Raw genomic sequence first — 57,671 nt, 5'->3', positions numbered from 1 at the left:
CTTATTTGTAAACGAACCTTATTTTCAGGAGACAGAAGAAAAATTTTGTGCTCTGATGCAGGATTATTTATCACACCAGGGATTATCTCAGGAATTGTTTCGGGTAGAAATCCAGAACCTTTCCCTATATGGTTATGGAATCAAAGGATATATCCTTTCCATGATCGAAGCCGCAATGAAAATTTCAAACAAAACCATCAGTGTTGATGTGATTGAAAAAATAATTGAATACGGTAAAGAGTTACTTCAAAGACCTATAGAATTACTAGATGGTGTTGAAGAAACATTGCAAGCCTTGCACGGAAAATACAAACTAGTCGTTGCCACTAAAGGCGACCTACTTGACCAACGCCGTAAATTGCACAATTCAGGTTTGGGACATTATTTCCACCATATCGAAGTAATGTCAGACAAACAGGAAAAAGACTATCATGACTTGCTTAACCGATTAGAAATAAAACCGGAAGAATTTTTCATGATTGGGAATTCTTTAAAATCAGACGTACTGCCTGTATTGGGAATAGGCGGCCATGCCGTGCATATTCCTTTCCATACGACTTGGGCACATGAAAAAATTGACCATAAAGTAGAACACAAAAATTTTAAGGCTGTAGACAAGATTACTGAAGTCTTACCGCTTTTACTATAATTAAAATACAACAGCTCCAGTTTGCTGAAAAATAGAATGAAAACCAAATTAGACCTAAATACTTGGCCAAGAAAAGAACACTTTGAATTCTTCAGCAAATTTGAAGAACCATTTTTTGGAATAACCGCCACTATAGACTGTACAAAAGCTTACGAAACTGCTAAGAAAAAAGGCACTTCTTTCTTTTTGTACTACCTGCACAAAACTTTATCAGCAGTGAATTCTGTTGAGAATTTTCATTACAGAATTTCTGAAGGAGAAGTATACCGTTATGACAAGATCGATGCTTCACCTACATTAACACGTGATGACAATACGTTTGGTTTTTCATTGGTCGAATTTTTCCCTGATTTTGAAATTTTTGAAGCCAAGGCTAAAGAAGAAATCGAACGAGTAAGAAATACGCCCGGCCTATTTACAAGAAGCTTTGAAGCTGACAACCTGATTCATTTTTCTGCTATTCCTTGGGTTGATTTCACTTCTTTGTCACATGCTCGCAGCTTTTCTTTTCCCGACAGCTGTCCTAAAATTTCAATAGGAAAAATGGTTACGCATGATAATGGAAAAAGAACAATGTCAGTTTCCGTCCATGTTCATCATGGATTAATGGACGGTTTGCATGTTGGAGAATTCTTCAACAAGTTTCAAGAATTTATGGATTCTTAAACTGGTATTGTTTTTGAGCAGAAAGAAACTAAAAAACAACAGCTTATGAAAAAAATATTCCTTACGCTTTTTACTCTTTGCTGCATCAATCTTTCCTTCAGCCAGACACTGCTTGCCTCGCATCCTTTGGAACTAAAAAAGGCATCGAGCAACCACCAAATCATCAATGCTGTAAACAGCCAAAATCAGGTGTTTGCATTTGCATCAGATAAAGAAAAATTAAAAGTCCTGAAATTCAGCAATTCTTTGTTTTTTAAAGACAGTCTATCCGTAAGCCGTCCTGACAAAAGCTATGAGGCTATGGTAGGATTTAGTTTCGAAGACAATGGAAACCCATACCTGTATTGGTCTTCTGAAGACTACACTAAAATCCAGTCGTTGTATTTTGATTTCAACAACCACACCTCATCAACTGTCCCCTATCAGGTTTCTTTTAAAAATGAAGATATCCTTTCTGTCTTTAGCGAAAACAATTCCTTTTACATCCTATCGCTGATTCAAAAAGAAGACAAGCTGAAATTTTATTGCTTTAATAAAGGACAATTAGAAGAAAAAATCGTTGATTTCTCGTCCTTTAAATTCATCGATGAAAATGGAAAATCGTCAACCTTTTCTAAATTAGTCAAAGAAAATTCAATCGAAAAGATCGATACCCGCTCATCAAATCCTCTTTTCCAAAGTGTTTCTAAGATAAAATTTTATGTTACCGGAAAACAAATGATGCTCACTTTTGATTCGTCGAGCAGGACACAGCTTTTCGACATCGACCTTACTACGTTTGCCATAAACGAAAAAATAATCTCATCATTAGCCATAAAAGGAAATGGCGGCCAATCCAACTCTTATTTCCACAACAATAAATTATACCAGATTAGGGCTAATGGAGAAGAATTGGCAATAGCCGCAGTTGATATGACTACAGGTGAACAGCTGAAAAACTATACTGCCACCCCAAAAGATTCCATTTCATTTAGAAATTCTCCGCTCTATTCCCAGACCGGAAATCAAAGAGGACAGGAATTAAAAAACACTAAAAAGTTTTTCCAAAGGTTAAACAATTCTGATTTAGGAATTACCGTATATAAAACTCCTGCGGCTATCATGGTTACGGCTGGTGGCATACGAGATGTAAGCTCAACCGGAGGGATTCTTTTAGGATTATCAACGACCGTAGCGATGGCTGTTTCGGGGAGCTATTATTCTCCAGACGGCATATTTGACAGCGAAAATATGCAAACCATATATTTCGAAGGTCTGTTTGATGATAAATTCGAACATAAAAAAGGCCCTCAGCAAGGATTGGCTGTAGATTATATTTCACAGTTCCTGAATGAAAACAATGCTTCTCTCGTTTCTGTTTTTCCATATAAGGATTATTTTATCATGGGATATTACGATTCTAAAAAGAAAGAATATGCTTTGAGAAAATTTGAAGATTCTAATGACTGATCCTATTTAATGCTACCCATAGCTTTTCATCCCATATACAAACATCCTCTGCCAGATGGTCATCGTTTCCCAATGCTGAAGTACGAACTGCTTCCGCAACAATTGCTTCATGAAGGAATTGTCGTTGAAAGCGATTTTTTCACGCCGGGAATACCGGACTTACAATACATCCTGGCAGTTCATGATAAAGTATATGTTGACGAACTGATTAACCTTACATTAGAAGCAAGAGCAGCACGCAAAATAGGCTTTCCACTTTCTGCCGAACTGGTCGAACGCGAACTCCGGATTGCACAAGGCACAATATTGGGTTGTGAAAAAGCGCTACAGACCGGCATAGCCTTTAATATAGCCGGAGGAACGCATCACGCCTATTCAAATCGCGGTGAAGCTTTCTGCCTTTTAAACGATCAGGCTATTGGCGCACAATATCTTATAGATAAAAATCTGGCCTCAAAGATTCTTATTATCGACCTGGATGTCCATCAAGGCAATGGAACGGCTGAGATATTCCAAAACAACCCCAATGTTTTTACTTTTTCGGTTCATGGAAAATCCAATTATCCTTTCAAAAAGGAAACATCTGACCTGGATATTGCTTTGCCTGACAAGATCAGAGACGAGGAATACCTACGCATCATAAATGATACAGTTCCAAAATTAATCCAACTTGAAAAGCCAGACTTTATATTTTATCTGAGCGGAGTAGACATCTTAGATTCGGATAAGCTAGGAAAACTGGGATGTTCGATAGAAGGCTGTAAAAAAAGAGACGAAATCGTATTGTCTCTGTGCCACAAGCTTGGAATCCCTGTCCAATGCAGCATGGGTGGAGGTTATTCGCCAGAAATAAAAACTATTATCGAAGCCCATACAAATACCTATCGGGTTGCAAAAAATATTTTTTCATAAAAAAACCATCTCGCTTTTGAGATGGTTTTGAGGGAAATTAAATCTGGATGGCGCTTAAACACGTTTGTCTTTTCTTAATTTAATTGCACATCTGCATTATCTAAAAATTAGATGTTACTTACCTAACAACATAATTTCATTAATTGTAATTTCCGTGAAATATCGTTTCTCACCGTTTTTATCGTCATAACTTCTATGAGTCAGTTTGCCTTCAATTGCAATCTGGTCTCCTTTTGTAACATATTTTTCAATAATCTCTGCCGTCTTTCCCCAAGCTACTGCAGAATGCCATTGCGTATCTGTGACTTTCTCACCCTTGTCATTCGTGTAAGACTCATTGGTAGCCAATGTTAGCGAAGCTAATTTTTTTCCCCCATCAAAATTCTTGATTTCAGGATCCTTTCCGGTATGCCCTATAAGCTGTACTCTGTTTCTTAATGTATTCATGGCGTTTAAGGTTTAAATTATTCATCAAAATTAAATCTAGCTATGCGTTTTAGCTTAAAATCAAATATGCAACGTTTTGCTTAAATTATTCGGTATATACCCGTTTACTTTCGATTGTAAGCGGTTACAAACGCTTGTAAAGAGAAAAAATATGCGTAACTTTCGTGAAATGAATTTTTTATGCAGGCGGAAATTAATAAAGTTGAATTACGAAACTTACAGATAGAAGATTATAAGCAGCTCAAGACTTCCATGTTGCACGCTTATGATGAATTTGACGAACCTTATTGGGAAGAAAAGGAAATAGAGAAATTGCTTTCTCTTTTTCCGGAAGGACAGCTGGTCATATTGGTTGACGACAAGGTAGTGGGCTCAGCCCTTTCCATTCTCGTGAACTATAAAAAAGCTAGTTCCAATCATACTTACCAAAAGATTACGGGAAATTTTTCTTTTTCCACACACGATCCGGATGGAGAAGTTTTATATGGAATTGATGTCTTTATCGATCCGGCCTATCGTGGACTTAGGCTAGGCAGAAGGTTATACGATGCCCGTAAGGAATTGTGCGAAACCTTAAACCTGAAATCCATAATATTTGCCGGAAGGATTCCGAAATATTCCCAATATTCGGAAGAGATGAGTCCAAAAGAATATATCGATAAAGTAAGGATGAGTGAATTGTATGATCCGGTTCTTTCTTTTCAGCTAAGCAATGATTTCCACGTATTGAAAATCATGAAAAATTATCTTGAGGGCGATATTAGTTCTCAGGAATATGCTGTGCTTTTGGAATGGAATAATATTTATTATGAAAAAAGCCCTAAGCTTATCAATGTCAAAAAAAGCGTTATCAGACTCGGATTGGTGCAATGGCAAATGCGTCCGCTGGCAAATCTGGAAGCCCTTTTCGAGCAATCGGAATTTTTTATCGATGTTGTTTCAGGCTATAGCAGTGATTTTGTGCTATTCCCGGAACTGTTTATCGCTCCTTTGATGGCAGATTTCAACCATCTTTCGGAAGCGGATGCCATCAGGGAAATATCTCATTTTTGCGAACCGATTCGCAAGAAATTCCAGGAATTTGCCATTTCATATAACATCAATATTATTACCGGCAGCATGCCTTACATAGAAGATGGAAATCTCTATAATGTAGGATTTCTGTGTAAAAGAGACGGGACTTATGAAATGTATACCAAAATACATATCACTCCTAATGAAGTCCAATATTGGGGAATGAAAGGTGGTTCGGAAATCAGAACTTTTGATACGGACTGTGGTAAAATTGGTATCATGATTTGTTATGATGTAGAATTCCCTGAGTTATCAAGATTAATGGCTGATGAAGGAATGGAAATCCTTTTTGTTCCTTTCCTTACCGATACGCAAAATGCCTATACCCGCGTAAAATTTTGCGCTCAGGCCAGAGCTATCGAAAACGAATGTTATGTGGCCATAGCCGGATGCGTAGGCAATCTTCCGAAGGTAAACAACATGGACATCCAATATGCGCAAGCAGCCGTCTTCACTCCTTCTGATTTTGCCTTTCCTTCTAACGGAATCAAGGCTGAAGCTACTCCAAATACAGAAATGACTCTTATTGCTGATGTTGATCTCGACCTGCTAAAAAAACTGCATGAACAGGGAAGTGTCAGGATATTAAAAGACAGACGTGACGATTTATATAAAATTAAAAAGCTGAAATAGAAAAAAATTTCTGATGTTTGTGTAAGAAAAAGATGTAGAGCCTCCCACAAAAATTCTTGCCGTTAAAAAGTATAGAATTTCCATGCCTTTTTATTAAATACCATACCATAAAGAAGATAAATTATGCCAAAATCATGTTTAGAATGTAGGGAGAGGATTACAGGTCGTGAAGACAAAAAGTTCTGTAATGACGCATGCAGGAATGCATATAATAACAAAATAAATAAAGATTCGAATAATTTAATGCGCAACATTAACAACAAGTTACGCAAAAATTACAGAATTTTATCGGGAATAAATTCTGATGGCAAAACGAAGATTTCACGGTCAAGATTACTGATTAAGGGTTTTGAGTTTGAATTTTTTACAAGTGCATTGCCAACAGAAACCGGAAATACCTACTATTTCCTATATGACCAAGCTTATTTGCCTATAGAAAATGATTCTTATATAGTAGTTAAGAAAGAATATTTAACACCACCCAAATAATCTCAACTGAATGAAAAAAAGATATAATTCCCTTATTTCTGCCTTGCTTGTTGCAGGAATCATCTATGGGGTTTTCTTTGCAATGATGCCCCAAAACGTTGCCGAAGAAGAAGTCCCTCTAACGGAATTCTCTACAAAAAGAGCTCTTGAGCAAGTTGCCACTATAGCAAAAGCACCACATTATGTTGGTTCTGAAAATCATAAGACCGTTGCCTCCCTTCTTGAGAAAGAACTTCAAAAAATGGGACTGGAAACGTCAACGCAGGAAGGATATACCTTGACAGAATGGGGAAATCTGGCAAAATCAAAAAATATTCTTGCCCGGATTAAAGGTTCAAACAACTCCAAAGCACTGATGCTCTTATCGCATTATGACAGTGCTCCGCATTCTTCTTCTCTCGGTGCGGGTGATGATGCTTCCGGAATTGCTACCATCTTAGAAAGTGTCAGGGCTTTTCTAGCCAATAAAGCAGCCAATAAAAACGACATCATTATTTTGTTTTCTGATGCAGAAGAGCTGGGCTTAAACGGAGCCGCTCTTTTCGTAACCGGACATCCTTGGGCGAAAGAAGTAGGTCTTGTCCTGAATCTTGAAGCAAGAGGAAGTGCCGGACCATCCTATATGTTGATGGAAACCAATGAAGGAAACGCATCTATGGTTAGAGAATTTACAAAAGCGAATCCTGGCTTCCCTGTTTCAAACTCTCTGATGTACAGCATTTATAAAATGCTTCCAAACGACACGGATCTGACTGTTTTCAGGGAAGAAGGAAAAATCCAGGGATTTAACTTTGCGTTTATTGACGACCATTTTAATTATCATACACAGCAGGATGACATCCAGCATTTGAGCCACACAACTTTAGCGCACCAAGGCACTTATATTGTTCCGTTGCTCAATTATTTCGCTAATGCTGATTTAAATACGCTCAACAGCAGCGACGATCATGTTTATTTCAACACTCCTTTTTACTTTGTAAGCTATCCTTTTTCCTGGAATTTTATCTTAGTCACTATTGCCGGAGCACTTTTCATTTTTATTGTGTTTATCGGTATAGGAAAAAGAACCTTATCAATAAAAGAAATAGGGCGAGGCTTTGCTCCGTTCTTTGCCTCTCTCCTGATTTCTGGCGCTGCCGCTTTCTTGGGATGGAAAGTCCTGAATCAGTTCTATCCTCAATACAAAGACATTCTACACGGATTTACCTATAATGGCCATTATTATATCGGCTTTTTTGTATTTATCAGCTTGGCAATCAGTTTTGCTTTCTATAAAAAATACTATTTCGAAAACCAGGCTATGAATTTTTCCATAGCGCCTATGTTTATATGGATTTTGATAAACATAGCCCTAGCAATTTACCTTCCGGGAGCAGGATTCTTTATAATCCCTGTTTTTTGTTCCCTTATCATGCTAGCGTATTTTGTAATTACTCAGAAAAAGAGCTGGATACTGAACCTTATTCTCAGCATTCCGGCTTTTATAATTTTTGTCCCGTTTATCACCACATTCCCAATCGGATTAGGACTAAAACTACTAGCCGGAAGTGCGGTACTGACCGTTTTGGTTTTTACACTGCTATTGCCTGTTTTTGGTTACTATCCGAAAAAAGGAATTTGGGCCTCGGCAATGCTATTGATTGCTGTAGGCTTTTTTATAAAAGCACATCTAGATTCCGGTTATGAGCCAGGAAAGGCAAAACCAAATAGTCTCTTGTATGTCTATGATGGTGATACCAACAAAGCATTATGGGTGACTTATGACGAAAATCTCGACAGTTGGACGAAAGGATATTTGGGAGAGAAACCTTCAGATGCAAAACAGCTGGAACCTTATAACCTATTTAGCAAATACGATTCAAAATTCACTTATTCTAATACGGCTCCGGCTAAAGAACTGGAAGAACCTACTATCCAATTTCTTCGTGATACTGTAATTGGAACTCAAAGGCATCTTAAAATAAAAATCAGTCCTAACCGAAAGGTGAACCGCTATGATATTTTTGCACATGAGAATCTTACTTTCCATAACCTGAGAGCCAATGGTGTAAAACACATCAACCAAAAAGGCTCTGCTTTCAAGAGAAAAGGAAGAAAGCTTTTGAGCTATTATGTGACGGATAACGAACCTTTGGAATTGCAGTTCAGTATTGCTTCAAAAGCGGTACTTGACATGGATTTGATGGAGTCTTCTTTTGACCTGATGAGTAACAAAATGTTCAGCATTGCAAAACGTGAAAACTGGATGATGCCAACTCCTTTTGTGCTAAATGACGCTGTAGTCATAAAGCAGAAAATAAAACCTAATTTCAGAAAGGAAATCGTTCCTGAACAACTGTTAGACAGTTTAGAACAACAGCCAACAAACCTGGAAATCAACGCCAATGCCGCAAATTAGCATATTAGGTTGCGGCTGGCTAGGATTGCCTTTGGCTAAGGCGTTCCTAGAGAAAGGATTTTCAGTAAACGGCTCTACAACTTCCGAAAACAAACTTACTATTCTGGAAAATTCCGGGATAAAGCCTTTTTTGGTTGCTGTAAGTTCTGAAGGAATTCAAGGAAATCTGAACGGTTTTTTGAGTGATTCCGAAATACTGATTATTGATATTCCTCCAAAACTGAAAGGCGATACGAATGAAAATTTTGTAGCAAAAATTCAGAATTTGGTTTTGGAAATTGAGAAATATTCCATCAAAAAAGTACTTTTTATAAGTTCAACATCGGTATATACTGATACGGAAAACATTCCCGTTATCACAGAAGAAGATATTCCAAATCCTGATACCGAAAGTGGCAGACAGCTTTTTGAATCTGAAAACCTCTTATTAAATAATCCTAAATTCAACACTACCGTTTTGCGTTTTGGTGGATTGATAGGCGAAGACCGCCATCCGATAAAATTTCTTTCAGGCAGAGAAAATATTGAAAACCCAAATGGCCCCATAAACCTTATCCATCAGAAAGATTGTATTGGGATTATTTTAAAAATTATTGAAAAAGATAGTTGGAATACGGTTTTCAATGCAGTGGCTTCTATTCATCCAAGCAGAAAAGAATATTATACTCAAAAAGCAGAAAGCCTTGGTTTGGAGTTACCAAAATTCAATGCTGAAAAAAAATCAGTTGGAAAGATTATCGACAGCAATAAACTAGAAGTGGTTTTGGACTATAAATTTAACGGGATATGAAAAAAAGTCTTTTGTTTTTCTAATGTCAGGATTAGTCCTTTTTATCATTAGCTGTAATGATAAATTGCCTCTTAAACAAAACGAAAAAGAAGCCTATATTATTTCAAAAAGAGACAGCATACAAAATTTATCTTCTAAAATTGAGTATGGCCATTATGGAACTGCCAATTTTATTCTTGCTGATACAAACAAAGTTTACTTTTATGAAAATTATTCTTGTTTGGCAGCATGCGCTCCTCCTAAAGATAATCGTCCAATATTCATTGGCTTAGACACAAGAGATATAATACAGTTACCCGCAGCAAGTATTGAAGAATTTATTGACTTAAATTTTAGTCGGAAAACATTTCAAATTATTTCTGTTGCGTCCTATACCGATACTGTAAAATCGCCCATTTTAGAAAAAATGCTGTCTGCTTTTGCAAAAAAAAGAATCCCAAAATTTCTTGTCCGTAGGACAACTTTAGAGGAAGAAATTGTTCTTTACCATAAAACCCACAATTTGGCCTACCTACCCTATGAAGTTGAGTGGGATACGACACGTATAAATTTTGAATCGAAAGAAGACGTAAAAAACATATTGAAGAAAAGTCAGGAAAAGTTTAAAAAATAAAAAATCCCAAGTTCACACTTGGGATTTTTAAGTTTATTACCAGATTTTAACTCTCTTGTCTGGTTCTACATACATTCCGTCTCCTTTTTTGATTTTGAATGCTTCATAGAATGCGTCCACATTTTGAAGTGGTACATAAGCTCTGTACATTCCTGGCGAATGCGGATCTGTTTTTACCTGATTCTTAATCGCTTCATCACGAGCTTTGGTTCTCCAAATAGTCGCCCATGAAATAAAGAAACGCTGTTCTGGAGTATATCCATCAATCAATCCAGGACGTCCATTTGCTTTTAAGTACAATTGCAAACCATCATAAGCTGCATTTACACCACCTAAATCTCCGATGTTTTCACCTAAGGTAAATTTACCGTCAACATAAATTCCAGGTAGCGGCTGCAAAGCACTGTATTGGTCTGCCAAAGCACCGCCCAATCCTGTAAACTGCTTCAAGTCTTCATCAGACCACCAGTTTACCAAGTTTCCATCAGCATTATATCGAGATCCTGAATCGTCAAATCCGTGTGAAATCTCATGTCCAATTACAGCTCCGATTCCTCCATAATTAACAGCTTCATCTGCTTTGTAATCATAGAATGGCGGTTGTAGGATAGCAGCCGGGAAAACGATTTCATTATATGAAGGGTTGTAATATGCGTTTACAGTCTGAGGAGACATAAACCATTCGTCTTTATCAACCGGCTTGTTTAATTTCTCGATGTCATCTTTATAGTTCCAACGAGCTACATTTTTCATGTTTTCAAAATAAGTTCCTCCTTTTTCAGGAGCAACAATTGTCAATGTAGAATAATCTTTCCATTTGTCAGGATATCCAATTTTGATTCTTGACTTGTGTAATTTTTCAATGGCACTGGCTTTTGTTGCTTTTGTCATCCAAGGCAATCTGTTGATTCTGTTTTCAAAAGCCAAAAAGATATTTTTGATCATCAATTCCGCTTTGGCTTTAGCTTCTGGCGGGAATTTTTCTGCAACGTATAGTTTTCCTAAAGCTTCACCAATTGTTCCGTTTACAGTTTGCAGTGCTCTTTCGTCACGAGGTCTTTGTTTGATTGCTCCTGTCAACGTTTTTCCATAGAATTCCCAGTTTGCTGTTTCGATTTCTGTAGAAAGTGTTCCTGTAGCTCTGTTGAGCAAAGTCCATTTCATGTATTCTTTCCAATCCTCAACTTTATTTTGTTTGAAGATTTCTTCTAAAGAAGTCATGTATTTTGGCTGAGATACGATAACCGAATCCAATTTTGGAAGTCCGATTCCTGTCAGGTACGTATTCCAGTTAATAGAAGGAGTCAGTTTCTGCAAATCAGCAATAGCCATCGGATTGTACGTCTTTCTTCTGTCTCTTCTCTCCACTCTGTCCAAACGTGGCTTAGCCATTGCAATTTCCAATGCTAAAATCTTTGCCGCATTTTTCTTTGCTTCTTCTGGTTTTTCGCCAAGATATTGCAACATTCTTGCAACGTGCAACTCGTATTTTTCTCTTTTTTCTTTAGAATCGGCTTCATCAGAAACATAATAGTCTCTGTCTGGAAGACCTAAGCTTCCCAAACCAACAGTCACTACATTTCTGTTACTGTTTTTAGCATCAGTTCCTACTCCGGCTCCTGTAAATCCAACGCCACCTGTTGGCTCCATTTCGATCATCAAGGCCTGAAGGTCTTTTACATTTTTAACTGCATTGATTTTTGCCAAATACGGTTTCAGAGGAGCAATACCTTGTTTGTTTCTTGTTACCGTGTCCATAATGGACTTGTAAAGATTTACAGCCTTAGCCTGATCCGATTTAGGGTCCAGCTTTTTATCTGCTGCAGCTTTCTTAAGGATAGCTAACGCATCTTCATCTGTTCTCTGACGAAGTTCGTCAAAACTTCCCCAACGAGTTCTGTCGGCAGGAATCTCTGTATCCTTTACCCATTTTCCGTTAACAAATTTAAAGAAGTCGTCATTGGGTCTTACTGACAAATCCATGTACTGGATTTCAATCCCAGGATGCTGTGATTTTTCCTGAGCATTTGCCGAAATTGCGGCTAAAATCATGGCCGTAAAGGACAGCATACCCTTATTCGAAATTATTTTCATATAAAAACTCTGTTTGTGTTGCACAAATTTAAAAAGTAAACTATTTGCATCGACTTATATAACTGTTAAAATAAAATCTGCATGATGCTTTCTTTTGTAATTTCGCAAAAATTTCTTCACGATGCTTACCTTTTTTAAAAAATATAGAATTTTCTTTCTTGTCCTTTTCTTATTATCAGCGACTATTATTACACTTTTCTATTTTGCATTAAAACCGCAAAAGACACTCAAGATTTATAATCCTGCTGATGTCAATCCTGAAATGGTAGACACTACCGTGCAGTATGTAAAAAAATACCATACCATTGATGATTTTTCGTTTACCAACCAAAACGGCAAAACGATAACTCAGAAAGATTATGAAGGAAAGATTTATGTAGCTGACTTTTTCTTTACGACTTGTCCGTCCATCTGCGTACCGATGGGCGAAAATATGGCCTGGCTTCAAGAGCAGATCAAGGACAATCCTAAAGTAATGCTGCTTTCCCATACTGTAATGCCTGACATTGATACGCCTGAAGTATTAAAAGCATATGCCATTAAAAAAGGAGTAATAGACAGCAAATGGAACCTGGTTACCGGCGATAAAAAAGACATCTATTATATTGCCCGAAAATCATATCTGGCAGTAAAAACTACAGATTCCAGCGAATTATATGACATGGTACATACTGAAAATTTTGTCTTGGTAGATGCAAAAAGACGAATCAGGGGATTTTATGACGGTACCAAACCTGAAGAAGTGCAAAGACTTCTGGAAGACATTAATTTTTTGTCCACTGAAAAATCAGAATAAAAAAAGAGAGGCTTAATGCCTCTCTTTTTAGTAATCCCAAAGGTTATTGTTTTTCTTTTTTCTTTTTGCTATCATCAATAATGGCTCCCGTTCCGGCACCTACAGCAGCTCCAGCCAAACCGCCGATAATAGCACCTTCGCCTTTTTTCTTAGAAACGGCTGCTCCGGTAATCGCTCCGGCTCCGGCTCCAATCACAGCTCCTTTCGCCGTATTGCTCCATCCTTTTTTCTTCTGTGCAGCAGTTGCGGGTGCAGCAGTCTTATTCGCTGAAGCCTGAGCGGCCTTAGCCTCAGCTGCGGCTACCACAGCATTCATAGAATCGATTGTTCTTTGTTTGGCCAGTGCTTCTTCTTTTTCTTTCATTACCACTTTCATAGAATCGATCTCACGCTGTTGCTTTAACATTGCATTTTCACTGGCCGTATCTTTACAGGCTGAGAAAATAATAACTATAAATGCGGCATACATTAGCTTTTTCATGACTTTTATTTTTGATTATGCTATAAAATTAAGCTTATAAAACTGAGTAATTTTATAGGATTGCACTATAATTTTATAAAACTTAAATGCAATATTTTCTAAAAAAAGACCTTATTTAATCCAAAAAAACGCTGTAATTACTGATGTTTTACGGCATTTTTTTATTTAACAAGCCTACTTCAATAATAATTCCTATTTTTGTAATCTAAATTGAATCTAAATAAGGCTTGAAAACTTTAGCACAGCTCAAAATCGGTCAGAAGGCACTGATACTCGACGTTAATATCGACACGATTCCTTTAAAATTGCTTGAAATGGGATGTCTTCCCGGCAATTTTGTAGAGCTATTGCAGATTGCTCCTCTTGGCGACCCACTATATATTGATGTCAATGACAGTCATGTTGCCATTCGCAAAGAAACTGCCCTTGCTATAACTGTTGAAGTCGTGAATGAAGCTCTATGAGTCATAAAAATCTTAAAGTCGCCCTTATAGGCAATCCAAATACCGGAAAAACTTCTGTCTTTAACCAACTTACAGGATTGAAGCAGCAGGTTGGTAATTATCCCGGAATAACGGTTGAAAAGAAAATCGGCTTTAGCAAGCTGACCGAAAACCTGAAAGCCACCATTCTTGACTTGCCAGGAACCTACAGCTTAAATGCCAGTTCTATTGACGAGAATGTGGTGATTGAACTGCTGCTTAATAAAAACGATGCTAATTATCCTGATGTTGCCGTTGTTGTTACCGAAGTAGAAAACCTTAAACGAAATCTGCTTCTTTTTACACAGATAAAAGATTTGGAAATCCCTACAATCCTGGCTATAAATATGTCGGATCGGATGGATTATAAAGGAATCAGTCTTGACATTCCTTATCTTGAAGAGCAATTAAAAACCAAGATAGCGCTTATAAGTTCTAGAAAAAACATCGGCATTGACAATTTGAAACACCTCATAGCTGATTATAAAACGTTATCTACAGAACCTTGCCTGAATGCATCGAGTATTGATGTTGATTATTTTGACAAGCTTCGCCATGCTTTTCCAAAAGAACTGCTTTATAAATTATGGCTTGTCATTACGCAAGATGTAAACTTCGGAGAATTGGAACGAAAAGAAATTGCTGAAAAATCTTTTGCAAAATCCAATTCCGAACTAAAAAAAATGCAACAGAAAGAGACTATCAAACGATACCAGTTTATCAATGATGTTCTCAAAGTTGGATATACAATCGATTCATCCAAAGCTAAAGGTGTGAGGGCAACGCTCGACCGAATCCTGATGCACAAAGTTTTTGGATACGTTATCTTCTTTGCCATTCTGATGCTAATTTTCCAGTCGGTTTTTTCTTGGTCAAGTATCCCGATGGATTTTATTGACGAAAGTTTTGCCAAACTGGCCAGTCTTTCAAAAGAACATCTTCCGCCTGGCTTGCTAACCGATCTTGTTTCGGAAGGAATCATACCGGGAATTGGTGGGGTTGTGATTTTTATACCGCAAATTGCCTTTCTATTCCTTTTTATTTCTGTATTGGAAGAAAGCGGCTATATGAGCCGTGTGGTTTTCCTTATGGATAAGATCATGAGAAGGTTTGGACTTAGTGGAAAAAGTGTGGTGCCATTGATTTCAGGAACAGCCTGTGCGATTCCTGCCATCATGGCATCGAGAAATATTGAAAACTGGAAAGAGCGACTGATAACCATACTAATTACTCCTTTCACAACTTGTTCTGCAAGACTACCTGTATATGCTATTCTGATTGCCCTGATTATTCCCGATAAAAGAATTCTTGGCATTTTGAACCTGCAAGGACTGACCTTAATGGCCTTGTATCTTTTAGGTTTTTTTATGGCTATATTTTCTGCCTACATCCTAAACAAAATATTAAAGATAAAATCCAAGTCTTATTTCGTTATTGAGATGCCTAATTACAGGTTGCCATTATTCAAAAATGTGGCCATCAACGTAATCGAAAAAACAAAATCTTTTGTGGTTGGAGCTGGAAAAATTATCCTTGCCATTTCGATAATCCTTTGGTTCCTCGGATCTCACGGTATGTCTCACGAATATGCAAATGCAGAAACTATTGTCAAAGAAAGAATCCAGAAGCAAGGACTAACGCGATTCAACCAAAATTATATCGACAACACGCTTTCAGAACATTATACAGCCTTGCAAGACAGCGTTGCGAAAAACATTTATAAGATTAATAGCCAGGACATCGCTGATTCCATAGCTGCCAAAAAAATAGAACTTTTTGAAAAAGTAGAAAATCAGGAAATTTCCAGTTTTAAGCTCGAAAAATCCTTTATAGGCGTTTTAGGAAAAGGCATAGAACCTGTCATCAGACCTTTGGGTTATGACTGGAAAATTGGTATTGCGGTTATTACTTCCTTTGCAGCAAGAGAAGTATTTATTGGTACGCTGGCTTCAATCTATAGTGTGGACAGCGAAGAAGAAGCAACCATAAAAAGCCGAATGGAAGCCGAAGTTAATCCGGTTACGGGTGATAAAATCTTCAATTTTGCGACGGGAATATCGCTGTTACTTTTTTATGCTTTTGCGATGCAGTGTATCAGTACGCTTGCAATTACAAAGAAAGAAACCAACTCCTGGAAATGGCCTGTTATACAGCTGGTTTTTATGAGCACATTTGCCTATACCGTTTCGTTAATTGTCTATCAAATTTTGAAATAAGGCAGTGTTTATCATTTCCTTGGCAAAAGCCAAAGAGTTTAATTTTTAACTTTGTGATATGAATATACAGGAAATCATAGCATACCTACTTGTGGCAGGAGCTTTTGCTTTTCTTGTCAAGAAATTCTTTTGGAAAAAGAAGAAGGCAGGAAATTGTGGCAATGATGATTGCGGATGCCACTAAACCAACTTGACAAAAAGATTGCTTGCAATTTTATTGGAGATAGTAAGTTCTTTTCCGTTCACCTTTATTCGCAAAGACAAATCGAAACTTTCTTTGGATAGAAACTCTATTTTTGATCCCAAAGCAATTTCTTGTTTATCAAGATATTTTAAAAATTCCGAAGACGTATCTTTTACACCAACACAAATTCCAAATTGGTTTTCTGACAATTCCGAAAGCAGCTGTTTTTCTATTTTTACAATCCTTCCTTCTCTATCCGGTATAGGGTCGCCATGTGGGTCTTCTGTAGGGTTGTCTAAAAAATCATCCAGTTTATTGATCAATTTTTCTGACTTGATGTGTTCCAGCTGTTCGGCTATATCATGAACCTCATCCCATGAAAAACCTAGCTTTTCCACTAGAAAAACTTCCCAAAGGCGGTGCTTTCTCACAATCATTTTTGCAGCTAACTTCCCTTCTTCAGTCAAAGAAACGCCCTGATATTTTTTATAATTGACTAGGCCTTTATCAGCAAGTTTTTTCAACATATCTGTAACCGAAGAGGCTTTAGTCTCCATCTTTTCGGCAATAGCATTTGTACTAACTTCAGAGTCTGAAGCTGTTGTAAGATGATAGATTGTTTTTAGGTAGTTTTCTTCTGAAAAAGTCATTGCAAAATATTTAAAATGTAAAGGTAACCTACTTCTTGACAATAAATAACGGAATCGATATTTGATGGCGCAATTTATCAACAGTAGTTCCAAAAAGCAAATCCTTGAAACCGGTATGTCCATGCGTACCCATCACCAAAATATCAAAACTTCCTGCATTTACGATTTTCGGAATCACTTTGCCCGGTTTGCCAAATCCCAATTGAATCTCGACATTGAAACCTTTTTGAATCAGCATTTCTTTATATTCGTTCAGGAGTTTTTCATCAATTGTTGTTTCATGGTCCTGGATATTTTCACCATACATCATGGCTCCAACCGTTTCCACCACATGAATTAATGTATACTTTGCTTCAATTCCACCCAGTTCAAAAGCACTGTTTATGGCGTTCTCATCTGCTTCGGAAAAATCGACAGAAATAGCAATATCCTTTTTATTATAGGTTGCCTTTTCTGAAAATTTAAGAGTCAGGTTATGCGGTGAATGGTTGTAATTTTTGGCTTTTGCCTTGGCTATAAAAGGTTTAAAAACAATATATAAAAGCAAAGCCAGAAACCCAATTGCCAAAGGAACAACCGTCAGCCAAAGAACCAAGGGATTCTCCGCATTTTCTATCCATCCGCTAATCTCATCATACACTAATTTTGCGTTAAGCGAAACAATGGTCGTTGCGATAATCCAGGCCGCTACTTGGGTAATTTTTCCAATATGGAAACCTTTCATCTTTGACTTGTCGCTTACAAAGTGGATCAGCGGAATAATAGCAAATCCCAATTGGAGGCTCAAAATTACCTGGCTGAAAATCAAAAGTTTTCCGGTAACCTGCTCGCCATAAATCATAATGACAATAACAGCAGGCACTATGGCGATTAATCTTGTAATTATTCTACGTACCCATGGCTGTATTCTTAAGTTCAGGTAACCTTCCATAACAATCTGTCCGGCTAACGTTCCAGTAATCGTAGAGCTTTGTCCTGCCGCAATTAAGGCAACAGCAAAAAGAATTGGTGCCCATTTTGTTCCCAAAAGCGGTTGTAAAAACTGATGTGCATCCTGAATCTCTGCCACATGAAACATCCCATTACGATAGAATGTTGCTGCCGCCAAAATCAAAATAGCCGCATTCACGAAAAAAGCCAGATTTAATGCTATCGTTGAATCGATAAGGTTGTATTTCAAAGCCTGTTTGATGCCCTTTTCCGTCCTATCGAACTTTCTAGTCTGTACCAGCGAAGAATGCAGATACAAGTTATGGGGCATTACAGTCGCACCAATAATACCAATGGCGATATACAATGCTGCTTCATTAGGTATGGATGGAATCAGTCCTAATACGACTTTATCAAGTTCCGGTTCGGCAAATACCATTTCAAACACAAAAGAAAAACCTATTATCGCTACCAAGGCAATAATAAAAGCTTCCATTTTCCGAATGCCTTTATTGATAAGGAATAACAGCAGAAAAGTATCCAAAACCGTAATCAATACACCTTCAATCAAAGGAATATCAAATAAGAGATTAATCCCGATTGCCATTCCCAATACTTCTGCAAGGTCGCAGGCCGCAATAGCAATCTCCGCTAAAAAGTAAAGAATATAATTGATAAAAGGAGAATAGGTTTCTCGAGACGCCTGAGCCAAATCTCGCTGCGTCACAATTCCAAGTCGGGCACTCAAGCTTTGCAAAAGCAGCGCCATAATATTGCTCATCAGAAGTACCCATAAAAGCGTATAACCAAACTGGCTTCCTCCAGCTATATCTGTCGCCCAGTTTCCCGGATCCATATATCCAACACTAATCAGATAGGCCGGACCCAAAAAAGCCAGCACTCTTCTAAATGCCGATTTTTTGTTTTGGGTAGCAACTGACCCGTGTACTTCTTCAAGTGATTTACCCATACAAACAATTATTGATACAAATATAATTATTTTATTTGCTTAGTAAAATATAATTTTTAGTTTTGTCTAAAAATAATTTGACTTAAATGAAAAATATAATTTTACTCCTATTAATCTTTTCGTTTCAAAACTTTTACGCACAAGAAAAAGGTGCTCTTTCCGGAAAAATTACTTCAGAAGGAATTTCAATTGCCGATGCCGATATTAAAATCTTAGGGACAAATTTTGGTACTTCCACAGATAGCTTAGGTCATTATACTATTGAAAACATTCCTGCTGGGAATTACAAAATTCAAATGGCTTATGTAGGCAGCAAAACCATGAGAAAAAACATTACGATTAAAAAAGACGAAACTCTGACCATAAATGCTGAATTAGAAAATGACAAAAATTCTTTGGAAGAAGTTGTTATCAGCGGTACTTTAAAACCAGTCAGTCGTTTGGAAAGTCCCGTTCCTGTAGAAGTATACAAGCCTTCTTATTTCAAGAAAAACCCAACAGCAAATATTTTTGAAGCATTGCAAAATGTAAATGGAGTACGTCCTCAGCTAAACTGCAATATCTGTAACACCGGCGATATCCATATCAACGGATTGGAAGGACCTTATACTTTGGTTTTAATTGACGGAATGCCTATCGTTAGCGGATTATCTACAGTTTACGGATTATCCGGAATCCCGAATTCGTTATTAGAACGAATTGAAATCGTAAAAGGTCCTGCATCATCCTTATACGGAAGCGAAGCTGTTGGCGGACTAATTAACATCATTACCAAAAGCCCATCCAATGCTCCACGATTTTCAATCGACGGCTTTAGCAATTCCTGGGGAGAAGTCAACATAGATGCAGGATTCAAAGGTAATATCGGCCAAAATTCTTCTGTTTTATTAGGTGTCAACTATTTCAATTACAGCAATCCAATAGACAACAACCATGATAATTTTACAGATGTCACACTACAGCATCGTATTTCTGTCTTTCAAAAGTGGAATCTGGGCAGGAAAAGCAACAAATTATTTTCACTTGCCGGCCGTTATTTTTATGAAGACCGTTGGGGCGGTGAAATGCAATGGGAGAAAAAATACCGTGGTGGAGATGAAGTTTATGGCGAGAGTATTTACACCAAAAGATATGAGCTGCTAGGAGCCTATGAACTTCCTATTGAAGAAAAAATGCTGTTTTCATTTTCGTATACAGACCATGATCAAAACTCTGTATATGGAAACACGCCCTATATGGCCCAACAGCGAATCGGATTTGGGCAACTGACCTGGGATAAAAAAATATCCGGTCACGATTTACTTTTTGGAACCGCTGTCAGATATCAGTTTTACAACGATAATACACCGGCTACTTCAACTGCCGACAAAACCTGGATTCCGAGTGTTTTTGCACAGGACGAAATCAAATTCAATGACAAGCACAGCATCTTGCTTGGCGCACGATATGATTATAATAGCGACCACGGTTCTATTTTCACACCTCGTTTTGCTTATAAATTCAAGGCAACCGATAATGATATTATTCGTTTGAATGCCGGAACAGGATTCAGGGTCGTGAATCTGTTTACGGAAGAACACGCCGCCTTGACCGGATCTAGAGAAGTTGTTCTTGCAGAAGAATTAAAACCGGAAAAATCGTATAATGCCAACATCAATTACCTGAAGAAAATCTATACTGAAAACGGTACTTATATTGGTCTTGAAACAGCAGCCTGGTATACTTATTTTACGAATTCTATCCTGCCAGATTATGATACTGACCCAAACAAGATTATTTATAAAAACCTAGACGGGCATGCCGTAACTACTGGAGTTAGTACCAACATAGACATCGTTTTCCAAAACGGATTAAAATTTATTCTTGGAGCCACCTATATGGATGTTTCCAAAACCGAAAACGACATCAAGACAAGACAAATCCTGACTGAAAAGTTTTCAGGAACCTGGGCGATTTCCTATCGAATTCCAAAATTGTTTCTCGATATTGACTATACTGGAAATGTGTATGGCCCGATGCGTTTGCCATTGCTTGGAGAACTGGATCCGAGAAAAGAATATTCGCCAACATGGAGCATACAGAACATTCAATTCACTTATAATAAAATAAAAGATGTCGAAATTTATATGGGTATCAAAAACTTACTGAACTGGACACCAAACAAGGGGAATCCTTTTATCATTGCAAGAGCGAACGATCCTTTTGATAAAAATGTACAATACGGCCCGCAAGGAAATGTCCTGCCTACACCAGACAATCCGTATGCGCTGACTTTTGACCCAAGTTATGTTTATGGCCCAAATCAAGGCATCCGAAGCTTTTTTGGAGTGCGATATACTTTGAAATAATTATGAAAAAGTGGTTTCTCATACTAACATTAATAACGGCAGTCCCAACTTTTGCCCAACTCAAAACGCATACTTTTGAAGAAGCAGAAAAACTAGCCGCAGACACTCCCAAGCCGTATGTTATTTTTATGCATACGGATTGGTGCAAATTCTGTAAGATGATGGAAAACACTACTTTTAAAAACAAAGAAATCATAGCAACCCTGAACCGGAATTTTTATTTTATTTCTTTTGATGCAGAAAACAAAAAGGATGTCTTTTTTAATAAAACGGTCTTTAAATTCAAGCCAAAAGGAAACAATTCAGGCGTTCATGAATTGGCTACGGCTTTGGCTGAAAAAAATGGAAACACGACTTATCCGACAATTGCTATCCTGAATCCGGATTATTCCATAGCCGCACAGCTTCAATCGTATATGAATGCAAAAGACCTGCTTCAGGTTCTGGGTAAAATCCGATAAAATATTCGCTATTTTTGGAATATGAAAAAGTACCACTACATTTTTGCGGGATCGGGACTGTCTGCTTTGATGACTGTCTACCAGATGGTACTTTCAGGAAAATTCAAAGAAAAGAAAATCCTTCTTTTGGATGCTGATTCGAAAAAAAACAACGACCGTACCTGGTGCTTTTGGGAAAAGCCGAATGGGGATTACGAACATTTGGTGTACAAAAAATGGAATACGGCCCTATTTTCGGATATCAATTTTACACGTGATTTACATCTAAGTCCCTATCAATACAAAATGATACAGGGGCTGGATTTTTACAACCCTATTTTTGAAGTAATTTCAAACGAACAAAATATTGAGTTCCTCTCTCAAAAAATCACCCATTTTACAGAAGAAAATGACGGGGTTTTGGTTGAAACGGAAACAGAAAAATATTCCTGTGATAAGCTTTTCAATAGTATTTTAAATCCACAGGAAATTGTTGCGCAAAAAGAATATCCCTACTTGCAGCAGCATTTTATTGGATGGAAAATCAAAACTAAAGAACCTGTTTTCGATTCTGAAAAGGCCACTTTTATGGATTTTTCTGTAACCCAAAAAGGAAATACCCGATTTATGTATGTGCTGCCTTTTTCAAAAACGGAAGCCTTGGTAGAATACACCTTATTTTCAAAAGAACTGCTTCCTGAAAAGGAATACGAAAACGAAATTCGAGACTATTTCAAAAAATTAGGAATTACAAATTACGAATTGATTGAGAAAGAACAGGGCGCAATTCCAATGACTTGTTATCCTTTTTGGAAAAAAAATACTAAAAACGTAGTGAATATAGGAAGTGCCGGCGGATGGACAAAAGCGAGTACCGGTTATACTTTTAGAAATGCCTCAAAAAAATCAAAAGAACTGATTGCTTTTCTGTTAACTGAAAATGATTTCAGAAAGTTCCATAAAAAGACCAGGTTTTGGTTTTATGACTTGCTGTTATTGGATATCCTGGACAGGAAAAACCATATCGGAAGCCAAATCTTTTCCTCCATGTTTCGAAAAGGAAATCCGGCTCTTATTTTTAAATTTCTGGATGAAGAAACTTCCTTCATTGAAGACATCCGTGTAATTTCCAAATGCCCAAAAATACCTTTTCTTCAGGCATTGGTAAAAAGAATCAGAATATAAAACCGCTTATGAAACTATAACAAATCTTTATACTCTATTTTTTTACAGCACCTCAAAACTTCGTAACTTTGTATTCTTAAACTTTAAACTAACAGAAGTTATGTATCCAGAAGAAATGGTAAAACCAATGCGTGCTGAATTGGCTGACGCAGGTTTTGAAGAATTATATAGTGCCGGTGCAGTTGAAAACGCAATTGCAAAACCAGGTACCACTTTGGTTGTTGTAAACTCAGTTTGCGGATGTGCTGCAAGAAATGCTCGTCCGGGTGCAAAAATGAGCTTGGATGGTGCTAAAAAACCAGACCACTTAGTAACTGTTTTTGCTGGAGTTGATAAGGACGCTGTAGATGCAGCACGTGGATTTATGTTCCCTTTCCCTCCTTCTTCTCCTAGTATGGCACTTTTCAAAGATGGTGAATTAGTTCACATGTTGGAGCGTCACCACATCGAAGGCCGTCCAGCTGAAATGATTGCTGAGAACCTAAAAGATGCTTACACAGAATTCTGCTAAAAGATTTTAAACATCTTTATATCAAACCAACCCTTTCAGAGTTTAAAACTCTGAAAGGGTTCTGTTTTTAAAAAAGGATTCCAAAAACATGACAATTGTCATTTTCGATTCTAGGATAAAAGTCCTATTTTTGCCCCAGATTTAAAAAATCGACATAATTCTCTCAACTTAAAACGTTTATAGCATGCAACTGTATAACACTTTAAGCGCAGAAGAAAGAGCGGCACTTATTGACGAGGCCGGCAAACAGCGACTCACGCTGTCATTCTATGCGTATGCCAAAATTGAAGACCCGAAAAAATTTCGCGACGATTTATTTATAGCCTGGAACGAGCTTGATGCCCTTGGCCGAACTTATGTAGCCAAAGAAGGAATCAATGCCCAGATGTCTGTTCCTGCAGAAAATCTGGAAGCTTTTCGTGAAACATTAGAAAAATATGATTTCATGAAAAACATACGCCTGAATGTAGCAGTAGAGCAGGACGACCATTCTTTCTTGAAATTGACCGTTAAAGTACGTGATAAGATTGTAGCTGACGGATTAAACGATGACACTTTTGACGTAACCAATATTGGCATACACCTAAAAGCGAAAGAATTCAATCAAATTTTAGAAGATCCGAATACTATTGTTGTTGATTTTAGAAATCACTACGAAAGTGAAATTGGACATTTCAAAGGTGCTATCACACCTGACGTAGAAACATTCCGCGAATCATTGCCAATAATCAACGAACAATTAAAAGACTATAAAGAAGATAAAAATCTGGTGATGTACTGTACCGGAGGAATTCGCTGTGAAAAAGCTTCCGCTTATTTCAAACACCAAGGATTTAAAAATGTCTTCCAGCTCGAGGGCGGTATTATTAATTATGCCAAGCAGATCAAGGAAGAAAATATAGAAAGCAAATTCATCGGAAAGAATTTCGTTTTTGACCACCGATTAGGCGAACGAATTACTGATGATATCATTTCACAATGCCACCAATGCGGAAAACCGTGTGACAATCATACCAATTGCGAAAATGAAGGCTGTCATTTATTATTCATCCAATGTGATGAGTGTAAAGCCGTCATGGAAAACTGCTGTTCTACAGAATGTCAGGAAATCATCCATATGTCATTGGCAGATCAAGTAAAATTGCGTCGCGGTGTCAAAAATGGAAATATGATTTTCAGAAAAGGAAAGTCTGAAAAATTAAAATTCAAGCATTCCGGAGAATTGTCTGATACTCCTTTAGCAAAAGCAAGCATCGATACTCTTGAAGCGGTTAAACCAAAAGACATCCGACAAAAAATCAAAACAAAGAAAGCACTGATTGGAAAAGCGGAACACTATTTTGTAAAATCTGAAATCGGGCAATTTTTGATCGAAAAGGACGAATTGAAAATTGGTGACAAAATTATCATTTCCGGTCCTTCAACCGGAAACCAGGAATTACAGATAACTAAAATGTTTGTCGATGGTGCAGAAGGAACGACTGCAAAACCTGGAGATAAAATAACATTATCTCTTCCTTTCAGAATTCGCCTTTCTGACAAGCTTTATAAAGTCCTGGACTAAAAATATTTCTGTTTTATTTACGTTAAACCTATTGCGGGATTCTGCAATAGGTTTTTGTTTTTCTGCTGAATGGCAACAAATTACAGGCTTTGTATCATTAAAACTAAAAATACTATCTTTACGCACAAAATCATTTTACGAATTTTAAGTTGCGTTAATCGTGACATCTATATAAAATTATGGCTTGTACCAGTTGTTCAACGTCTGATGGCAGTGCGCCAAAAGGCTGTCAAAATAAAGGGACTTGCGGCACCGATAGCTGCAACAAATTAACCGTATTTGACTGGCTGTCAAATATGAGCCTTCCAAACGGAGAGACTCAGTTTGACTGCGTAGAGATACGTTTTAAAAATGGAAGAAAGGAATTCTACAGAAATTCTGAAAAACTTTCGCTTAGTATGGGAGATATTGTGGCAACAGAATCTTCTCCCGGACACGATGTTGGAATTGTAACCCTGACCGGAGAATTGGTAAAGATACAAATGAAGAAAAAGTCGGTAAACCCTACGAGTAATGAGATTCTTAAGATTTATCGCAAAGCAACCCAAAAGGATATCGACATCTGGTCTGAAGCTCGTGCCAAGGAAGAACCGATGAAAGTCAGAGCGCGCGAAATAGCTATTGCCCTAAAATTGGAAATGAAAATTTCTGATATCGAGTTTCAAGGCGATGGTTCAAAAGCTACTTTTTACTATACTGCTAATGATCGTGTAGATTTTAGACAGCTGATTAAAGATTTTGCCAGAGAATTCAGCACAAGAATTGAAATGAAACAAGTAGGTTTCCGACAGGAAGCAGCCCGTTTAGGCGGAATCGGATCTTGCGGTAGAGAACTATGCTGTTCCACTTGGCTAACCGATTTCAGAAGTGTCAATACCTCAGCGGCAAGATACCAGCAACTGTCGTTAAATCCGCAAAAATTGGCAGGACAGTGCGGAAAATTAAAATGCTGTCTTAATTATGAGCTGGACACTTATATGGACGCTTTGCAGCATTTTCCTGACTTCGACATCAAATTGATAACCGAAAAAGGGGATGCCGTTTGCCAAAAACAAGATATTTTCAAAGGCCTTATGTGGTTTGCCTATACCAATAATTTTGCAAACTGGCACGTTCTTAAGGTAGAGCAGGTCAATGAAATTATTGCAGAAAACAAACAGAAAAAGAAAGTTTCTTCGTTAGAAGACTATGTACTAGAAGTAACAGAGGAACCAGAAAAGGATTTCAACAATGCTGTAGGTCAGGAAAGCCTGACTCGTTTTGATCAGCCAAAGAAAAAGAAAAGGCCGAAAAAACGCAAGCAGGCAGCAACGGCAGACAGTCCTGCTACAGAAAAACCTGTAACCGAAAACAAAAATCCGAACGCAAATCCGAATAAAAATAATAACCGGAATAATCAAAAAAATAGGCCACAAAAACCTGCAAACGATAAGAAACCGGAAAACAAAAACAACAATAACAACCGTCCAAAAAATGAGCCTAAAAAATAGCTTACTATTTGTTTTTGCAGCAATACTTTTGGTTTCCTGCGACAAGAAAAGGGTTTTCGACCAATATAAGTCAGTTGGAAAAGAATGGCACAAAGACAGCATTGCGTCATTTACTTATAACAACCAGGACACCACGAAAGCCTATAACTTGTTTGTAAACCTGCGTTCTAATAACGACTTCCCTTTCAACAATATCTTTCTAATTGTTGCTATGGAAGCACCAGGCGGATTAACCAAAGTCGATACGCTTGAATACCAAATGGCCAATCCGGACGGAACCTTATTGGGCGATGGTTTTTCTGATGTGAAAGAAAGCAAGCTTTATTTTAAAGAAAAATACAAATTCAAATCTATAGGAGACTATAAAATTGGCATCATGCAGGCGCTCCGCCAGACAGGAAAAGTAAATGGAGTAGAGTCATTGGCAGGAATAACAGAAGTCGGCTTTAGAATAGAAAAATTAGATTAGCAGTTATGGCAACTAAAAAAAAGAACAATACACAACAAGTTAAGGACGCGGCTTACTACAACAAGAAGTTCTGGAGAATATTCCTATACACTATAGGAGGAGTTTTCCTGATTTTCTTATTTGCTTCATGGGGACTATTTGGATCTATGCCTTCCTTTGAAGACCTTGAAAATCCAGAATCCAATCTGGCTACCGAAATCATTTCTTCTGATGGAGAAACTATCGGAAAGTTTTATAACGAAAACAGAACCGCTATAAAATACTCTGATCTTCCAAAACATTTGGTTGATGCCTTGGTAGCTACAGAAGATGAGCGTTTTTACGACCACTCAGGAATCGACGCAAGAGGAACTTTAAGAGCCGTAACAAGCTTAGGAACAAGTGGTGGAGCAAGTACAATCACCCAACAATTAGCAAAAATGCTTTTCCACAAAGAAGGCTCCCGATTCTTGCCATTCAGGATGATTCAAAAGGTTAAAGAATGGATTATCGCTACTCGTTTGGAAAGACAGTATACCAAACAAGAAATTATTGCCATGTACTTTAATAAAGCCGATTTCGTCAATAATGCTGTCGGAATCCGTTCTGCGGCTAAAGTATATTTCGGAAAAGAACCTCGTGACTTAAAAATTGAAGAAGCGGCAGTTTTGGTAGGAATGCTTAAAAACCCTTCACTTTTCAATCCTATCAAAGAGAAAAGAAAAGAACTGGTCTTCAAAAGAAGAAATACGGTTTTAGGACAGATGGTAAAAAACAACTTTTTGGAAGAAGCAGCAAAAGAATCTTTATCCAAAAAACCTATGGTATTGGACTACCATCCGGAAAGCCATAACGAAGGGATTGCGACTTATTTCAGAGAATACCTGCGTGATTTCATGAAAACATGGGTAAAAAACAATCCTAAAAAAGACGGAACAGAATACGACATTTATCGCGATGGTCTGAAAATCTATACGACAATCGATTCAAGAATGCAGAAATATGCCGAGGAAGCTGTTGATGCGCATTTGACGAATCTGCAAAAAGAATTTTTCAAACAGGCTAAAACCAATAAGAATGCGCCTTTTATTAAATTATCAGATGCAGAAACGGAAAGACTAATGGACCGTGCCCGAAGAGCTTCAGAGCGTTGGAGACAGATGAGCAATCAGGGAAAAAGCGAAAGCGAAATCATAAAATCATTCAGTGTCAAAACAGACATGACCGTATTTTCATGGAAAGGCGAGCGTGATACTATCATGACACCTAACGATTCCATCCGATACTACAAGCACTTCCTTCAAACCGGAGTTATGGCTATGGAGCCAAAAACAGGTTTTGTAAAAGCTTGGGTTGGCGGTATCAATTACAAACATTTCCAATACGATCACGTAGGACAAGGTGCCAGACAAGTAGGTTCTACCTTTAAGCCATTTGTGTATGCTGCGGCAATCGAACAGCAGGGTTATTCTCCATGCGATTCTATTATCGATGCGCCATATACCATTCCAAAAGGCAGACATAATGTAACCGAAACATGGACACCACGAAACTCTAACGGAACTTATAAAGGAATGGTAACGTTGAAATATGCGTTAGCACAATCCATCAATACTGTTTCAGCCAAATTGATTGACAAGGTAGGCCCGGATGCGGTAATTGACCTTGTTAAAAAATTAGGTGTTAAGTCAGACATACCTTCACAGCCTTCTATCGCCTTAGGAGCCGTAGAAATCACTGTAGAAGATATGGTGGCAGCTTATAGTACTTTCGCCAACCAGGGTGTTTATATCAAACCTCAGGTAATCACGAGAATCGAAGATAAAAACGGTGTGGTGCTGTATGAATCAGTACCAGAATCTCATGATGTATTGAACAAAGACATTGCCTATGCTGTTATCAAGCTTCTTGAAGGTGTTACCGAATCTGGTTCGGGAGGGCGTTTAAGAACAGACGGTGGTGGTTTTGGTTATGAAATGATGACTGGTTATCCATATGTACTTAGAAATCCGATTGCCGGAAAAACAGGAACTACTCAAAATCAATCCGACGGATGGTTTGTTGGTATGGTTCCGAACCTGGCAACGGGTGTATGGGTTGGAAACGAAGACCGTTCTGCTCACTTCAAGAGCATCACTTACGGGCAAGGAGCCGTTATGGCACTTCCTATTTGGGGATTATTCATGAAGAAGTGTTATGCAGACAAAGAACTGACCGTTTCTAAAGAGCCGTTTGAAAGACCGGCCAACCTATCCATAAAAGTAGATTGTTGGAAACCAGCCGTAAAAGACACTACAAATGTCGATTTGGAAGAACAAAACACCTCCGAATTTGATTTTTAATAGAAACGCCTTTTTTAAGGCGTTTTTTTATATATTTATCCTCCAAAACAAACATTCTTTATATGATTAATAAAAAAGTAGCATCTGTTTCTGATGCACTGAAAGATATTCAAAATGGGCAGACCATTATGCTTGGTGGTTTTGGTCTGTGCGGAATTCCAGAGAACAGCATCGCAGAATTAGTAAAACTTGAGGTGACTGACCTGACCTGTATCTCAAACAATGCCGGAGTCGATGATTTCGGATTAGGTTTATTGCTTCAAAAGCGCCAGATAAAAAAAATGATTTCTTCTTATGTAGGAGAAAATGCAGAATTTGAACGCCAGATGCTTTCAGGTGAACTGGAAGTAGAACTGACTCCACAAGGAACATTGGCAGAAAAATGTCGTGCTGCACAAGCCGGAATTCCTGCCTTCTTCACGCCAGCCGGTTATGGTACTGAAGTTGCAGAAGGTAAAGAAGCACGTGAATTCAACGGAAAAATGCACATCATGGAAGAAGCTTTCAAAGCAGATTTTTCTATCGTGAAAGCATGGAAAGGCGATGAAGCAGGCAATCTCATCTTTAAAGGAACAGCTAGAAATTTTAACGCTTGTATGGCTGGTGCTGCTAAAATTACCATTGCCGAAGTGGAAGAATTAGTTCCTGCCGGAGTGCTGGATCCAAACCAGATTCATATTCCTGGAATTATGGTACAACGCATTTTTCAAGGTGAAAAATTTGAGAAGAGAATTGAACAACGAACTGTCAGACAAAAAAACTAATTATGGCACTTACTAAAGAAGATATTGCAAAAAGAATCGCCAAAGAAGTAAAAGATAAATATTTCGTCAACCTTGGAATCGGTATCCCAACTTTGGTTGCCAATTATGTTCGTGAAGATATTTCAGTAGAATTCCAAAGCGAAAATGGAGTATTAGGCATGGGACCTTTCCCTTTTGAAGGAGAAGAAGATGCTGATGTCATCAACGCAGGAAAACAAACTATCACGACACTTCCGGGAGCTAGTTTTTTTGATTCCGCATTCAGTTTCGGAATGATACGAAGCCAAAAAGTAGACCTGACCATTCTTGGTGCTATGGAAGTTTCTGAAAACGGTGACATTGCCAACTGGAAAATTCCAGGAAAAATGGTAAAAGGCATGGGTGGCGCTATGGATTTGGTAGCTTCTGCTGAAAACATTATCGTTGCCATGATGCACGTAAACAAAGCGGGAGAATCAAAACTTTTAAAAAGATGTTCTCTTCCTTTGACAGGCGTTGGATGCGTGAAAAAAGTAGTAACTGAATTGGCCGTTCTGGAAATTGTTCCTGAAGGATTCAAACTTTTGGAAAGAGCTCCAGGCGTTTCTGTAGAAGATATTAAAAAAGCCACTGAAGGCAACCTGATAATCGAAGGAACTATTCCGGAAATGGTTATCAACTAATATAAAAAACGAAAGCCACAAGTTAACTTGTGGCTTTCGTTTTTATTGCTTGTAATATTCCTCAAAAGTAAAATTCTCCTTTCGGTATACTTTCCCTTTTTGTGTAAGCGGGATTTTTTTCCATTTCCCATTTTCAAAATTGTAACGAACCGAATCTGCATAGGAAACTACTACCCTTTCTATCGAATCATTTGCGGTTTCATCAGAAGCCACTTCAATTGTCCGGGCGAAAAATGATTTCATAGGCTTGGTTTTAAAATCCGGCTCAAAGCGTTGGTCAACACCATAACCTCCATCCCACATAGAATCCCATTGCGTTACCAACTGTACGCCCTTTTCATCCAAAAAGAACAGGAAGTGAGTATGCGTATAACCGCAGGCAGCAATACCATTGTTACAATGGATAAATCTACTGTCGATATTTTCATTTTCTGAATCCGACATGAATTCCTGATTGATATTCCATTCCGCTCCGCCTTCCATTCCAAAAACAATCTTAGTCGGATAGGTATAGATTTCTTTATTATCCTTAAAAAAACCTATTTCAAAATAGGAAGTACCGATACTGTCTTTGTCATAGCTTCTTTTTGTTTCTGTAATGACAACTTTATCGGCAGAGATTCCTTTGGAATCCAACAGTAATGAATCTTTTTGTATAAAAGTGGATTCAGTCGTTGGAACCACTTCTACATCTGAAGATGTTGTAACCTCAGCTGTTTCTTCTTTTTTATCCGTACAGGAAACACATACTAAAAAAAGTACGATAAGGATATATTTCATAGGCATAATTAATTCCCTTTTGGAATTGCTGCAATTAATTTTTTAGTGTATTCTTTTTGCGGGTTATCATATAATACATCCGCATCGGCCATTTCTTCAATCTTGCCTTTGCTCATGACTAAAACCTGATCCGACATGTATTTTACGACTGCCAAATCATGGGAAATAAAGATATAGGTAAATCCGAAGTTTTCTTTGAGTTCGTTCAAAAGATTCAAAACCTGTGCCTGAACAGAAATATCCAAAGCTGAAACCGATTCATCACAAACAATCAGCTTAGGCTGCAAGGCGATTGTTCTCGCTATTCCTATTCGCTGTCTTTGTCCTCCGGAAAATTCGTGCGGATAGCGATTAAAATATTCTGCGCCCAGACCTACTCTTTCTAAAATTTCTATTGTTTTTGCTTTTCGTTCAGCATCGTTTTTATACAGCTTATGAACTTTCATTGGTTCCATGATAGCTTTGCCAACAGGAATTCTTGGATTCAGCGATGAATACGGATCCTGGAAAATAATCTGGATTTCTTTTCGCAACGCTCTGATATCCTCTTTTGGCAACTTCATAATATCAACACCTCTGTAAAAAATCTGGCCTGCCGTTGCCTTGTCCAACTGCAGAATCGCATTTCCTAAAGTTGATTTTCCGCATCCCGATTCACCAACCAGACCTAAAGTTTCTCCTTCATAAATTTTAAAACTGACATCATTGACCGCTTTGAAACCAACTTTTTTCCCAAAAAGCCCTGCAGAGGAAAAATATTCCTTTTCTACATTTTTCACTTCCAAAATCGGAGTTTGATGGTATAATTTTTCATGCATCTTTTTCCTTTCATCAGCTGTAATGATTTCCTCACTAACTGAATTTTTTAGATAATCCTGTATCGTAGGTAGCCTTTTCAAGCGGACATCAAGTGAAGGTCTTGAACTGACCAATGCTTTAGTATAGATATGCTGTGGGTTGTGGAAAACATCAGAAGCATTGCCTTGTTCTACAATTTCACCCTTATACATTACCAAGACACGGTTTGCAATTTCAGACACCAAGGCCAAATCATGTGAAATAAACATAATGCTCATTCCTGTTTCCTGCTGAATGTCTTTCAGCAATTGGATAATTTCCTTCTGTACGGTTACATCCAGAGCAGTTGTTGGCTCATCTGCTATCAGAATTTTTGGCTTGCAGGCTATAGCCATGGCAATCATGACCCGCTGTTTTTGTCCACCGGAAATCTGGTGCGGATAGCTTTCATAAATTTTTTCCGGATTTGGCAGCCTTACCCTATCAAATAAATCAAGGGTTTCCTTGCGTATTTCTTTCTTGGAAAGTTGGGTGTGCTGCAACAGCATTTCTTCTACCTGAAATCCACATTTTAAAGAAGGATTCAGTGAACTCATCGGTTCCTGAAAAATCATCGAAATGTCACGCCCTCTTAAATTCTGGAGTTCTTCTTTTGAAAACTGAGCTACATTCCTACCTTGAAAAAGAATTTCTCCCTTAGTAATTTTAGAAATGTTTTTAGGAAGCAATCCCATAACGGCTAAAGAAGAAACGGATTTTCCAGAACCGGACTCTCCTACAATCCCTAAAATTTCATTGCTTTGCAAGGCATAACTTATAGAATTGATGATAGGCTTGTACTCACCATCTTTCTTAAAAGAAATTTCAAGAGTATTGACTTCTAACAATGGCTGTTTTTTCATGTTATAAAAATAGCAAAAAGATTTTCCAAAAATTAAAACCCAGATTTCTTTTTAACCGTATATAGTTTATGATTATTTCACAAAACATTGACAATTCTTACATTTTTATCTCTATAAACGCATTTTTAATTCCATTTGAAATAAATTTTTCAAAACATTATTGAATAAAATACAATTCCCTATATTTGGGGGAATTTTTCAAAAACACATAACTATATACAGTGACAAAAAATTCCACTTCCGCTTTTAAAGCACTTTCATTGCTTTTCCTGTTCTCAATTCCTTTTACCGGTTTTAGCCAAGATAAAAATGATATCGAGCAAATTACCAAAAACTACGATCTAAAAAAGCTCAAAGAGCTACAAGAAGTTTATCGAAAAAAGTCTGCTTCTGAGAAACGGCAAGCCCTAAAAGCTGCCAAATTAAACAACTGGCCCGAGTTTATCAAAAATGAAAACGGTACTGTTGATGAATTGATGAAGCTTACTCCAGATGGGTTTCCTTTATATTATTCTGTAAACAATAGAAATGCAGCCAGATCAACAAGAGCTAGCTTTTTAAATACCGGCGGCTCTTTAGGATTAAATCTGGATGGCCAAGGTATGGTTGCCCGTGTTTGGGATGGTGGTAAAGTAAGAGCTTCACATAGAGAGTTTGGCGGCAGAATTACCGTGAATGATGCTGTTGCAAGCTCTTCAGGAAATAACTTCCATGCCACACACGTTACAGGAACTATTGCTGCGACAGGTATTACTCCTAATGCGAAAGGAATGGCGCCATTGGCTCAGGTGAGGACTTTTAACTGGACGGATGATGAGAGTGAAGCTTTGGCTGAAATCCAATCCGGAATGTTACTTTCCAATCACTCTTATGGGGTGCCAATTGTCAATAACGGACAATTTGCTCCTTCCTGGTACATCGGAGCCTATACTACCGATGCCAGAGCATGGGATGAAATCGCTTATAATGCTCCTTATTACCTGATGGTGGCATCAGCAGGAAATAACGGAGAAGATCAAAATCCTCAGCCAATGGCACTAGGTTATGATAAATTAACAGGAAATAAAACAGCCAAAAATAACCTTGTAGTTGCCAATGCTGAAGATGCGGTGATTCTGTCTGATGGTACCCTTGCCAATGTCACGATTAATACCGGCAGTAGCCAGGGACCTACTGATGATTTTAGAGTAAAACCAGACATTACCGGAAATGGTACAAGCTTATATTCTACTTTTGAAACCTCAGATTCTGCTTACGGAACACTTTCCGGAACTTCTATGGCTTCTCCAAACGTAACGGGAACATTATTGCTTTTGCAACAATACTATAAGATAAAAAACAAACACTTTATGAAAGCGGCAACCCTAAAAGCTCTTGCCTGCCATACTGCCGATGATGTCGGAAGTACAGGACCAGATGCTATTTATGGATGGGGATTGCTAAATGCTAAAAAAGCGGCAGAAACCATCACAGCCAATGGATTAGGGACAGTCATTTCTGAAGAAATGCTACAACAAGGACAGACATTTACAATGACTGTAAACTCAAATGGTATAGAACCTCTTGAGGCAACTATTGCATGGACCGATGTTCCGGGTAGAGTAAACAATGGCGTTTTAAATAGCCCAACACCTGTTTTAGTGAATGACCTGGATATTCGAATCACAAAAGGAACTTCTACTTATTTCCCTTGGAGATTGACAAGTGACCCTAACTCGAATGCGGCAAATGATGGTGATAATAAAGTTGATAATATTGAAAAAATAAGCATTCTTGCTGCTGCTGGTACTTATACCATAACAGTAACACACAAAGGAACTTTGGCACGAGGTCCTCAAAATTTTTCTCTTATTGTTACTGGCGTAAATTCAACTTTTGCCTTGGCGCCACTTTCTGAAGACCAAACTGTGTGTAGCAACAGTACTGCCGTATACAATTTCCAACATACTACAACTACATCACAAAACACGAATTTCACAATAGTAGGTCTCCCTGCAGGAGTTTCCGGTAATTTAAGCACTACATCTTCATCAATAAATGAAGCGTTGACAATGACTCTTTCCAACCTGAATACTATCCCTGCCGGCGATTATACTATTGGTATTAGAGGAACGCGTGGAACAGATATAGAAACAAAATATGTAAATCTAAAAATCTATACCGATACATTCCAGAATAGTACGCTATTAAGTCCAGCAAATAATATAACTGGTATGGCACCTTCATTACGATTGGAATGGGAGCCTTCTATAAATGCAGAATCCTATATTCTTCAGGTAGCGACAGATACAGGTTTTGGAAATCTAATTGTAAATCAAGAAGTAACAGAGACGAATTACTTTTTAAATAGCCTTACACCAGAACACAATTATTATTGGAGAGTTCTGCCAAAAAACAGATGCGCAACCGCTACCACTAGCACCGTATATAATTTCCAAACCGGAGCTTTGAATTGCGGCCAGGCTTTTTATGCAACCGATTTTTCAGACGGAACAATAGCCACCACTGCAAATGCAATAGGTTCTGTTCCAATTCTTGTCACTGGCGGTATGACGGTTGGTAATCTTACTGCGACAATAAGCATTTCCCACAGCTATATCGAAGACATCACAGTTTATCTGGAAGGACCGGAAACTATCGGTTCACCTCTTATCAAATTATTCGAAGAACCTTGTGGAGATAATGATGATATTTTAGCTACCGTAAGCGATGCCGGCGTTCCTTTCACATGCGGAGCAACTTCTCCTTCAATTACCGGAACTGTGCGTCCTTTAGAACCTTTAAGCAATTTCAGTAATATTCCTGCTGACGGCGTATGGACATTATATGTCCTTGATAAATATAATGGAGATGGAGGCTTTATCAATAATTTTAGTCTTAGTTTCTGTAATGTTACACCTTCCAGCCTTAGTGTAGCAGACAACCAATTGGCAAATATTTCTGTGTATCCTAACCCTTCAAAAGGTATCTTAAATGTGAGCCTGCCTGCCAACACCGGGAAGACTACCTTACATCTTAATGACATACAAGGAAGAAGAATACTTACGAAAGAAACATCAAACACAAATGAAGTGCTCAATATCGATAATTTTTCAGATGGAGTTTACATCCTTACTATCGAAAACGGAGCATTGAAAACAACAAAAAAGATTATTTTGAACCGATAATCAAATTTTATTTTAAAATATAAATCACTGATACTAATCCCGATAGCAAAAACTATCGGGATTTTTCTTTTTAAGGATATTATTTTGAAAAAGTTTTGGCATGTAAATTGGATAGCTATAAATAACCTTGATTTTTTAAGGTTCGAAAAAGCTGAAAATCGAAAGAGTAGGCAAAATTTTAATTCTTTTGATCATGAAAAAAATTACTCTCTTAGTGGCTAGCATTTTATTCGTTGGGAATATAGCGAATGCAGAAACAACTCATTATTTGGGTGAAAAAAATTTCATTGCAAACTTTGATATGGATGAACCAATTGCTTTCGTCGAAAGGGGAATTACCTTTTATGTTTTTCCTGACGGGCAATTTGATTTTAATACAGAAACAACCGTTACTACTAATGATGGGATTTATTATAGAAACGGCAGAAGAGCATCAAATGCTAATGTAAATACAACCTATGGCGCTCCTGGCGTACGAAATGGACAAGGTGTAAAAATTGAACATGACAGCCAAGGTAGAATCAGAAGAGTTGGAAACGTATTTGTAAACTACGATGCTTATAACAGAATTAAAAGAATCGGTACTGTTTATATGAGTTATAACCGTTATGCCCTATCTCAGATAGGTGGACTCCAACTTATTTACAACCGTCGTGGCGAAATTGTTGACATGATGGGAAGTGTAAAGGGTAATGATTATGCCGGAAATAATGGAAGCTATTATTACGGAAACGGAAGCGGTTACCAAAATGGAAATACCAACAACAATAGTAACTATTATTACAGAACAGATAAAACGCCTGAAAAAGAAAAATAAATGCTCTGAAAAAGAAAAAGCCTTGGAAATCCAAGGCTTTTTTATTTATATGTGTATTATTTCATCTTCTATTAACAGATCTTCACGTCTAAAACGCAATAGGATTTGTGCTACAGCAATCACATCTTTTTCACAATAGGTAATGATTCTGTCAATGTCTTTTTCAACATAATAGACATGACCTACATCGCTTCCGCTAATATCATCTTTAGGCGATGGAATGTTTAAGATTTTAGCCATTAATTTCAGGGAAGTATAATGTTTGAAATCGCCAAATTTCCATAATTCCATAGTATCAAGGTGAGGTATCTCCCAAGGTTTTTTACCAAAAAGATTCAGCTTACTAGGAATCTTTATCTGATTGATAATCATTCGTCTTGCAATAAAAGGAAAATCAAATTCTTTGGCATTGTGTCCGCATAGAATATGCTGCGCCTGACCAAAATGGTTATCTAAAAGATTGCTGAAATCCCGAAGTATTTTCTTTTCGTCTCCAAAAAAAGAAGTGACTCTGAAATGTCGGATATCACCCTTGAACGTAAAATATCCAACAGAAATGCATATTATTTTACCAAACTCAGCCCAGATTCCGGCGCGGTCATAAAACTCTTCCGCTGTAAATTGTTCTTTCCTTTGGTACTGTGTTTTTAAATCAAATAATTCCTTTTTTTCTTCGTCTAAGGCGTTAAATGTTTCTTCTTCCGGAACAGTTTCAATATCTAAAAAGAGTATATGTTCCAGGTTAATTTTTTCTATCATGGCTTAGCATTTCGTATGTCTCGTCAATATATACATAAAAATCATTTCTATGGAAATTCCCATCGGCTCTTTCATCTCTGTTACGGCCTAATCGCACTATTATCAGGTCATCTTTCGGAATTACGATAACATATTGCCCTAAATGTCCTTGCATATAATAAATCTGCTTGTCCTTATAATCGCTTAACCACCAGCCATAACCATACATTGGCGCATCTTCAAATCTGGGCGTAACACACTTCGCTACAAAAGCAGAATCCAAAATCTGCTGGCCATTCCATTTTCCGTGTTGCTTGTATAGTTTCCCAAAACGAGCAAAATCTCTGGCATTGCTTGCGATACAACAATAAGTTTTTTCGATTCCATCAGGACGATCAATTTGCCAAAGCGCTTCGTGTTCTGCTCCCAAAGGTTTCCAAAAATGTTCCGAAACATAATCAGCAAGATGTTCGCCAGTTGCTTTTTCAATTACCATAGACAACAGTTGCGTATTCCCGCTCAAATATTTGAATTCTTTACCCGGTTCGCCAGTAACTTTCAGCCCAAGCATCAAATCAGTAAGGTTATCGTCAAAATAGGCTTTAGTTGTAATTGAAAACGGGCTATAATACGATTCGTCCCAATCTAATCCGGATGACATTGACGACAAATCGCCTACAGTCATCTTGTCGCCATATTTGCCTGCAAATTCAGGAAAAAAATCGGTTACTTTTTGATCCAGGCTTTTGATTTTTCCTTGCATGATTGCTTTTCCTAATGCAGCAGTAACAATACTTTTTGCCATAGAAAATGAATTGGATTTGCTGTCTTTATTGTAGCCGTCATAATAACTTTCATACCAAATACTATCATTCTTAATGATTAAAAAAGCAACTGTTTCGAATTTTTTATGGGTTGCTTCAAGTACATCTGTTGGTTTTGCCTTGTTGTAGTCTTTACTAATGGCCCAAGGTTGTCCTGCTCCTTTTTTAATTTCACGATTTGGAAATTCACTATAATCCTCAAGGAAAGCGGTTTTCTCTCCGTTTAGATATGTAATCCTGACAGCACGTATGAGATAGTCCAAATTAAAGATATACAGCAACAGAATAATTGTTGCCAATACAATTACAAACCACAAAAGGAATTTTTTCAGAAATCTCATACTCTTTAGTTATTGGTTCTAGAATAAGCTTTGCTGCTTTACAGGATTTTCATGATCCAAAAGCCATTTTTTTCTCCATAGTCCTCCTGCATATCCCGTTAATGAACCATCTGAACCGATAACACGATGACAGGGAACTACAATCCAAAGTGGATTTCTTCCGTTAGCAGAAGCTACGGCTCGTATAGCCTTGACATCACCTAATCGGATAGAAAATTCCTGATAAGACAATGTTTTTCCAAAAGGAATTTCAAGCAAGCCTTTCCATACTTTTTTCTGGAATTCTGTTCCTGATGGATTCATTTTGAAAGTAAAATCTTTTCTTTTCCCATCAAAATAATCTTGCAATTGGTTTACGGCATCTTGAAGTTCTGAAGGGATGGTTGTAGAAACAGTTTTTCCTTCGTCAAATGCCAGAATACTGGATATTCCGTTTTCATCACCGTTAATTTCAGCAATGCCCAATGGCGTATTGATGTAGGCTTGTAACATGGAGGATTATTTAAAATCTAAAGTTATGAAAAAAAACTTTCGGATTTATACGAAGCTGTGATAGTCGGATTGTTATTCCATCACCAGCTTAAAGCCTATTCTTGGAATGTTTTCAATCTTTACTGAATTTTCTTCTTTGAAAATTTTGCGAAGACGGGAGATAAATACATCAAGGCTTCTACCCATAAAGTAATCGTCATCTCCCCACAAGGCTGTAAGGATTTTTTCGCGTTTTAGTATCTCATTCTTATTGTCTAAAAACAGCTTCAATAGTGCCGATTCGCGTTCCGTCAGGTTTATTTTTTCAGTATCTCTTGTCAGGCAATAATCGTTTGGAAAAAACTGAAAGCTTCCTATTTCATAACTTTTCTGAGCAATGATTGGAGCTTTGGAACTCCTTTTCAGGAAAACTTCTATTTTCAGGCTTAGCTCTTCCAAACTAAAAGGCTTGACCAAAAAATCATCTGCTCCTAGTTTTAAACCTTTAATACGATCTTCTTTTAAGGATTTTGCAGAAAGAAAAAGTATGGGTATTTCAGTATTGGAATTCCTGATTTCCTGAGCAATCTCAAAACCGTCTTTTTTAGGAAGCATGACATCTAGGATACATAAGTCGTAATTGCCCTTATGAAAATTCTTTACAGCTTCTGCACCATCCGAAAAATGAGTGATGTCATAAAACTGCTCTAAATAATCTATAGTCAGAAACGCCAATGTAGCATCGTCTTCTACATAAAAAATTTTGCTTTTTGCCATATATTATTTCGGAATACTGATTGTTACTGTTATACCGTTATCCGGATTGTTTTTAACATTTATCTTCCATCGGTGCAATATGCAGATTTTCTTTACGTAGAACAGCCCTAATCCAAATCCGCCTACTTCGTTTCGTTTTGCACTCGAAATACGATAGAATTTATCAAAAATAGCATTTAATTCGGGAGTTTCAATACCAATCCCATTGTCCATAAATTCAAGTCGGACTTCTTTTGGTGTTTCCGTAATGGTAATCTGTATTTTTGGAATGGAGTCGTTGTATTTTATAGCATTGTCCAAAATATTGTATACAACATTTGAAAAGTGAAATTCATCTGCAACGATTAGATATTCTGTCTTGTCGCTTTGAATTTCAATAGAAACTTCCTTGTCGTACTTAAGCAATATGGTTTCTTTGGCCAAAGCTGTCACATCCAATATATTAAATGTGGTTTTTTCCAATTCCAGCATATGCGAATCACTTTTGGCAATATGCAGGATTTTTTCAATGTGTTGGTTGAGCTTATTGCTCTGTTCGATTATAATCTGGACATACTTGGAAAGCTTTGGATTTTTGGTAATCTCTTCCTGATTTTTAGCATAGTTAGACGCTATAAGAATTGAAGATATGGGTGTCTTGAATTCATGCGTCATGTTATTGATAAAATCGGTTTGAAGTTCTGTATATTTTTTCTGCCTGATCAGAAGCAAAACTGAATAAACATATATAACCAGAACCAGTACAAGCACACCGGTATACACCCAATATTGCTGAAGCGACGTAATATAATTGTATTTCAGCTGCGGAAAACGGATGGCAAAGTAATAAACGAGCCCTTCCTTTTTGCTAAAACATTTTTCACATCGTGGTGCTTTCTTGTCTGATGAGGAAACATATTTTCCGTACATCATTTCGTCTGAACTGCAATCGTAGATAGCATATTCATAATCGATATTTAGCTTTACTTTCTGGAATTCCGTCTTTAGATAATACTCCAGCACCGAAGCTTCAAAAACATCATCGACATTTACGATATAATAATCGTCCGTAATCTTTTTTATCTGGCTAGTTACCGGAACTTCGGTCTTATTATCCTTATGGATTTTAGCGACCACGTCCTGCAAGGCGAAATGGATCTTCTCACTAAATTCTTTTTTCTCAAACGCATAGGCCTGCGAAAGAGTCAGCAATTGCATAAACAACACGCCTATGATTGCCAAAAGCCCAATGAAGATAATTATATTTAATTTGTTGAATTTCAAGACATGAAGTATAAATAGAGCACGATATTACTATAAATTAGACTGCAAAACAACCCGTTAACAAGTCATTAACAAGACTTGCGAAATGCTTAACATCTTTCTTAAAAAAACTAAATACATTTGTATTGTTCATTTGAAACACCAATCACGAAATCTAAATTAATTTAAAATTTATCTGATTTATGAAAACATTAAAATTATCATTTTTTGCTTTAGCTGGAGCTTTATTACTAAGTGCTTCTTCATTTGCTCAAACTGCTGCTCCTGCAAAAACACAAGCTGTTGCTCTTGCTCCTGCAAAACAAACTGCAAAAGCATCTTTAGTAACTTGGGCATCTGATGTTCACGATTTTGGAGATATCCAAAAAGGAAAACCAGCTTCTTTTGATTTCACATTCAAAAACACTACAAAACAAACTGTTTTGATTACGAATGTAAAAGCTTCTTGTGGCTGTACAGCAACAAATTATACAAAAACTCCAATCAAACCAGGAGAAACTGCTAGCATCACTGCTACTTACAATGCAGCTACACCAGGTGCATTCTCTAAATCTGTTACAGTAACAACTAACGATACTGAAACTCCAAAGATTTTGACTATCAAAGGAAAAGTTATCGAGCCACAATCATAATTGTGACCGATTCTAAAATAAGAAAGCCATCTCAAGAGATGGCTTTTTTTATTTTTCGTTTTTCAAATGGCTATAAAAATAGGCTTCTACAGCTTTCAGCTCTTCATCTGAAAATGTCTTGGTGATCGCAAAGTTGGTCTTCATGACAGAGTACTGGCTCGGGTCAACAATAGGTTCGCTTTTTTCTTTTAGGAATAATTTGATATCACCATTCTTTTCCTTGTAGATTTTTGCGATTTCAACAATACTAGGACCAATAACTTTCTGGTCTGGCTTATGACAGGAATAGCACATTCCTTTTCCATCAAAAATTTCACGCCCCAATTCCAGCTGCTTTTCTTCAGCGGAAACCGTTTTCTCTGGATAAAGCGATTCTTTTTTTGTTTCTTTTTGACACGAAATAAGAAATAAAGCCGGAAGGATAAAAAATAGATTTTTCATGTTGTAAATAAACCTTAACCCTGGCAGGGTTTCGAACCCTGCCAGGGTGGGTTGAATTTTAATTATTTATTTAAAATGATTGCTGCTTCTTTCGCAAAGTAAGTAGAAATAATATCTGCCCCTGCTCTTTTAATGCAATGTAACTGTTCTATCATAATCTTGTCATGATCCAGCCATCCTCTTTCTGCAGCAGCTTTTACCATGGCATATTCACCTGAAACCTGATATACTGAAACCGGAACATTTACCGCATTTTTTACTTCTCTTACAATATCAAGATAAGCAATTCCCGGCTTGACCATTACAATATCAGCTCCTTCTTCCACATCATGCAAAGCTTCTTTGATAGCTTCAATTCGGTTTGCATAATCCATCTGATACGTTTTCTTGTCTTTTGGAACATCCATATTATCTACAGGAGCGCTGTCTAATGCTTCACGAAACGGTCCGTAAAAAGAGGACGCATATTTGGCACTATAGCTCATAATTCCAACATTATGATGTCCGTTTTCTTCCAAGGCTTTGCGTATTGCCAAAACACGTCCATCCATCATATCGCTTGGTGCTACAAAATCAGCTCCAGCTTCTGCATGGCTCAAGCTCATTAAGGTCAACGCATCAACAGTAGCATCATTGATTACTTGTCCTTTTTCGATAATCCCGTCGTGTCCATAAATAGAATACGGATCAAGGGCCACATCTGGCATAACTATCATTCCGGGAACGGCATCTTTGATAGCACGGATGGTTTCCTGCATCAGTCCGTTTTTATTCCATGCTTCTTTTCCGGTATTGTCTTTTAGCTTGTCGTCTACTTTTACATAAATATTGACAGCCTTGATTCCCAAATCCCAAAGTTCTTTTACTTCTTTGACTGTCAAATCCAACGAACGACGGTAAATGCCCGGCATGGATGGAATTTCAACCTTATAGTCTTTTCCTTCTGCAACAAACATTGGAAACATAAAATCGTTAGGAGACAGATGAGTTTCCCGAATCAGGCTTCGGATAGAATCATTGGTTCTTAAACGGCGATTTCTTTGTAGTGGAAACATAATTTTTAGATTTTAGATTTTAGATTTCAGTTGAGACTTTCATCTAAAATGGTATTGATTTAAATCCAATCAATCGGATTCTGTAATATCTTGATTAATTTTTCTTCTTCACTTCCGGCTTCCGGATGATGGTCATAAACCCACTGCACATGTGGCGGCAGGCTCATTAGTATACTTTCTATCCTTCCGTTGGTTTTTAGTCCGAAAAGCGTTCCTTTATCATGAACCAGATTAAACTCTACATAGCGTCCACGGCGGATTTCCTGCCAGTTTCTGTTTTCTGATGTATATTCTAAATCTTTTCTTTTTTCTACAATTGGGACATAGGCTTCTAAAAAGCTGTTTCCTACTTCTGTTACAAAATCATACCAATTGTCTAACGTAAAATCTTCTGAAGCTTTGCAATAGTCAAAAAACAATCCGCCTAGACCTCTGGCTTCATTTCTGTGTGCATTCCAAAAATAAGCGTCGCATTGCTTCTTAAATTTTGAATAAAAATCCGGATTATGTTTGTCGCAAGCAGACTTGCAGGTTTGGTGAAAATGTTTGGCGTCTTCTTCAAACAAATAATAAGGCGTCAAATCCTGTCCACCGCCAAACCATTGGTCTACTATATTTCCTTCTTTGTCATACATTTCAAAATACCTCCAATTGGCATGAACCGTTGGAACCATTGGATTTTTAGGATGGATAACCAGACTCAATCCACAAGCAAAAAAATCAACATCACCAACCTTAAAATAAGCCTGCATGGCTTGTGGCAATGAACCGTGAACAGCAGAGATATTAACGCCGCCTTTTTCAAAAACGGCTCCGTTTTCAATTACACGGGTTCTTCCGCCGCCGCCTTCGGGACGTTCCCAAATGTCCTGTCTAAAGGTTGCTTGTCCGTCAACTCGTTCTAGTTCGGCAGTAATTTTATCCTGAAGATTTTGTATGTATGCGTAAAATTTGTTTTTCATTTTGGTTATGCTTTGGCTTTGGCAATTTTATTGAAAATATCAAAAGAAAATACTTTACTTTCTTTTTGGATGTATTCGTAAATAGCCACGGCTTTTTCTTTTAATTGTGTTCTTTCTTCTTCTTTACGGTCAGAAAGCAATACTATAAAATCTGCGAACTGTTCAGCATTGGCCCAATCAAAGTGAAATTTTTCCAGATGGGCAATCAATTCATCTGACGAAAAATCCAATAGGTTTCTCAAGGTCAGTTCTAAATAATTAAGATGTTTTTCCAATTCGTCCAAATTCCAGTTTTCCGGAATATAGGTCAGTGAAATCAGTTGCTTGAGGATATTGTTAATCCTTTCATTCTCTTCGTCACGTAATCCTTTGGTTAGCATTTTCCTCTATTTCTGATTTATGATTTGGGATTTGGGGATTTGGGGATTTGGGGATTTGGGATTTTTGATTTGAGGTTTCAGTCTAAAATCATAAATCTAAAATCCTAAATTAAGATCTATATTCTTTTACAGCGTCAACAAATGCTTTGGCATGGTCAACAGGAATGTTTGGTAAAATTCCATGTCCTAGATTGGCAATGAATTTGTCTTTACCAAATTCGTTAATCATTTCCGTAACCATTTTTTTGATTGTCGGAATTGGCGAAAGCAATCTTGACGGGTCAAAATTTCCTTGCAACGTGATTTCTCCTCCCGACAAATATCTGGCGTTTCTTGGCGAACAAGTCCAGTCTACTCCTAGAGCCGAAGCCTTACTTCTACCCATTTCATTCAAAGCAAACCAACAGCCTTTTCCAAAAACAATAACGTGTGTTTCAGGGGCTAATGCTTCAACAATCTGGTTGATGTATTTCCATGAAAATTCCTGGTAGTCTGTTGGAGAAAGCATTCCGCCCCAGCTATCAAAAACCTGTACCGCATTGACGCCAGCCTTTACTTTTTCTTTTAGGTAAGCAATTGTAGTATCGGTAATTTTTTGCAATAATACGTGTGCTGCTTCAGGGTGCGTAAAGCAAAATCCTTTGGCTGTATCAAAACTTTTTGAACCTTTTCCTTCTACAGCGTAGCAAAAAATAGTCCATGGAGAACCGGCAAACCCAATTAACGGAACCTCATCATTCAGCATTTCTTTGGTCAACTTAATGGCATCCATCACATAACCTAATGTTTCATGAATATCCGGAACCACGACTTTTTCTACATCCTGAATAGTTCTGATTGGATTTGGCAGAAACGGCCCGACACTTTCTTTCATAAGGACTTCAATTCCCATTGCCTGTGGCACGACCAGAATGTCCGAAAACAAAATGGCTGCATCAGGAGCAATCCTTCTGATTGGCTGTACCGTAATTTCAGCTGCCAATTCCGGAGTCTGGCAACGGGTGAAGAAATCATATTTGTCACGCAGGGCGATGAATTCCGGCAAATATCTTCCGGCTTGACGCATCATCCAAACTGGCGGACGTTCTACAGTTTCTTTATTGAGTGCTCTTAAAAAAAGGTCGTTTTTTATCATTTTTATTTGGCTTTTGGCTTTAAGCTTCGAGGCTTAAAGCTTTCATTGATGACTTAAATTTGCTTAGGCGTATTGCCTAAAGCTTTTTACTATAATAATTTATTGCTTGAATAATCACATTTTCAACGGTCTGCTGTTTTGCGATTATTATTTTATCTGTTATTTGTTCCAAAGGCTCTGCCGTGGTAGTGCCAATACAGAAACAAATCTGGTTTTCTATCGTATTTTCCTTCAGGTAGCTTTGCACGCCCGATGGGCTGAAAAAAAGTATTCCATCCACCGTACCATTTACCTTTTGCGGCGTCAGGATGGTTTCATATACTTCAATTTCTTTGAGGCTTATATTGGCTTTTTGTAAGGCTTCCGGTATGGTATCGCGTCTCAGGCTTCCTGAAAAAAACACAAAACTTTCTCCTTGAAAATCGTTTACAATAATTTCTGCCAATTCCGAAGCATATTCTTTTGAAGCAAGAACCTTGTAGCCGTTTTGTTCTAACAAGGCTTTAGTTTTTGTGCCAACACAGAAGATCTTTTTGCTTTTAAAATTTTCAGATTTCTTATTTTCCAAGAAACTTTTCACGGCATTCTGGCTGGTAAAAATCAGGCTTCCAACTTCATCTTCTAACTCAAATTTCTTCCCTACTGTCTCAATAAAATTGGCTTCTAGTACTGAAAAACCAGCATTCAGTAAAAACTGCCTCTGGTTTGGCAACAGTTTTTTTGTGGATAAAATTCGAATTGGTTCAGACATCTCACTTGAAATTTATTTCTTTAAATCTCTCCTGATAGCTTCCATCAATTTCTGTCCACCATTGGCAAGAATTTCTGATGCTGCTTCCTGTCCGAAATTTTTATAATGAGTCACTTCGACTGTCTTTTCTATCTCGAGTTTTTCTTTTCCGTCAATTGAAAAAAGCACACCTTCAAAACGAATTTTATCACCCAATACTTCAGCAAAAGCACCAATAGGCGCAGTACAGCCGCCTTCAAGTGTTCTTAGAAATTGGCGTTCAATATGCGTGCAGATTTCACTTTCGAAATGGTTTAATTTTGCTGTTGCTTCTTTGCAGAAATCATCGTTTTCCATTGCAACGATTACCATCGCACCTTGTGCCGGAGCTGGGATCATCCAATTCAGAATGGTATGATTTTCTGGTAAAATTTCAATTCGTTCCAATCCTGCTTTGGCAAAAACGGCACCGTTCCAATCGTTATCTTTTAATTTCTGCAATCTTGTATTGACATTGCCACGCAAATCGACAACTTGATGGTTTGGGTATCTATGTAGCCATTGTGCCTGACGACGCAAGCTTCCTGTAGCTACCGTTCCGCTGGAATGCAGGAAATCCAGATTTCCTTTGTGTACTAAAATATCTTCGTGATTGGCTCTTTTTAAAACTGCAGTTTGGACAATGCCTTTGGGAAGTGCTGTTGGGACATCTTTCATCGAATGTACCGCAATATCAACTTCGCCTTTAATCATGGCTATATCCAATGTTTTTGTGAAGATTCCGGTAATTCCGAATTCGTAAAGCGGAATGTCCAGAATGACATCGCCTGTAGATTTCACGGCAACAATTTCTGTTTGGTACCCTAAATCGTTTAGTTTTTTTTCTACCGTGTGAGCCTGCCATAGCGCTAATTGGCTGTCGCGGGTTCCTATTCGGATTATTTTATTCATTTTCTGGAAGGTTCAATCTGAAAAACTTTCTCAATCCATTCGATACTTTCATCAACCATGGTATCACTGTCTTTCAAATGATTGGCAAAATGAGTCGTTATTTTCTGGATAATCCTCTTGCTGATAATTTCAGCCTGCTCTTCATCAAAATTACTGATTTTTTTTCGCTGAAAGTTCAGTTCGGTATCTTTAATAGAGTTTAGTTTTTCTTTTAAGGCATGAATCGTAGGAGCAAATTTTCTGTCATTGACCCAGTCCGTAAATTCTTCCATCATTGTTTCAATAATCAACTCTGCCTGAGGAATATGTTTTTTCCTGTTTTCTAACGTAACATCGGTTATTTTCGACAAATCATCCAGATGGACTACGGTTACGCCAGGAATATTCTTGACATTGTCATGAACATTTTTTGGAATCGACAAATCCAGGATTAAAAGCGGTTTGTTTAGCGTCAGGATTTCGTTATCGATTGTTGGATTACTTGCTCCAGTAGCTACAACCAATACATCTGCTTTTGGGATTTCCAACGGCAACAAATCATAATCTTTTACGATTAGATTGAATTTCCCTGCTATTTTTTCAGCTTTGTCTTTTGTACGGTTGATCAACGTGATATGGTCGTTTTTGGTATGTTTTACCAAATTTTCACACGTATTTCTTCCTATTTTTCCTGTTCCGAAAAGCAATATGTTTTTATTGCTGACATCTGGAACATTATTCATTATATATTGTACCGAAGCAAAAGAAACAGAAGTAGCTCCTGAACTTAATTCGGTTTCATTTTTGATTTTTTTGCTCGCTTGAATAACTGAGTTCACCAATCGTTCCATAAAAGCGTTAGCAAGACCTTGCGATTTTGCTTCTGAAAAACTGGATTTTATCTGACTGATGATTTCAAAGTCGCCTAAAATCTGGCTATCCAAACCGGTTCCGACTCTGAAAATGTGATGTATAGCTTCCTGGTTTTTATACACAAAACCTACTTTTTGAAACTCGTCTACAGTTCCCTGGCTGTTATCGCAAAGTAATTTAATCAGTTGAAATGGGTGCTCTGCAAAACCGTAGATTTCGGTTCTGTTGCAAGTAGAAGTAACTATCAAACTGCTAATCCCGCTTTCTTTTGCCTGACGCAAAACTTCGGATTTAGCCTCATTACCTAAACTGAATTTTCCTCTAATCTCTGCATCAGCTTTCTTGTAACTCAATCCAACTGCATAGAAGTAATGATGCTTTGACAAGTTATTTTTGTTCATAGTGCTACTTTAAAGTATAACGAAACAAACCTTCGAACGGATTTTATTTCGAACACCACAAAATTATAGCTATACGTTTTATAAAAGTAACGCTGAAAGTGCTATTTATATCGCTGTGAGATATTTTGATAATTTTGGCGATTATAAATTAGAAAAACTATAAATTTGCAGTGAAATCAGCATTTGACAGCTTTTTTGTTTAGAACCATTCTAAATAAAAATCTTTCCGATTTCAAATTTCTTACGAAAAAAAATACCGCTATGAGTTCAGCCGAAGAAATCAAAATTGAAGATGATTTTATTATCATCAGAATTCAAAATGACAGTGATGAAACCTCGCACTTTGAGCGAGAAGTGAATGTTGACCTGATACAGTTTCATTTTGGTATCAAAGGCCGGGCGAAGTTTATTTTTAATCAGGGACGTTATGCTTTAGATCTTAAAGAAGACCTTTCTTTATTTCTTTACAACCCTCAAAAAGAACTTCCCGTGCATTTGGAAATTGCACCTCACTCCTGGGCTATTTCCGTATTGATTTCAATTAAAAAATTCCATGGTTTATTTTCTTCCGAAGCAGATTACATTCCTTTTTTAAGCGAAGAAAACAAAGACAAGAAATACTATAAAGACGAGCCAATCAGTCCATCAATGTCAATTGTACTGAACCAGCTATTCAACTTTAACCTGCATCCCTCTATAAAAAATCTATACTTTAAAGGAAAGGCCTATGAACTGCTAAGCCTTTATTTCAACAGGAATGAAGACCCGAATGCAGAACAATGTCCGTTTTTGGTTGATGAAGAAAACGTTCTCAAAATTAGAAAGGCTAAGGATATTGTAATAGCCAATATGGCTGAGCCTCCGGGATTGCAGGAACTTGCCGATCAGGTAGGAATCAATCTGAAGAAGCTAAAAATGGGCTTTAAGCAAATTTATGGCGACAGTGTCTACAGTTTTCTCTTTGACTACAAGATGGAATTTGCCCGAAAATTATTAGACAGCGGTTCTTATAATGTAAATGAAGTAGGACTTAAAATAGGCTATAGCACAGCAAGCCACTTTATTGCCGCATTCAAGAAAAAATTCGGCACCACACCAAAAAAATATTTAATGTCGATTGCAGTAACTAGCTAAACAAATCGCAATCCGTAACCCCTAATAAGGAATAAAAACAAACAAATGAAAGGCGTATTATTAGTAAACCTTGGCTCTCCAAAAAGTCCTGAACCCAAAGACGTAAAACCCTATCTTGATGAATTTTTAATGGACAAGTACGTTATCGATGTACCTTATCTATTAAGAGCTTTCTTAGTTCGTGGGATTATTTTAAGAAAGCGTCCTGAAGAATCAGCCCACGCTTATAAAAAAATATGGTGGAAGGAAGGTTCTCCACTAATGGTACTGTCTGAAAGAATGCATAAAAAAGTACAGGCAAAAGCAACTGTTCCAGTTGCCTTAGCTATGCGATATGGTGAAATGACAATAGAAAAAGGACTTCAGGAACTCCACGAACAAGGCGTTACCGAAGTATTGCTTTTTCCGTTATATCCTCAATATGCAATGGCTTCAACACTGACTATTTTAGTCTTGGCTGAAGAAATCAGAAAGAAGAAATTTCCGCATATGAAATTCACTGATGTTCCTGCTTTTTACAACAAGCCGGAATATATCAAAAACCTGGCTGATTCTATTAAAAAGTCTCTGGAAGATTTTGGCGATTATGACCAATTGGTCTTTTCATATCACGGGATTCCGGAAAGACACGTCAGAAAAACCGACAAGACCAAATCACACAAAAAATTTACAACTAATGTAATGTGTTGCCAGCCTGGAACTCCTGCTGCCGAATTCTGCTACAGGACGCATTGTTATGAAACCACAAGACTGGTCGTGGAACAATTGAATCTTCCAAAAGACAAATATTGTGTGACTTTCCAATCGCGTTTAGCGGGCGACAAATGGCTTGAGCCTTACACTGATGTTGAAATCAACAATATGCCTGCCAAAGGAATCAAAAAGATTGCCGTGGTAACACCTGCCTTTGTAACCGACTGTTTGGAAACTTTGGAAGAAATTGCAATGCGTGCCAATGAAGATTTTGTAGAAAACGGTGGAGAAGAATTTTTGGCCATCCCATGTCTGAATGATGATGACAATTGGGTAGAAACCGTAAGCAATTGGATTAAAGAGTGGGCTTCATAAAAAGCAGCTATCTGATAACTTTTTACATTTTTGACTATCGATGGAAAACTATTACGACTACCTAAAATCCCTACACCTGATTTTTGTGATTACCTGGTTTGCGGGATTATTTTATATTGTTCGCTTGTTTGTCTACCAAATAGAAGCTTCACAGAAAGAATCTCCTGAAAAAGAAATCCTGCAAAAACAATATAAAATCATGACCTACCGCCTGTGGTATATCATCACCTGGCCGTCGGCAGTATTAGCCAGTATTTTTGCATTTTGGATGTTATTTTTTACGCCACAAGGAAATTTTTGGCTGCAACAATCCTGGATGCATGTCAAACTTGGCTTTGTTTTTGCTTTGTATTTGTACCATTTGAAATGCCATCAGATATTTAAACAGTTGCAAAATGACGAGATAAAGCATACTTCCAATTTTATGCGTCTTTGGAATGAAGGTGCCACAATCATACTTTTTGCAGTAGTTTTTTTGGTAATTTTGAAAAATGCCGTCAATTGGATTTATGGAGTAGTTGGGATTTTCCTGTTCTCTGTACTGATTATGCTCGGCTTCAAATTTTATAAAAGAATCAGGGAAAGAAACCAGTCTTAATGCTGAAACCTATCAAAATAAAACGCCTATCACTCCGTGTCAGAATCTTCCTTTCGATGATTTTCCTGACTCTGATTTCGTCAATTTTGATGGCTTCACTTTCCGTTTACCAATTCAAGACCGCTGCCAAAGAATATCACGAAGAACGTTTAGAACGTAGGGAAACAGCAGTCAAAGAACACATCAATTATATACTGAACACAACAACTTATCCGCTGACTACGGAAAACCTGCCGCTTATTTTCAAAGATGAGATTTACAAGTTGGCCGACATCCATAGTTTGGCGATAAACATTTACAGCCTGGACGGAAAACTTCTTAAATCTTCTAAGGCTTCGTTTACGGTGGATACCATTTTGCCTCCAATTCCAAATTATATATTGAAATTGGTACAGTCGTCTATGGACAAACGATATGTAGATGTCCAAAGTATTGATGGTAAAAAATTCCGTTCTTCCTATACGCAAATCAAGGATACCAAGTTCAAACCTTTAGGAATTTTGAACCTTCCTTATATTCCGGATGACGGGTTTTACGAAAGAGAGCTTCGGAATTTCCTTATCAGCCTTGGACAGGTATATTCCATCATGTTGATTGTAGCTTTTATTCTGGCTTATTTCCTATCGAGTTACATTACCAAGTTTTTAAAATCGATTACGGATAAAATTACAGAAACCCGATTCAATCAGAAAAACGAAAAGATTGAACTTGAAGAAAGCAGTAAGGAAATTGCCCTACTGGTTCATGCCTACAACTCCATGGTTGAAGAACTTGAAGAGAGTGCCTCGAAATTAGCGCAAAGCGAAAGAGAACAGGCATGGCGCGAAATGGCAAAACAAGTTGCACACGAAATCAAAAATCCTTTGACGCCTATGCGCTTAACAGTGCAAAGTTTCCAAAGAAAATTTGATCCGAATGATCCGGAAGTAAAGCAAAAAATGTCGGATTATTCCAATACGCTCATTCAGCAAATCGACACGATGAGTTCTGTAGCTTCAGCATTCTCAAATTTTGCTTCTATGCCTGCCCAGCAAAACGAAACACTGAATGTGGTTGATGTCGTACAGCTTACATTGGATATTTTCAATGAAGATTATATCGAATTCCGAAGCGATGAGAAGGAAGTCATTACTATTATGGATCGTACTCAGCTTATCCGTATTGTAACAAACCTGGTCAAGAATGCTATTCAGGCTATTCCGGAACATCAGGCAAAAAAATCAGTAATTGTTTCGGTCAAAAAAGAAGGAGAACAAGTTTTAATTAGCGTTCAAGACAACGGAACCGGAATAGAAACAGACAACCTTAACAGGATTTTTGAACCTAAGTTTACTACAAAAAATAGCGGCATGGGATTAGGACTGGGAATCATCAAAAATATTATTGAAAATTATAACGGAACTATTACTTTTGAAACTGCATCCGGAAAAGGAACCATTTTTAATGTGTTCCTTCCAATAATCAAAATGTAAAAAACAAAACAACCATAAATTTATAGATCATGAATTACGAAAATATTCTGGCAGCTTCTGAAAATGGCATTGCTACAATAACCATTAACAGACCGACAAAATTAAATGCTTTAAACAAGGCTACTATTGAAGAACTTCATTCAGCATTTGACGCATTCGACAAAGACCATTCTATTCGCGTAATCCTATTAACAGGAAGCGGCGACAAAGCTTTTGTAGCCGGTGCCGACATTTCTGAATTTGCTAATTTTTCAGTTACACAAGGTGCTGAACTGGCAGCAAAAGGACAAGCTACTTTATTTGATTTCGTAGAAAATCTAAAAACTCCAGTTATTGCTGCCGTAAACGGATTTGCTTTGGGTGGCGGATTGGAACTGGCTATGTCATGCCACTTCAGGATTGCTTCTGACAATGCTAAAATGGGACTTCCGGAAGTTTCTTTGGGTGTAATTCCAGGCTATGGCGGTACTCAAAGACTACCTCAACTGGTAGGAAAAGGAAAAGCTATGGAATTAATCATGACTGCCGGAATGCTGACAGCTGAAGAAGCTAAAACAGCAGGATTGGTAAACCATGTTGTTCCGCAATCGGAATTGCTGGAATTGGCAAATAACATTGCACAAAAAATCATGAAAAACTCACCGGTAGCTATCGGAAAAGCAATTGAATCTATCAATGCCAACTTTAAAGACGGAGTGGATGGCTATGCTGTAGAAATTAAAAACTTTGGCGATGCTTTTGGAACGGAAGATTTTAAAGAAGGCACAGGTGCTTTCTTAGAAAAAAGGAAACCTTCTTTTACAGGGAAATAAAACAAAAAAGCCGGAATTAAATTCCGGCTTTTTTTATCTCTTTCCTTCACATTCCGCAAAAAACTGCTCGAGGAATTTCTCCATATAGGCATGCCTTTCTTCAGCTATTCGTTTCCCTGATTGTGTATTCATTCTGTCTTTTAGCAATAAGAGTTTTTCGTAAAAATGGTTAATCGTAGGCGAAACGGCACTTTTATATTCTTCCTTGCTCATATTCATATTAGGCGCAATGTTCGGATCATACAGCGCCCTGTTTTTAAATCCGCCGTAATTAAATGCTCTTGCAATTCCTATCGCTCCAATAGCATCTAAACGGTCTGCATCCTGTACAACGTCTAATTCAGTTGAGGAAAATTTACGTTCGAAATTGCCACCCTTAAAAGAAATATTTTCAATGATGTTTACTACATGAATAATTGTTTCTTCCGGTACGTTCTGAGATTCTAAAAACTCCCAAGCCAATTTAGGCCCTATCGTTTCATCTCCGCCATGAAATTTGCTGTCGGCAATGTCATGCAGCAAGGCTCCCAAAGCAACGATTGTAGTATTGCAGTTTTCATGTTCGGCTATATTCATGGCATTGTTATACACTCTTTCGATGTGGAACCAATCATGACCACCTTCGGCGTCCTTAAGCTTTTCTTTTACAAAAGCAATTGTCTTTTCTATTATTATGTTGTCCATAGTACTATGAGAAAAAAAATCCTCTCTGTGAAGAAAGGATTTGGTTTATTATCTTAATGTTGCAGGTTCTACCCATTTAAAAATATGTGATTCTGCAGGAATGACCAATCGTTCTGAAATCTTCGCCATTCTTGCCGGAAGCTTCATTAGGTAATCTCTGGCTTTTTCTGCTTCATCTGTCAATCCTGTAATCTTGCTGATATCCCATTTGTCAATCAGCTTTTGCATGATGTCAATATAATCGGTTGCCGTATATACGCCAATTCTTTGTGCCGAATCTGAAAAAAGTTCAAAAGCCGTACTTATCTTTTCTCCTGATTCTCTTAAAAAATGGGCCGGCATGACTATTTTTTGTTTCATCATGTATTGGAAAGCCAGCATCATTTCGCTTGGATCTACCTGAAAAATTCTATGTACAAATTCAGAGTAGGCATGATGGTGACGCATTTCATCACCGGCTATCAGCTTACATAATTTAGAAAGCTTTTTATCTCCAAACTTTTTGGCTATTTGTGAAACCCTATTGTGCGAAACATAGGTCGCTAATTCCTGAAAGCTGGTATAAACGAAGTTTTTATAAGGATCTCTTCCTGTACCGATATCAAATCCGTCATTAATCAAATGCTGCGTTGTCATTTCAATTTCGCGCATATTCACACGTCCGGAAAGGTATAAGTATTTGTTTAGCAAATCTCCATGACGGTTTTCTTCACCGGTCCAGCTTCTTACCCATTTTGACCAGCCGTTACCGCCTTCGTCAATCTGATTTATACCTTCCACATCCATCAACCAGGATTCATAGGTTGGAAGTGCTTCTTCAGTAATGGTGTCGCCTACTAAAACTACCCAAAAATCATACGGTAGTTCTTTTGCTATTTCTCTTAATTCTTTTACGTCTTCAAAAAAAGTTTCGCTTCGGGAATCAGGCAATAGGTCAGAAGGCTGCCATATATTCTCCACCGGAATCAAATACTGGTCAACAAATGCATCAATATTTTTCTCTAGAAACTGCATTACTTCTAGACGAATGTTTTTTACAGACATATTTTAATTTTTTATTCCATCAACAACTGCCTTTTCCGTCTCTCTCATTAATTCATCAAAAGGAACCTCAGCCACGGCAATTGGCTTATGAGCAGTAAAGGTAAGGCGATTTCCTAAACCTACAGGAAAAAAGCCATATTTAACAATTTTCCAAGAATTGTTTATGCTTATAGGAACTACTACTGCCGAAGGTGAATTTTTACATAGAATTTTTAATCCCGTTTGTGCAAATTCTTTCGGTTTTCCGGTTTTGCTTCTTGTTCCTTCCGGAAAAATTACAGCAGCCCTTTTGTTTTTTTCAATATATTCTCCAAGGCCTTTGATTACTGGCAGTGCTTGTTTTGGATCTTTCCTGTCAATCAACACAGAGCCTCCATGTCTTAAATTATACGAAACACTTGGAATTCCTTTACCCAATTCTTTCTTGCTCACAAATTTCGGATGCGACTTTCTGAAAAACCAGATTATCGCAATGATATCATACATGCTTTGGTGATTGGCAACAAAAATTACCGGAACTCCTTTAGGTACTAATTCCCTGCCTTCTATTTTATAGGTTGTACCCAAAAGATGGGTTGATCTTAGTAGGCAAAAATTCAGATAATCGACACTTTTTTTATGCGCCTGATATCCGAAAAGATTAAAACACAGCCATTGGATTGGATGAAAAATCACCAAAATAAGCCCGAAAACCAGATAATAAATAACCGAAATCGGATACGAAATTAGCTTCTCCATAATTGTTATAATTCCACGCAAAAGTACTAATTATATTTTTGTTTATTTTAATCAAAAAACAGCAAATTTCTAACAAAAAATAACACTTGCCACGTAGAAAAAAAGAACTATTTTTACGAAAAATAAGTGCCAATTATAAATGTAAGAAAAATGAGTTCAGAGAAAGAAGCCAAATTAAAAGCGTTACAGTTAACGCTTGACAAATTAGATAAAACTTACGGAAAAGGTACCGTAATGAAGCTTGGTGATCAGGCAGTTGAGGAGGTAGAAACGATTCCTTCGGGATCTTTAGGATTGGACTTAGCTCTTGGAGTTAATGGATATCCTAAAGGAAGAATCATTGAAATTTATGGCCCAGAATCTTCTGGTAAGACGACCCTGACATTGCATGCTATTGCCGAGGCTCAAAAAGCAGGCGGTATTGCTGCTTTTATTGATGCGGAACATGCTTTTGACAGAAATTATGCAGAAAAACTAGGTGTCGATATTGAAAACCTGATTATTTCGCAACCTGACAATGGTGAGCAGGCTTTAGAAATTGCAGAAAACCTGATTCGTTCTGGTGCTATTGATATTGTTGTAATTGACTCCGTTGCCGCATTGACTCCAAAAAGTGAGATTGAAGGCGAAATGGGTGATTCAAAAATGGGTCTTCATGCCCGATTAATGTCACAAGCATTGAGAAAACTGACAGGAACAATCAGCAAAACAAATTGTACTGTTTTCTTTATCAACCAGCTTCGTGAAAAAATCGGAGTTATGTTCGGAAATCCGGAAACAACAACGGGTGGTAATGCCCTTAAATTCTACGCATCTGTCCGATTGGATATCCGTAGATCTTCTCAAATTAAAGAAGGCGAAAACGTAATCGGTAACAGAACGAAAGTTAAAGTTGTAAAGAACAAGGTTGCACCTCCATTCAAAACAGCAGAATTTGACATCATGTATGGTGAAGGTGTTTCAAAAACAGGAGAAATCCTTGATTTGGCCGTAGAATTTGAAGTCGTGAAAAAGTCAGGTTCATGGT

Annotated in this window: 55 protein-coding genes (2 of these 55 only partly in view); 32 read left to right on the top strand and 23 right to left on the bottom strand. The window is 37.5% G+C overall.

Annotated elements, in window-relative coordinates; all coding sequences use genetic code 11:
- The 4 genes in view from FJA49_RS04035 to FJA49_RS04020 are tightly spaced (at most 45 nt apart) and all read left to right on the top strand, a layout consistent with a single transcriptional unit that may run on beyond the window.
- Positions 1 to 649, top strand: partial view of an HAD family hydrolase gene (locus tag FJA49_RS04035; protein WP_139999108.1) — the 3' portion only. The gene continues 38 nt to the left of window position 1, outside the view; only the last 649 of its 687 coding nucleotides appear in the window; the start codon falls outside the window, past its left edge; it ends in the stop codon at positions 647 to 649.
- Positions 650 to 685: 36 nt separating this feature from the next.
- Positions 686 to 1,315: a chloramphenicol acetyltransferase gene (locus tag FJA49_RS04030; RefSeq protein ID WP_139999106.1), complete on the top strand. Its 630-nt coding sequence runs from the start codon at positions 686 to 688 to the stop codon at positions 1,313 to 1,315.
- Between the two features lie 45 nt (positions 1,316 to 1,360).
- Entirely contained in the window at positions 1,361 to 2,764 is a 1,404-nt protein-coding gene (locus FJA49_RS04025) for a hypothetical protein (RefSeq protein WP_139999104.1), read from the top strand.
- A 9-nt stretch (positions 2,765 to 2,773) separates the two neighbouring features.
- A complete protein-coding gene (locus FJA49_RS04020; RefSeq protein ID WP_139999102.1) occupies positions 2,774 to 3,676 on the top strand; it encodes a histone deacetylase family protein in 903 nt (300 codons plus the stop codon).
- Positions 3,677 to 3,790: 114 nt separating this feature from the next.
- Here the strand turns inward: FJA49_RS04020 and FJA49_RS04015 are convergent, their stop codons facing one another.
- On the bottom strand, positions 3,791 to 4,123 hold the full coding sequence (locus FJA49_RS04015; protein ID WP_139999100.1) for a single-stranded DNA-binding protein: 333 nt from the start codon (positions 4,121 to 4,123) through the stop codon (positions 3,791 to 3,793).
- Between the two features lie 180 nt (positions 4,124 to 4,303).
- On the opposite strand from FJA49_RS04015, the gene FJA49_RS04010 reads away from it, so the two are divergent.
- From FJA49_RS04010 to FJA49_RS03990, 5 genes are all read left to right on the top strand, one after another.
- Positions 4,304 to 5,830 (top strand): bifunctional GNAT family N-acetyltransferase/carbon-nitrogen hydrolase family protein, encoded by a 1,527-nt coding sequence (locus FJA49_RS04010; RefSeq protein WP_139999098.1) that lies wholly within the window; start codon positions 4,304 to 4,306, stop codon positions 5,828 to 5,830.
- A gap of 123 nt (positions 5,831 to 5,953) precedes the next feature.
- A complete protein-coding gene (locus FJA49_RS04005; protein ID WP_139999096.1) occupies positions 5,954 to 6,319 on the top strand; it encodes a hypothetical protein in 366 nt (121 codons plus the stop codon).
- A 10-nt stretch (positions 6,320 to 6,329) separates the two neighbouring features.
- Complete coding sequence (locus FJA49_RS04000; protein WP_233590064.1) at positions 6,330 to 8,717, top strand: M28 family peptidase; 2,388 nt, start codon at positions 6,330 to 6,332, stop codon at positions 8,715 to 8,717.
- The gene (locus FJA49_RS03995; protein WP_139999094.1) at positions 8,704 to 9,507 is read left to right on the top strand and encodes an SDR family oxidoreductase; all 804 of its coding nucleotides are present in this window, start codon (positions 8,704 to 8,706) and stop codon (positions 9,505 to 9,507) included. The genes FJA49_RS04000 and FJA49_RS03995 overlap by 14 nt, the downstream gene beginning before the upstream one ends.
- A gap of 22 nt (positions 9,508 to 9,529) precedes the next feature.
- Positions 9,530 to 10,120, top strand: a complete 591-nt coding sequence (locus FJA49_RS03990) for a hypothetical protein (protein WP_139999092.1) — start codon at positions 9,530 to 9,532, stop codon at positions 10,118 to 10,120.
- A gap of 36 nt (positions 10,121 to 10,156) precedes the next feature.
- On the opposite strand, the gene FJA49_RS03985 is transcribed toward FJA49_RS03990, so the two are convergent.
- Positions 10,157 to 12,214: a M13 family metallopeptidase gene (locus tag FJA49_RS03985; RefSeq protein ID WP_139999090.1), complete on the bottom strand. Its 2,058-nt coding sequence runs from the start codon at positions 12,212 to 12,214 to the stop codon at positions 10,157 to 10,159.
- A 121-nt stretch (positions 12,215 to 12,335) separates the two neighbouring features.
- On the opposite strand from FJA49_RS03985, the gene FJA49_RS03980 reads away from it, so the two are divergent.
- Positions 12,336 to 13,010: an SCO family protein gene (locus FJA49_RS03980; protein ID WP_139999088.1), complete on the top strand. Its 675-nt coding sequence runs from the start codon at positions 12,336 to 12,338 to the stop codon at positions 13,008 to 13,010.
- A 43-nt stretch (positions 13,011 to 13,053) separates the two neighbouring features.
- Here the strand turns inward: FJA49_RS03980 and FJA49_RS03975 are convergent, their stop codons facing one another.
- Positions 13,054 to 13,491, bottom strand: coding sequence for a YMGG-like glycine zipper-containing protein (locus FJA49_RS03975; protein WP_139999086.1), 438 nt, complete (start codon positions 13,489 to 13,491; stop codon positions 13,054 to 13,056).
- 227 nt (positions 13,492 to 13,718) lie between these two features.
- Here FJA49_RS03975 and FJA49_RS03970 point away from each other — a divergent pair, with 227 nt between their 5' ends.
- Genes FJA49_RS03970 through FJA49_RS03960 form a run of 3 tightly spaced genes read left to right on the top strand, consistent with a single transcriptional unit; the run spans position 13,719 to position 16,373 of the window.
- Positions 13,719 to 13,955 (top strand): FeoA family protein, encoded by a 237-nt coding sequence (locus FJA49_RS03970; protein WP_139999084.1) that lies wholly within the window; start codon positions 13,719 to 13,721, stop codon positions 13,953 to 13,955.
- Positions 13,952 to 16,189: a ferrous iron transport protein B gene (gene feoB / locus FJA49_RS03965; RefSeq protein WP_139999082.1), complete on the top strand. Its 2,238-nt coding sequence runs from the start codon at positions 13,952 to 13,954 to the stop codon at positions 16,187 to 16,189. Before FJA49_RS03970 ends, feoB begins: the two co-directional genes overlap by 4 nt.
- Before the next feature lie 58 nt (positions 16,190 to 16,247).
- Positions 16,248 to 16,373, top strand: coding sequence for a FeoB-associated Cys-rich membrane protein (locus tag FJA49_RS03960; protein ID WP_082482145.1), 126 nt, complete (start codon positions 16,248 to 16,250; stop codon positions 16,371 to 16,373).
- On the opposite strand, the gene FJA49_RS03955 is transcribed toward FJA49_RS03960, so the two are convergent.
- Together FJA49_RS03955 and FJA49_RS03950 are read right to left on the bottom strand one after the other, a co-directional pair.
- Positions 16,370 to 17,023 carry a metal-dependent transcriptional regulator gene (locus FJA49_RS03955; protein ID WP_139999080.1) on the bottom strand — a complete coding sequence of 218 codons (654 nt, stop codon included), beginning with the start codon at positions 17,021 to 17,023 and terminating at the stop codon, positions 16,370 to 16,372. The genes FJA49_RS03960 and FJA49_RS03955 overlap by 4 nt on opposite strands.
- Positions 17,024 to 17,051: 28 nt before the next feature.
- Entirely contained in the window at positions 17,052 to 18,923 is a 1,872-nt protein-coding gene (locus tag FJA49_RS03950) for an Nramp family divalent metal transporter (protein ID WP_139999078.1), read from the bottom strand.
- Between the two features lie 86 nt (positions 18,924 to 19,009).
- On the opposite strand from FJA49_RS03950, the gene FJA49_RS03945 reads away from it, so the two are divergent.
- The 10 genes from FJA49_RS03945 to FJA49_RS03900 all read left to right on the top strand — a co-directional run bounded on the left by FJA49_RS03945 (position 19,010) and on the right by FJA49_RS03900 (position 30,677).
- Positions 19,010 to 21,271 carry a TonB-dependent receptor gene (locus FJA49_RS03945; RefSeq protein WP_139999076.1) on the top strand — a complete coding sequence of 754 codons (2,262 nt, stop codon included), beginning with the start codon at positions 19,010 to 19,012 and terminating at the stop codon, positions 21,269 to 21,271.
- Positions 21,272 to 21,273: 2 nt separating this feature from the next.
- Positions 21,274 to 21,732, top strand: a complete 459-nt coding sequence (locus FJA49_RS03940; protein WP_139999074.1) for a thioredoxin family protein — start codon at positions 21,274 to 21,276, stop codon at positions 21,730 to 21,732.
- Between the two features lie 21 nt (positions 21,733 to 21,753).
- Positions 21,754 to 22,896, top strand: coding sequence for a lycopene cyclase family protein (locus FJA49_RS03935; RefSeq protein ID WP_139999072.1), 1,143 nt, complete (start codon positions 21,754 to 21,756; stop codon positions 22,894 to 22,896).
- A 100-nt stretch (positions 22,897 to 22,996) separates the two neighbouring features.
- A complete protein-coding gene (locus FJA49_RS03930) occupies positions 22,997 to 23,407 on the top strand; it encodes a BrxA/BrxB family bacilliredoxin (protein WP_139999070.1) in 411 nt (136 codons plus the stop codon).
- A gap of 184 nt (positions 23,408 to 23,591) precedes the next feature.
- Positions 23,592 to 24,971: an oxygen-dependent tRNA uridine(34) hydroxylase TrhO gene (gene trhO, locus FJA49_RS03925; RefSeq protein ID WP_139999068.1), complete on the top strand. Its 1,380-nt coding sequence runs from the start codon at positions 23,592 to 23,594 to the stop codon at positions 24,969 to 24,971.
- Positions 24,972 to 25,150: 179 nt separating this feature from the next.
- Positions 25,151 to 26,461: a PSP1 domain-containing protein gene (locus FJA49_RS03920; protein ID WP_139999066.1), complete on the top strand. Its 1,311-nt coding sequence runs from the start codon at positions 25,151 to 25,153 to the stop codon at positions 26,459 to 26,461.
- A complete protein-coding gene (locus tag FJA49_RS03915; protein ID WP_139999064.1) occupies positions 26,445 to 26,930 on the top strand; it encodes a gliding motility lipoprotein GldH in 486 nt (161 codons plus the stop codon). The genes FJA49_RS03920 and FJA49_RS03915 overlap by 17 nt, the downstream gene beginning before the upstream one ends.
- Before the next feature lie 5 nt (positions 26,931 to 26,935).
- Positions 26,936 to 29,251: a penicillin-binding protein 1A gene (locus FJA49_RS03910; protein ID WP_139999062.1), complete on the top strand. Its 2,316-nt coding sequence runs from the start codon at positions 26,936 to 26,938 to the stop codon at positions 29,249 to 29,251.
- 62 nt (positions 29,252 to 29,313) lie between these two features.
- Positions 29,314 to 30,015, top strand: a complete 702-nt coding sequence (locus FJA49_RS03905) for a CoA transferase subunit A (protein ID WP_139999060.1) — start codon at positions 29,314 to 29,316, stop codon at positions 30,013 to 30,015.
- A 2-nt stretch (positions 30,016 to 30,017) separates the two neighbouring features.
- The gene (locus tag FJA49_RS03900; RefSeq protein ID WP_139999058.1) at positions 30,018 to 30,677 is read left to right on the top strand and encodes a 3-oxoacid CoA-transferase subunit B; all 660 of its coding nucleotides are present in this window, start codon (positions 30,018 to 30,020) and stop codon (positions 30,675 to 30,677) included.
- 42 nt (positions 30,678 to 30,719) lie between these two features.
- Here the strand turns inward: FJA49_RS03900 and FJA49_RS03895 are convergent, their stop codons facing one another.
- Both FJA49_RS03895 and FJA49_RS03890 read right to left on the bottom strand, forming a co-directional pair.
- Complete coding sequence (locus FJA49_RS03895; protein WP_139999056.1) at positions 30,720 to 31,457, bottom strand: hypothetical protein; 738 nt, start codon at positions 31,455 to 31,457, stop codon at positions 30,720 to 30,722.
- Positions 31,458 to 31,465: 8 nt separating this feature from the next.
- The gene (locus tag FJA49_RS03890) at positions 31,466 to 33,157 is read right to left on the bottom strand and encodes an ABC transporter ATP-binding protein (RefSeq protein ID WP_139999054.1); all 1,692 of its coding nucleotides are present in this window, start codon (positions 33,155 to 33,157) and stop codon (positions 31,466 to 31,468) included.
- A 221-nt stretch (positions 33,158 to 33,378) separates the two neighbouring features.
- On the opposite strand from FJA49_RS03890, the gene FJA49_RS03885 reads away from it, so the two are divergent.
- Both FJA49_RS03885 and FJA49_RS03880 read left to right on the top strand, forming a co-directional pair.
- A complete protein-coding gene (locus FJA49_RS03885; RefSeq protein WP_139999053.1) occupies positions 33,379 to 36,324 on the top strand; it encodes a S8 family serine peptidase in 2,946 nt (981 codons plus the stop codon).
- A 193-nt stretch (positions 36,325 to 36,517) separates the two neighbouring features.
- Positions 36,518 to 37,141, top strand: a complete 624-nt coding sequence (locus tag FJA49_RS03880; protein ID WP_139999051.1) for a hypothetical protein — start codon at positions 36,518 to 36,520, stop codon at positions 37,139 to 37,141.
- A gap of 45 nt (positions 37,142 to 37,186) precedes the next feature.
- Here FJA49_RS03880 and FJA49_RS03875 read toward each other — a convergent pair whose 3' ends face one another.
- From FJA49_RS03875 to FJA49_RS03855, 5 genes are all read right to left on the bottom strand, one after another.
- Positions 37,187 to 37,900: a 3'-5' exonuclease gene (locus tag FJA49_RS03875; protein WP_139999049.1), complete on the bottom strand. Its 714-nt coding sequence runs from the start codon at positions 37,898 to 37,900 to the stop codon at positions 37,187 to 37,189.
- A complete protein-coding gene (locus FJA49_RS03870) occupies positions 37,884 to 39,044 on the bottom strand; it encodes a serine hydrolase domain-containing protein (protein ID WP_139999047.1) in 1,161 nt (386 codons plus the stop codon). The genes FJA49_RS03875 and FJA49_RS03870 overlap by 17 nt, the downstream gene beginning before the upstream one ends.
- An 18-nt stretch (positions 39,045 to 39,062) precedes the next feature.
- The gene (locus FJA49_RS03865; RefSeq protein ID WP_139999045.1) at positions 39,063 to 39,536 is read right to left on the bottom strand and encodes a methylated-DNA--[protein]-cysteine S-methyltransferase; all 474 of its coding nucleotides are present in this window, start codon (positions 39,534 to 39,536) and stop codon (positions 39,063 to 39,065) included.
- 72 nt (positions 39,537 to 39,608) lie between these two features.
- On the bottom strand, positions 39,609 to 40,292 hold the full coding sequence (locus tag FJA49_RS03860) for a response regulator transcription factor (protein ID WP_139999043.1): 684 nt from the start codon (positions 40,290 to 40,292) through the stop codon (positions 39,609 to 39,611).
- A 3-nt stretch (positions 40,293 to 40,295) separates the two neighbouring features.
- Positions 40,296 to 41,555, bottom strand: a complete 1,260-nt coding sequence (locus tag FJA49_RS03855) for a sensor histidine kinase (RefSeq protein WP_139999041.1) — start codon at positions 41,553 to 41,555, stop codon at positions 40,296 to 40,298.
- Between the two features lie 182 nt (positions 41,556 to 41,737).
- On the opposite strand from FJA49_RS03855, the gene FJA49_RS03850 reads away from it, so the two are divergent.
- Complete coding sequence (locus tag FJA49_RS03850) at positions 41,738 to 42,187, top strand: DUF1573 domain-containing protein (RefSeq protein WP_139999039.1); 450 nt, start codon at positions 41,738 to 41,740, stop codon at positions 42,185 to 42,187.
- A gap of 48 nt (positions 42,188 to 42,235) precedes the next feature.
- Here FJA49_RS03850 and FJA49_RS03845 read toward each other — a convergent pair whose 3' ends face one another.
- The 8 genes from FJA49_RS03845 to hemA all read right to left on the bottom strand — a co-directional run bounded on the left by FJA49_RS03845 (position 42,236) and on the right by hemA (position 49,094).
- Positions 42,236 to 42,628, bottom strand: a complete 393-nt coding sequence (locus FJA49_RS03845) for a c-type cytochrome (RefSeq protein WP_139999037.1) — start codon at positions 42,626 to 42,628, stop codon at positions 42,236 to 42,238.
- Positions 42,629 to 42,690: 62 nt separating this feature from the next.
- On the bottom strand, positions 42,691 to 43,683 hold the full coding sequence (gene hemB, locus FJA49_RS03840) for a porphobilinogen synthase (RefSeq protein ID WP_139999035.1): 993 nt from the start codon (positions 43,681 to 43,683) through the stop codon (positions 42,691 to 42,693).
- A 59-nt stretch (positions 43,684 to 43,742) separates the two neighbouring features.
- Positions 43,743 to 44,645: an oxygen-dependent coproporphyrinogen oxidase gene (gene hemF, locus FJA49_RS03835; RefSeq protein WP_139999033.1), complete on the bottom strand. Its 903-nt coding sequence runs from the start codon at positions 44,643 to 44,645 to the stop codon at positions 43,743 to 43,745.
- Between the two features lie 5 nt (positions 44,646 to 44,650).
- Positions 44,651 to 45,025, bottom strand: coding sequence for a hypothetical protein (locus tag FJA49_RS03830; RefSeq protein WP_139999031.1), 375 nt, complete (start codon positions 45,023 to 45,025; stop codon positions 44,651 to 44,653).
- A gap of 109 nt (positions 45,026 to 45,134) precedes the next feature.
- On the bottom strand, positions 45,135 to 46,160 hold the full coding sequence (gene hemE, locus FJA49_RS03825; protein ID WP_139999029.1) for a uroporphyrinogen decarboxylase: 1,026 nt from the start codon (positions 46,158 to 46,160) through the stop codon (positions 45,135 to 45,137).
- 76 nt (positions 46,161 to 46,236) lie between these two features.
- A complete protein-coding gene (locus FJA49_RS03820) occupies positions 46,237 to 46,911 on the bottom strand; it encodes a uroporphyrinogen-III synthase (RefSeq protein ID WP_139999027.1) in 675 nt (224 codons plus the stop codon).
- Between the two features lie 12 nt (positions 46,912 to 46,923).
- Positions 46,924 to 47,841 (bottom strand): hydroxymethylbilane synthase, encoded by a 918-nt coding sequence (gene hemC / locus FJA49_RS03815; RefSeq protein ID WP_139999024.1) that lies wholly within the window; start codon positions 47,839 to 47,841, stop codon positions 46,924 to 46,926.
- Positions 47,838 to 49,094: a glutamyl-tRNA reductase gene (gene hemA / locus FJA49_RS03810; RefSeq protein WP_139999022.1), complete on the bottom strand. Its 1,257-nt coding sequence runs from the start codon at positions 49,092 to 49,094 to the stop codon at positions 47,838 to 47,840. Before hemA ends, hemC begins: the two co-directional genes overlap by 4 nt.
- A 261-nt stretch (positions 49,095 to 49,355) precedes the next feature.
- Here hemA and FJA49_RS03805 point away from each other — a divergent pair, with 261 nt between their 5' ends.
- From FJA49_RS03805 to FJA49_RS03785, 5 genes are read left to right on the top strand one after another with little or no spacing between them, the layout of a single operon-like run.
- Positions 49,356 to 50,228: an AraC family transcriptional regulator gene (locus FJA49_RS03805; RefSeq protein ID WP_139999020.1), complete on the top strand. Its 873-nt coding sequence runs from the start codon at positions 49,356 to 49,358 to the stop codon at positions 50,226 to 50,228.
- Between the two features lie 45 nt (positions 50,229 to 50,273).
- The gene (hemH, locus tag FJA49_RS03800) at positions 50,274 to 51,296 is read left to right on the top strand and encodes a ferrochelatase (protein WP_139999018.1); all 1,023 of its coding nucleotides are present in this window, start codon (positions 50,274 to 50,276) and stop codon (positions 51,294 to 51,296) included.
- Between the two features lie 40 nt (positions 51,297 to 51,336).
- Positions 51,337 to 51,894: a CopD family protein gene (locus tag FJA49_RS03795; RefSeq protein ID WP_139999016.1), complete on the top strand. Its 558-nt coding sequence runs from the start codon at positions 51,337 to 51,339 to the stop codon at positions 51,892 to 51,894.
- Between the two features lie 56 nt (positions 51,895 to 51,950).
- The gene (locus FJA49_RS03790; RefSeq protein ID WP_139999138.1) at positions 51,951 to 53,366 is read left to right on the top strand and encodes a sensor histidine kinase; all 1,416 of its coding nucleotides are present in this window, start codon (positions 51,951 to 51,953) and stop codon (positions 53,364 to 53,366) included.
- A 29-nt stretch (positions 53,367 to 53,395) separates the two neighbouring features.
- On the top strand, positions 53,396 to 54,178 hold the full coding sequence (locus FJA49_RS03785) for an enoyl-CoA hydratase/isomerase family protein (protein WP_139999014.1): 783 nt from the start codon (positions 53,396 to 53,398) through the stop codon (positions 54,176 to 54,178).
- Between the two features lie 33 nt (positions 54,179 to 54,211).
- On the opposite strand, the gene FJA49_RS03780 is transcribed toward FJA49_RS03785, so the two are convergent.
- The 3 genes from FJA49_RS03780 to FJA49_RS03770 are packed head-to-tail and all read right to left on the bottom strand — an operon-like array spanning position 54,212 to position 56,644.
- Positions 54,212 to 54,862 carry an HD domain-containing protein gene (locus FJA49_RS03780; RefSeq protein ID WP_139999012.1) on the bottom strand — a complete coding sequence of 217 codons (651 nt, stop codon included), beginning with the start codon at positions 54,860 to 54,862 and terminating at the stop codon, positions 54,212 to 54,214.
- A gap of 48 nt (positions 54,863 to 54,910) precedes the next feature.
- The gene (locus FJA49_RS03775) at positions 54,911 to 55,906 is read right to left on the bottom strand and encodes an acyl-ACP desaturase (RefSeq protein WP_139999010.1); all 996 of its coding nucleotides are present in this window, start codon (positions 55,904 to 55,906) and stop codon (positions 54,911 to 54,913) included.
- Between the two features lie 3 nt (positions 55,907 to 55,909).
- Positions 55,910 to 56,644 carry a lysophospholipid acyltransferase family protein gene (locus FJA49_RS03770; protein ID WP_139999008.1) on the bottom strand — a complete coding sequence of 245 codons (735 nt, stop codon included), beginning with the start codon at positions 56,642 to 56,644 and terminating at the stop codon, positions 55,910 to 55,912.
- 150 nt (positions 56,645 to 56,794) lie between these two features.
- Here FJA49_RS03770 and recA point away from each other — a divergent pair, with 150 nt between their 5' ends.
- On the top strand, positions 56,795 to 57,671 hold the 5' portion of the coding sequence (gene recA, locus FJA49_RS03765) for a recombinase RecA (RefSeq protein ID WP_139999006.1). It continues 128 nt past the right edge of the window; 877 of the gene's 1,005 nt are visible here — the first part of the coding sequence; it begins with the start codon at positions 56,795 to 56,797; its stop codon lies off the right edge, out of view.

Origin of the sequence: Flavobacterium microcysteis, assembly GCF_006385255.1 — a bacterium.
Lineage (GTDB): Bacteria > Bacteroidota > Bacteroidia > Flavobacteriales > Flavobacteriaceae > Flavobacterium > Flavobacterium microcysteis.
Note: the sequence above shows the minus strand (reverse complement) of the source record. Positions and strands in the feature narration are given on the sequence as shown.

Bases quoted from the DNA above. Each gene is read 5' to 3' on its own strand.
- FJA49_RS03990 (WP_139999092.1), top strand. From the start codon at position 9,530: ATGTCAGGATTAGTCCTTTTTATCATTAGCTGTAATGATAAATTGCCT.
- FJA49_RS03845 (WP_139999037.1), bottom strand. From the start codon at position 42,628: ATGAAAAATCTATTTTTTATCCTTCCGGCTTTATTTCTTATTTCGTGT.
- FJA49_RS04005 (WP_139999096.1), top strand. From the start codon at position 5,954: ATGCCAAAATCATGTTTAGAATGTAGGGAGAGGATTACAGGTCGTGAA.
- FJA49_RS03955 (WP_139999080.1), bottom strand. From the start codon at position 17,023: ATGACTTTTTCAGAAGAAAACTACCTAAAAACAATCTATCATCTTACA.
- FJA49_RS04020 (WP_139999102.1), top strand. From the start codon at position 2,774: ATGCTACCCATAGCTTTTCATCCCATATACAAACATCCTCTGCCAGAT.
- FJA49_RS03940 (WP_139999074.1), top strand. From the start codon at position 21,274: ATGAAAAAGTGGTTTCTCATACTAACATTAATAACGGCAGTCCCAACT.
- FJA49_RS03780 (WP_139999012.1), bottom strand. From the start codon at position 54,862: ATGGACAACATAATAATAGAAAAGACAATTGCTTTTGTAAAAGAAAAG.
- FJA49_RS03820 (WP_139999027.1), bottom strand. From the start codon at position 46,911: ATGTCTGAACCAATTCGAATTTTATCCACAAAAAAACTGTTGCCAAAC.
- hemA (WP_139999022.1), bottom strand. From the start codon at position 49,094: ATGAACAAAAATAACTTGTCAAAGCATCATTACTTCTATGCAGTTGGA.
- FJA49_RS03830 (WP_139999031.1), bottom strand. From the start codon at position 45,025: ATGCTAACCAAAGGATTACGTGACGAAGAGAATGAAAGGATTAACAAT.
- FJA49_RS03930 (WP_139999070.1), top strand. From the start codon at position 22,997: ATGTATCCAGAAGAAATGGTAAAACCAATGCGTGCTGAATTGGCTGAC.
- FJA49_RS03950 (WP_139999078.1), bottom strand. From the start codon at position 18,923: ATGGGTAAATCACTTGAAGAAGTACACGGGTCAGTTGCTACCCAAAAC.
- FJA49_RS03785 (WP_139999014.1), top strand. From the start codon at position 53,396: ATGAATTACGAAAATATTCTGGCAGCTTCTGAAAATGGCATTGCTACA.
- FJA49_RS03910 (WP_139999062.1), top strand. From the start codon at position 26,936: ATGGCAACTAAAAAAAAGAACAATACACAACAAGTTAAGGACGCGGCT.
- FJA49_RS03980 (WP_139999088.1), top strand. From the start codon at position 12,336: ATGCTTACCTTTTTTAAAAAATATAGAATTTTCTTTCTTGTCCTTTTC.
- FJA49_RS03960 (WP_082482145.1), top strand. From the start codon at position 16,248: ATGAATATACAGGAAATCATAGCATACCTACTTGTGGCAGGAGCTTTT.
- FJA49_RS03770 (WP_139999008.1), bottom strand. From the start codon at position 56,644: ATGGAGAAGCTAATTTCGTATCCGATTTCGGTTATTTATTATCTGGTT.
- FJA49_RS04015 (WP_139999100.1), bottom strand. From the start codon at position 4,123: ATGAATACATTAAGAAACAGAGTACAGCTTATAGGGCATACCGGAAAG.
- FJA49_RS03795 (WP_139999016.1), top strand. From the start codon at position 51,337: ATGGAAAACTATTACGACTACCTAAAATCCCTACACCTGATTTTTGTG.
- FJA49_RS03945 (WP_139999076.1), top strand. From the start codon at position 19,010: ATGAAAAATATAATTTTACTCCTATTAATCTTTTCGTTTCAAAACTTT.
- FJA49_RS03975 (WP_139999086.1), bottom strand. From the start codon at position 13,491: ATGAAAAAGCTAATGTATGCCGCATTTATAGTTATTATTTTCTCAGCC.
- FJA49_RS03880 (WP_139999051.1), top strand. From the start codon at position 36,518: ATGAAAAAAATTACTCTCTTAGTGGCTAGCATTTTATTCGTTGGGAAT.
- hemB (WP_139999035.1), bottom strand. From the start codon at position 43,683: ATGTTTCCACTACAAAGAAATCGCCGTTTAAGAACCAATGATTCTATC.
- feoB (WP_139999082.1), top strand. From the start codon at position 13,952: ATGAGTCATAAAAATCTTAAAGTCGCCCTTATAGGCAATCCAAATACC.
- FJA49_RS03890 (WP_139999054.1), bottom strand. From the start codon at position 33,157: ATGAAAAAACAGCCATTGTTAGAAGTCAATACTCTTGAAATTTCTTTT.
- hemH (WP_139999018.1), top strand. From the start codon at position 50,274: ATGAAAGGCGTATTATTAGTAAACCTTGGCTCTCCAAAAAGTCCTGAA.
- FJA49_RS04000 (WP_233590064.1), top strand. From the start codon at position 6,330: ATGAAAAAAAGATATAATTCCCTTATTTCTGCCTTGCTTGTTGCAGGA.
- FJA49_RS03935 (WP_139999072.1), top strand. From the start codon at position 21,754: ATGAAAAAGTACCACTACATTTTTGCGGGATCGGGACTGTCTGCTTTG.
- FJA49_RS03905 (WP_139999060.1), top strand. From the start codon at position 29,314: ATGATTAATAAAAAAGTAGCATCTGTTTCTGATGCACTGAAAGATATT.
- FJA49_RS03860 (WP_139999043.1), bottom strand. From the start codon at position 40,292: ATGGCAAAAAGCAAAATTTTTTATGTAGAAGACGATGCTACATTGGCG.
- FJA49_RS03920 (WP_139999066.1), top strand. From the start codon at position 25,151: ATGGCTTGTACCAGTTGTTCAACGTCTGATGGCAGTGCGCCAAAAGGC.
- FJA49_RS03875 (WP_139999049.1), bottom strand. From the start codon at position 37,900: ATGATAGAAAAAATTAACCTGGAACATATACTCTTTTTAGATATTGAA.
- FJA49_RS03870 (WP_139999047.1), bottom strand. From the start codon at position 39,044: ATGAGATTTCTGAAAAAATTCCTTTTGTGGTTTGTAATTGTATTGGCA.
- FJA49_RS03900 (WP_139999058.1), top strand. From the start codon at position 30,018: ATGGCACTTACTAAAGAAGATATTGCAAAAAGAATCGCCAAAGAAGTA.
- FJA49_RS03805 (WP_139999020.1), top strand. From the start codon at position 49,356: ATGAGTTCAGCCGAAGAAATCAAAATTGAAGATGATTTTATTATCATC.
- FJA49_RS04030 (WP_139999106.1), top strand. From the start codon at position 686: ATGAAAACCAAATTAGACCTAAATACTTGGCCAAGAAAAGAACACTTT.
- FJA49_RS03895 (WP_139999056.1), bottom strand. From the start codon at position 31,457: ATGAAATATATCCTTATCGTACTTTTTTTAGTATGTGTTTCCTGTACG.
- FJA49_RS03865 (WP_139999045.1), bottom strand. From the start codon at position 39,536: ATGTTACAAGCCTACATCAATACGCCATTGGGCATTGCTGAAATTAAC.
- FJA49_RS04010 (WP_139999098.1), top strand. From the start codon at position 4,304: ATGCAGGCGGAAATTAATAAAGTTGAATTACGAAACTTACAGATAGAA.
- FJA49_RS03915 (WP_139999064.1), top strand. From the start codon at position 26,445: ATGAGCCTAAAAAATAGCTTACTATTTGTTTTTGCAGCAATACTTTTG.
- hemF (WP_139999033.1), bottom strand. From the start codon at position 44,645: ATGAAAAACAAATTTTACGCATACATACAAAATCTTCAGGATAAAATT.
- FJA49_RS03790 (WP_139999138.1), top strand. From the start codon at position 51,951: ATGATTTTCCTGACTCTGATTTCGTCAATTTTGATGGCTTCACTTTCC.
- trhO (WP_139999068.1), top strand. From the start codon at position 23,592: ATGCAACTGTATAACACTTTAAGCGCAGAAGAAAGAGCGGCACTTATT.
- hemC (WP_139999024.1), bottom strand. From the start codon at position 47,841: ATGAATAAAATAATCCGAATAGGAACCCGCGACAGCCAATTAGCGCTA.
- FJA49_RS03995 (WP_139999094.1), top strand. From the start codon at position 8,704: ATGCCGCAAATTAGCATATTAGGTTGCGGCTGGCTAGGATTGCCTTTG.
- hemE (WP_139999029.1), bottom strand. From the start codon at position 46,160: ATGATAAAAAACGACCTTTTTTTAAGAGCACTCAATAAAGAAACTGTA.
- FJA49_RS03850 (WP_139999039.1), top strand. From the start codon at position 41,738: ATGAAAACATTAAAATTATCATTTTTTGCTTTAGCTGGAGCTTTATTA.
- FJA49_RS04025 (WP_139999104.1), top strand. From the start codon at position 1,361: ATGAAAAAAATATTCCTTACGCTTTTTACTCTTTGCTGCATCAATCTT.
- FJA49_RS03775 (WP_139999010.1), bottom strand. From the start codon at position 55,906: ATGTCTGTAAAAAACATTCGTCTAGAAGTAATGCAGTTTCTAGAGAAA.
- FJA49_RS03985 (WP_139999090.1), bottom strand. From the start codon at position 12,214: ATGAAAATAATTTCGAATAAGGGTATGCTGTCCTTTACGGCCATGATT.